This window comes from Gracilibacillus alcaliphilus (genome assembly GCF_016909015.1).
GTDB classification, from domain to species: Bacteria; Bacillota; Bacilli; order Bacillales; family Amphibacillaceae; genus Gracilibacillus; species Gracilibacillus alcaliphilus.
Genome location: NZ_JAFBFA010000007.1, coordinates 57,672 through 115,342, shown reverse-complemented (window position 1 = coordinate 115,342; position 57,671 = coordinate 57,672). Strand labels below are relative to the sequence as shown.

Genomic DNA, 57,671 nt, shown 5'->3' with positions numbered 1-57,671 from the left:
CTGACTGCTTCACTTGATTACTAGCCTTCAACAAGTGACACCTCCATATTGATGTCTATGTCCTCTGCCACAGATTGAAACAGCTTCTCACCAATAAACGTATCTTCTAACATTTTGGTTTGTTCATTTGCCGTCAGCCACTGAGGCTGGAAAGGAATATGTGTCTCAATGCTGAAATTATAGTTATTAAATCCAGCAAAAGGATGTGAACCTACTTTATTCAAGACAAAGTGCAGTTTATTCTTATCGATCTGTTCATCCAGAACTCCTTGTTCCAGCTTATATTGTGATCTGGCAAAGCTGGTCTGGTCAGAGCTTAAGACCCATACCACCTCATCACTGACGCGCATTGCTGCCTGATTCCGGTCATGTAAGGAAGCGTCTAAATCAATGATAATATAGTCATAACTCTGTGAGTCCTTCAAGGCTTGAATCAGTAATTCTACTTCTTCAGTTGTGATATTTTCCATCTCTTCCAGTGAGACTGGCAAAGAGAAGTAATCAATATTAGTCAGACTGTCAGTAGATTTTAGTGATTCTACTTTAGCTACTAATTTGTCGACATTATTTCTCAGATAATAGAACACCTCAACAGAGGATCCCTTCTCCTCTTGAAAAAACAAATACGTGCTATGTATAGATTCCAAACTAAGATAGAAAGTTCGCTTCTCTTGTTGTGCTAAATATTTTGCCAAACAGAGTGACGTTAACGTTTTGCCTGATCCAGCACTACCGCTGTAGAAGCTGATCACCTTTTCCTTTTGTTTCCCAGTCATTAACTTGCTAACCTTATCATTTGTTTCGAAGTAAATAGCCAGTATTTGGGACAGCACTTCTTTTAAAGGCTGATATTTAAAGATACTTACTTCTTCATGACTGAAATCCTGACCATCAGCCAAACGAATAACAATATCAAAGTTAACACTATCTTCCTCTTCTATCGACTTATCTGTTAACAATATGTGCTGCTTTTGGTTGCGCACATTTTTATAGAATGCCTCTGCATCTGTATATATCTTTGCCGAAAACCTCATTCCATTCTCTGGATTCCTAATGTAGGTAGAAAAGTATTCGGCATAAGATAGATCAGACGTATAGAGTACGAGATTAATTTTATGCATCTTGCTCACCTTTTCCTGCTTTATCTTCTATTAAAGAGTACTAAATTTGTCACAAAATGATAAGCCCAAAACTCAAAAACAGTCGATTTTACCTAGTTATTCGTACGGTTTTTTATATTGAATTCGAGATATTTTACTATACTCCCCGATTAAAAAGGATTAAATACGAACTTTTTAAAATGAAAATAATATAATGTTCGTTAATTCGTATATTTTTCATTTTTCTAGATCATATTTTTGTAGCAATGTCCATGTTTTAAAAAAAGTTTCGAATAAGCAAAAAAGACCATTGGAATAATATGGTCTTTTTATAAGTCTATTTCCACGGGTTTTATTTCTTTGAAACGTCTGCATTTAACACAAGAATTACACATTTGTAGCCAAATTGTAACAATGAACAAACAAAATGTAATATAAAATAGTTGTCGAATATTCTCTAAAATAAAAATTTTCTTCTAATGTTAATATTCTCCACAAAATATAACTCACCCAAGAACAGTGTTTTTAGTCATAAACGAATGGAAATTCATACTGTTGCAACACTTCATTAAACCTATCAGGGTAATCGGTGAAAATACCGTCAATCCCCCATTCCATCAATTGTGCCATCTCCTCTGCTTGATTGACAGTATAGGCATGCACAGACAACCCCTCATCCTTAATATGGGCAATAAGGGCTGGAGTTAACGACTGGTATGCTACAGACACACCTACAGCATAATGCCTAATTGCTGCAAAATCAGCTTCTGACAGCTGTTTTTGGTTAATTAATTGAACAAGTGGGAGATGTGGTTGTTTCCGGTGTATATCTTCTAACACATGAGGATGGAAGGACTGTATCACTACTCTGCCCTGTTCCACTAGCTTATATTGCTGAATAAGAGGGATAAGACGATCAATGATATCTTCACTGTCCCCTTTTAATTCTAAATAATATAAAGTATCCGAAGGCAGATAAGTTAAAACCTCTTCTAATAATGGAATGGTTTCCCCACGGAATCGTTGATCCATCTTATCGGGGTACAACAGATTAAACCAACTGCCTGCATCTAATGTCTTCAATTCTTCGACACGTTTCTCCTGTACAAGCCCTTCGCCAGATGTTGTGCGGGATAGATCTTTATCATGGATAACGACTAATTGTCCATCAGCAGATAACTGTAGATCGAGTTCTATCGCATCCGCTCCCATCTGGCTGGCATATTGATAAGCGATCATCGTATGTTCCGGCGCATGACCAGAGGCTCCACGATGAGCAATATTAAGAGTGGCAGGAAGATCAAATCCTAGAGGAAACCACTCACTTATTAGGAACATAAAAAGAGGCAGTGCCATCCAGCCTATTCTGTTTTGATTATTCATTTCCAGTGCATCACTCCTTACAACTGTAACAAATTCTGTTTAACAAGTTATAACAAGGAAAATCCCTTGGTAGTTTTGCTTGAATTTCTTTTTTTAGCCTTTATTAGTAAACCCACTTTTGACTGAGTTATACCAAGAAAAGGCTGGCTAAATTTATAGATAAATGTATAAAGATGACCGATGTTACTCACACTAGTTTTAACTATTTCATGCATTACTAAATATGCTTTACTTGAGGGATACGCGATGAAACGAAGAACATGGAAACCAGTAAAACCAGCAAAAAAAGAAAACCAAGAAACACCAAAAGAAATCAAACCATTAGCAACAGACCTTAAGATCAACCAAGAAACGATTTCGCAATCATTAGGAAACAGCGCTGACATCGTGACTCGGGAATTTACCGTTAATCAAAAAAAAGTAATGATTATTTTTTTAGAGGCTTTAGTCAATAAAGATCATATTCAACACTATCTCATAGAACAAATTATCAATTTAGAATGGAAAACAGATGCTGTTTCCAATGATGAAATGTTTCAACAATTAAAGTCAGCCTCTATTTCCGCTTCAGAATTGAATGAAATCGATAATTTCCAAGATTTGCTAATGGATTTACTGGATGGAAACTCAATCCTATTACTGGATGAGTATCCCAAAGGTCTTTCTATCGAATCAAATGGTGTGAAAGAGCGTGGCGTCGAATCACCGACAACCCAACAAGTAGTTCGCGGACCAAAGGATTCCTTTACGGAAACACTTACTACCAATATTGGACTCGTACGAAAAAGATTAAAGGACCCTAACTTACGGTTAGAATCCCGAATACTTGGCCAAAAAACGCAAACAAAGGTAAGCCTGATCTATTTACACGGAGTGGCCTCCCCAGAAATTGTCGAAGAAGTCCGCCGGCGTATCGATCGTATTAATGTTGATTTTATTCTGGAGAGCGGCAACTTGGAGGAGTTAATTCAAGACAAAACCTACACACTATTTCCTACCGTATTTAATAGTGAACGCCCTGATGAAATCAGTGCAGGGATTCTTAAAGGAAAGATCGCTATTATGATCGACGGCACACCATTTGTACTCTTGGTACCTGCGTTATTTGTTGATTTCTTCCATTCCAGTGAAGACTACTATCAACGGAATGATATTTCTACCTTTATCCGTGGTTTACGATTTCTTGCCTTTTTCTTAGCTTTATTAACACCATCTACCTATATCGCTTTAACGACCTTTCACCCAGAAATGATCCCAACTATTCTGCTAGTCAGTTTAGCAGCTCAGCGAGAAGGAATTCCCTTTCCTGCTTTAGTGGAAGCATTAATGATGGAAATTACCTTTGAATTGCTACGTGAGGCAGGAATCAGGCTGCCGACCCCTATTGGTTCCGCTATTTCTATCGTTGGTGCCCTTGTTCTGGGGCAAGCAGCAGTTGATGCCGGGATTGTCTCTGCCACTATGGTTATTGTCGTATCATTAACGGCTATATGCAGCTTTATTTTTCCTAGCTACAGTTTGTCGATTAGTGTCAGATTATTGCGATTTGGTTTTATGATTGCAGCCGCAACCTTAGGCTTATTTGGAATTTTTGTTGGTATCTTGCTCCTAGCCCTTCACTTAACCAGCTTACGCTCATTTGGAATTCCTTATTTAGCACCTTTCGCACCGTTTATTCCACAGGATCAGGGGGACGCTGTTATCAGAAAACCAAAATGGGGGCTGGTCACGCGGCCAAGATTAGTCAACCAACGCGATATCCGCAGGGAAGATACACCTAAACCAAAGCCGTAATAGGCAATACAAGATGAGGGATTGTTTATGTTATCGTCAATCAAAAGTTTATGCCTGACCATCTGTTGTGTCTTGCTGGCCGGCTGCTGGAGTGCCAATGAGTTAACCGAGATCTCGTTAGCAACGGCGCTAGCCATTGATAAAGATGAAGATGGATATTTGGTCACGATCCAAGTAATAAATCCTAATGAGATAGCTGGAGAGAAAATGTCAAGAGGATCCTCGATTTCCTCCTATTCCGCTGTAGGGAAAACCTTGTTTGAAGCTGTACGGAAACTGACAGAAACTTCACCACGAAAGGTGAACCTAAGCCACCTGCAGCTGATCGTTTATGGAGAAGAAATGGCAAAGGAAGGGATAGGACCAACATTTGATTTTTTGGTTCGAGATCACGAACTCCGAACAGATTTTATTATGATCATCGCCCAAGGAATGCGTGGGAAAGAATTAATCTCGATCTTAACTCCATTAGAAAGGATTCCTGCAACTAAAATTAAGAACAGTTTAGAATCTTCTCAGGAATTTCTAGCTTCCACGAAAACTATCGAACTGCTTGAGTTAGTCGAAGATGTAGCAGCAGATGGAAAAGGCGCGGTTTTAAACGGAGTATCTGTAGAAGGAAATATTCAGGATGGCACACATGTAAAAAATGAAGAGAGCGGTGCAGCTCCAACTAAGATTCTGTTAAATGGTATCGGAGTATTTGAGAACGATCAATTAAAGGGATGGTTAACGGCAAAAGAAGGTGAAGGCTTCAATTTCATTATTGACAATATCCACAGTACCTCCATCCAGATTCCATGTGAGAAACAAGGCATATTAGCCTTGGAAGTAGTTGAAAATAAGACAGATCTAAAAGGGGAATGGAAAAATGGTAAGCCGCAGATCTCGATTAGTATTGAAACCTTGGTAAATATTGCTGACGCCGAGTGTGCTCAGGATTTTTCTGCAAAAGAAAATGTTCAAAAAGTTGAACAAGAAGCGGAAAAGAAGATCAAAAGCTTAGTCGAATTAAGCATTCAAACAGCAAAGGAATATGAAAGTGATATTTTTGGATTTGGTGAAGTCCTTAGACGTGAAAATCCAAAACAATGGGATAATATAAAGGATAATTGGGAACAGCATTTCCTGGAAACAGAGGCACAAATTGATGTAACGATAGAAATTAAAAACTCTGGTATGATTGCACAGCCAGTATATGATGAACCACCAGAAAAAAACCGGTCGGAAAGGTCGGATTAACCATGCTAAATGCCTCAAGCTTTTACATCATTTATATCTGTTTGTATTACATGTTGGTAAAGACAATAACAAAAAATAAGAGAGACCGTATCATTTGTCATATCATGATGATATGTAACCTGGCTCTCTTTACTTTATATTTTTTTGGTGTTCCCTTCCCTTATTTAGTCGATGTGCTTAGTTTCGTAACAAAGCCACTGTCTGAACCTCTCAAACATTGGCTTAACTCTTTTCCAAAACCATAAAGTGAGACTGCGATCAGTGGAAGGTTCTTATCCTAATGATTGGTAGCGAAACTTATCAGGAGTTAGCGTCCGTTATCTCTCATTTAAACCATTCTGTTTTACAGATGGTTGCATTGGAATAAAATAAGCCTTCCATATAGTAAGGATTTTTATTCTCTGTTGACGGTTAGCGAAATTGATCAGGAGGAACAGCTTCATGGTAGAAAAAATCAATGGTGTGCAATTTACAATTTTAGTTATTATGAATACACTTGGAGCAGCGATCATTTATATCCCAAGTATAGCTACTCGGTATGGCGCAGAAAACGGCTGGATCTCTATCTTTATCACAACACTTGCTGGCTTAGGTTTGATTTTAATTTATAATCGAATCCTTTCCTTTCATGATAAAGGGAATATATTTCAAATCATTGATTTTGCTGTTGGTAAATGGGTAGGTATTCTATTTAGCTTCATTCTACTGGGATATACTTTTTTTAATCTGTATTCTAATCTATGGGCGATTGGGGACTTTCTTACGATTCAAATCTTGATGGGAACCCCTTTTGAAGTCATTACATTCGTGATCATCGTAACGGTTGTTGTTGCTATCGTTTATGGTATAGAAGTGGTTGCCCGTACCGCTGAGCTTTTTTTCCCGTTTACCATGCTCTGCGCCTTCCTGTTAACTGTATTAGTCTTAAAAGATGCTGACTTCGAAAGGGTTTTACCTATCTTCCAGCATCAACGGCTAGCTACTGTCTCTGGAGCACTCCCCGTTCTTGGAATTACTTTCTTAGAACTGGTCATTCTGTTAGGCATCACACATACGGTTAATAGAAAAAAGACAGCACAAAGAGGTTTCCTTGTCGGCGGAGCCTTGGCTGGCTTCATCTTAATGACGATCACCTTCTCCAGTATTGTCGTATTAGGTGCAAAAGGAACAACCAATGCCACATATCCTGTATATGCACTTGGACAGCGGATTAATTTATTTGATTTTGTCGAACGTATCGAAATCATTGTTGCCTTTATTTGGTTTTTTACTATTTTTTTCAAAATGTGCGTATCATTTTATGTACTGGCCTTAGGTATTAAACACATTATCAAGTTGGAATCTTCTAAAAGTATTACTATCCCTATCGGTTTATTTACATTTTTTTCTGCTACCTTGGCTGCCCCAAATACATATGCTGTCCAAGAGTTTATCAATGATTCTTTGATTATTATCGCTATTTTGTCTGGATTTATTCTGCCTTGCATTCTGTTGATTGCATTACTCTTCAAAAAGAAAAAGCTCCGCGAGTAAAGGGGGCTACTGAGATTCAGGTCATTTTTCAGTGGCCTTTAATTCAATTCAATGAGAAAACCTTAGATCCCCCCGCTCCTATGTTTTTTCTCCTCTAAACACGTATCCATCAGTTAATACATCTGACAGACATATGCATTATCGTGTATGGAGGTATCTTATTAGGACTTCTATACCTTTTTATCATTTTTTTGTTGAATTTGAGCAGTGACTTATTTACATTATCTCTTTTTCAGTATACGCTATTACATGTAATCATAACAAAAGAGAGGATGATATAAATGGATTGGATTGAACTAGCACTGCCGATCGCAAAAAGCATTGCGTTAGCACTTATTATACTAATAGTAGGGTTGTTTATTATAAGGATACTCACCTCCCTTCTGGATAAACAACTAGAGAAGACAAAAATAGACAAAAGTCTCAAACCTTTTCTCATTTCGTTATGTAATGGTGTACTTAAAATACTGCTAATTTTATCTGTTATTAGCATATTAGGAGTACCTACCTCTTCTTTTGTCGCCATTATCGCTGCCTCTGGTTTTGCTATTGGTTTGGCATTCCAAGGCTCTTTAGCTAATTTCGCCGGCGGGGTGCTGCTGCTGACGCTTCGGCCATTTAATGTTGGTGATTATATCGAGGGCGGCGGATACGAAGGAACCGTGCGAGCGATTCAGATTCTCTATACTGAATTAATTACGCCTGATAATAAGGTTATCTTCATACCGAACGGCAGCTTGTCTAATGCCGGTATTGTCAATTTCTCAGCCAATGATAACCGCCGGGTGGACTTTACCTTTCAGGTAAGTAGTGAAGTAGAAGTGCATGAAGCCATCACGAAATTGCAGCAAATGGCAGCTGAACATCCCGGAGTCATGAAAAACCCCGCTCCTTTTGTCCGCTTATCCGGGCATGAAGAAGGAGCTAATGAATATACCGTACAAGTTTGGGTACAAAATGCAGATTACAATAGTGTATATTACGATCTGTTAGAACAAGAAACCGAACTATTTGCTTAATCCGTTTGGCTCCCCCAGAGACAAGCATCTCTGGGGAGCAAACGGATTATTTAACTTTTCCAAGTCTAGCCTTTACAATAAGATTAGATCTAAAGAAAGGGTGAAGGCTTTGAAAATTTTAGTAGTTGGTGCAAACGGACAAATTGGAAAACATCTAGTAAGATTGATCCAAGAAGATGACGGTTCACAAGCTAGAGCAGTGATTCGTAAAGAAGAGCAAGCGGATTTTTTCAAAGAGTTAGGTGCTGAAGTGGCCATTGTTGATCTGGAAGGCGAAATAGAAGAGATTGCCAAAGCTGCCGAAGATGTAGACGCTGTCGTATTCACAGCAGGTTCAGGTCCGAAAACAGGAAAAGACAAGACCCTTATGATTGACTTAGACGGTGCAGTCAAGACGATTCAGGCAGCCGAGCAGGCAAGTGTCAAACGCTTTATTATGATTAGTTCTTTCGACACCAGCCGTGAAGCCATTCAAGCAGCTTCCGAATCATTTGCCCCATATGTCGTTGCTAAACATTATGCTGACCAATGGCTGTTAACTACTGATTTGGATTACACGATTATCCACCCAGGTATGTTAACAAATGACCCTGGAACAAACCAAGTAGAGCTTGGGGAAGAGGTAGAAAGAGGCGAAGTCGCTCGAGAAGATATTGCAGCAACTATCCTTGCTACTCTAAAAACAGACTCTACGATCGGCAAGAGATTCCAAGTAGTTGCCGGAACAACACCAATTGAAGAGGCTGTTACATCTATTTAACAGCAATATTATCAAAAACTTGGCTCCAAACGACAGGGTCAAGTTTTTATATTATATCAAGGAAGCAAACACTACATGCAGAAAGAAATCGGCAGACATAAGGGCAACAATGACATACTCCAGCCCTTCCTTCCAACTAAAGATAACTGAACCAAACACCGCTTTATTCAACTAATGGGAAATTTCATTTTTGTGATTACATTATTTATGAATCGGGTATAGAGCAGGAAAGGAGGAACACGTATGCGTATCTACTTTCTTACACTGCTCAGCTTATTGTTAATTGGCTGTAACCCATTTTCTGCACCGGACAACACGCATGAAGCTTTAACCCCTCCCCCTTCTGAAAAAAACAAGGCAGAAAGCTTAGCAGATCAACTGAATACCCCTTGGACGATTGAAAAATCTGGCGACACGATCTATCTTACGGAACGCCCCGGCGCGATTGTGAAACTGGAAAATGGAGAAGTTACCAGACAACAACTTACACTAGAGAAAGAGGTTTCAACCAATTCTGAGGCCGGTTTGCTCGGTTTTATCTTAGCCCCTGATTTTCCGGAATCACAACTTGCGTATGCCTACTATACATACAATGAAGATGGACAAGCTTATAATCGGATTATCACTTTAAAGAATGAGGGCAATCTCTGGCAAGAGCAGGATATATTAATTGATCATATTCCTAGTGGTAATGTACATCACGGAGGTCGAATTGCTATTGGTCCTGATAATAAACTCTATGCGACCACTGGCGATGCTGCCCAGCCGGAATTGGCACAAGATATCCATTCATTAGCCGGGAAGATACTGCGCTTCAATCTGGATGGCTCAATCCCAGAGGATAATCCTTTTGATAATTCCTATGTATACAGTTATGGACACCGTAATCCGCAAGGTTTAGCTTGGTCTGAAGAACAGACATTATATGCTTCTGAACATGGCGACAATGCCAATGACGAGATTAATCAAATCGAGGCAGGGAATAACTATGGCTGGCCCATTATAGAAGGAACGGAAACACATACAGATATGGTTACACCATTGTTTACCTCTGGCAGTGATATCACTTGGGCACCGTCTGGAATGGCTTATTATCAAGGCAGTCTATATGTTGCCGCCTTACGTGGAGCAGCCATATTAGCCTTTCATCTAGAGGAACAAATACAGGATGCATTTATCGAGGATTACGGCAGAATACGTGATGTTTATATAGAGGGAGACGAACTCTATTTTATTACTAACAATACCGATGGGCGCGGCTCTGCCCAGACAAATGATGATCAACTGTACCTAATCAGACTGGATTAAAGGGTTAGCCAATTAGGATGCAAAAATCACCAGTAGACGAAAAGGACTGGTGATTTGCTCTATATTAGAGGATGGTGTTTTTTATAATGCATTAGCTTTCTTTAATGTAAAATTTGAAAGTGATGGTGGGATCGGTATTTCTAATATAATTTTTATATGCTTAACTTGGGGATGATTGTACCATATTAGGTGCAGCTTCTATCGGCTTTCCAACCTTTTAAGGCTGCTCGTGTTACGTTAAATTAATTGGTTACAATACTAGAAAGTCTCCCTCATGCATCGAACGGTATGTTGGCTACTCACCAAAAAAAGGTTTTCTCATTAGGGTATAGTGAGAAAACCTTCTGTGCTTTTTCTAATAGAATATATTTCTTAAATGACAATCCTGCCTCCGCTAGTGCATCGCATAAAATAGGCAGAAAAGCTGAAGCCATATCGTGAATCTTTAGGATCTCTTTCACTGTAGAGTTCGACAATCTTTCCGTATAACTCCCTGATGTATTAATGTTCTTTTGATTGGTGAACTGAGGAAGCCTGTCATCGGCTTATTTCCCTCCACCCAAACAGGCAGTTGCTGCTTTTTTTATAGTAGATATGCCCATGTTCACATTCTCTTGGCCTTCTATCTTATCTACTTGCCTCTTCCTGTAAATAGGCCAAAACAGATTCTTTGGTACTGCTCATATCCGCATCCACCAACGCCTTTAACCGGAAAGAGTCTTCTAATGCTTTCACTAATCTCTCTTTTGAAGAATAAGGTGTATTCTCGATGTTTACCGCTAGTCCAATGGCAGAAATGTCTTCGTGATAAAGACCATGTTCATGTGACAAATTAACTATTTCTTCCGTTAAAGAGGCAACCAAACGCTCTAAAGGAAGGTGCACTATTCGAGAGGCAATTGTTTCTCCAAACTCATTAATAATTGAAATCGTACTCTCATTCCTTTGATATTTTGCAAGAAAGGCCTGCATGACCGATTTCACTCTCCTTATAGTTGAAGTTAACGAAATAGAAACAAGAACTACCTTTCATCTAAAAAAATGCATTAAACTTCCCTATCATTATAGCATGTTTTCGCCTAAAATAGAAATATTGAGCATCCTTTTCCAATAGTGATAGATTGTCTTAAGGCTGTAAAAGAATTTCTCTTTTCTCTCTCCTTTCACTATACCTTAAATTTCTGTGACTCTGATTGCAGCTCTTGAGCAGTAGAACTTAATGAAGCAGCGACCTGTGCCACTTCATTCATGGTAGCGGACTGCTCTTCCATGGCGGCTGCAATGGTATCAATATTACCTGAAGTTGTTTGTGCACCTGTAGAGATTTCTGCAACAGAAGCAGAAACTTGCTCCGCAGTTGCTGAGATTTCTTGAATTTGACTTGTCATACCATCAACTGCTCCGGCAATCGATTCAAAAGACTCGCCTGCTCGTTCAATAACTTCCACTCCATCTTTAACTGAAACAAGAGAACTCTCTACAGCGCGTTCTACATTTTCTGTATCATTTTTAATTTCCGTGGTTAGTTGTACTATACTATTGGCAGAATTCTTTGACTCTTCTGCAAGTTTACGCACTTCATCTGCCACAACGGCAAAGCCCTTACCATGCTCCCCTGCACGGGCAGATTCTATTGCTGCATTCAATGCCAATAAGTTGGTTTGATCGGTAATATCAGTAATCACCTGAGTGATCTTTTCAATTTCTTCTGTTTGTTCGGAAAGCTTTTGAACTAGGCCATTCACAGTAGTAGTTGACCCATTAATAACATCCATTTGCTGTCGAGCATGAAGAATAACTTGTGTCCCATTCTGTGCTACTTCACTTGTTTCATTCGAAGATGAATGCAGCATTTGAGAAGCCTCGGCGATCCGCTGTACCCCTTGTGCCGTCTCATCCATGGCAGCAGCACTTTCATTAGCTGCACGTGCAGAGGTTTGTGAAGTTTCTGCGGTATCAGCTACCTGAGTAGTCACATCTTCTGTTGTTACCGATACCTCTTCTGCACTCGCAGACAGCTGTTCAGAAGAAGAACCTACCCGTTCCGCATTCGTTTGAATATTGACTATTAACTTGCGGGTATTATTTTTCATATCATTAAAAATAGCACCCAACTTACCTAATTCGTCTTTAGATGAGATGACAATATCTTCTCCTGATAAATCACCTTCACCAATTACTTCGGCAGCATTCATCACATGTAATAACGGCCTGGTGATAGATTGTCGAACAAAAAATATTAAACCTATTCCAATCAATATACTAACACCTAAAACAGACAAAGTCGCTATTTGAGCAGTGATCATTGTAGTGTCAATTTCTTGATCAATCTCGTCCATTTGTCCTTTTTGAAAGTCTTCCATTGCCTGTGCTGCTTCAAACATATTCTCATTGACCTCTTGAACAGTTGAGTTAACAAATGCTGTTGCCTGTTCTATCTCGCCATTTTCCACAGCGGCGATAATATCAGGCATGATTTCATTGAACTCATTATTCGGAGTATTTGCCTGTTCCCAGTATGACCTCATTTCTTCTGAGGAAACGTACTCTTCCAATGTGATTAAGTCCTCATCAATCTCCGCGGCAATTGCCACTAGTTCTTGTTTATGTACTTCTGCTTCCGGCTCTAAAATCATCGCTCTAACTTGAAGAGCCTGCATCGCAACGCCATAACGAATATTTTCGATGAGAAGAAGCTGTTCCAAGCGATAATCCATCGCTTCCTCTACTCTATTCTCAATCTTTTTTAAATTAAAAATACTACTCCCTACAGATACAGCTAATAACACAATTAGCAGTATAAAAGATATATTTAATTTTTTCCCTACACTCAATTAATATCCCCTCTTTTCTCTTGTCTGACATTTCTTGTTGATTCTGCTCGATACATCATACACCTTGTGACTATTATACCATATTTCACCTAAATTCCCAGTAAAATAAAGGATTTTAGAACTAAATTAATGCGACTAGAAAAACAAAACTCGTATAAAATTCCTAAAGCACTAGATGATTAGTCTTTTTGACTTATAAAAAGGACTGTGTCTTCCTCTAATAACCAAAGTACCATGTATCCACAAGGGTTTTACAGACAATTCACACCATGATAAAATAGTGAAATGACAAAAAATTCATATAGATAGAGGGTAAACAATGGGAAAAAAATCTGACAAAAAATTACTGACGATGCGGATTATTCGCGGGATTATGGTAGCTATCGGGGGCTTTATTACCGCCTATGGTTTAGAAGCTGTCTTAATCCCAAACAACGTATCAGATGGCGGAGTTACAGGGCTGAGTATTGTCGGTTCGCAATGGACAGGCCTCCAATTAGGGATACTGATTACACTTTTGAATATTCCGTTTATTATTTTAGGATATAAACAAATTGGCAAAAGTTTTGCTATTTATTCGATTATTGGTATTGCCACACTGGCCATCAGCACCAACTTGATGCACCATATTCCAACGATTGTGCAAGGGGACACATTACTTGTTACCGTTGTCGGCGGAATTATCATCGGTTTCGGCATGGGGCTGGCACTTAGAAATGGCGGGGCATTAGACGGAATCGATATGCTGGCGGTTCTCCTCGCGAAAAGATTACCATTTGGTACAAGTGACTTAATTCTTTTCCTAAATATGTTTGTCTTTATCATCGTATCTACTGTCTTTGGTTTCCAAGGAGCGATTATGTCTGCTATCGCCTATTTTATTGCTTCGAAGGTCATCCACATTATTGAAGAAGGTTTAAGTGGTACAAAAACATTTACCATTATTACAGACAAACCAGAAGAATTGGCGCAAACGATTTATGAACGCCTCCAACGAGGTTCTACCTTTAAAACGGTACAAGGCAGTTACTCCAAAGAAGATTTTCAAGAGGTCTCTTGTGTCGTCAACCGCTTAGAAGAAAGTAAAATGAAAGAAATTATCCAAGAGATTGATCCCAAGGCCTTTGTTACGATTGTAGACGTATCAGAAGTACGCGGCGGCAACTTTACCAAACATGTACATTAACACAAACAGCCCCTGCTCACGATGATATGATCCCCCCATAGTAGACAGAAAAAAGAAAGCACGTTAATCTGTCTACTATGGGGGGATTTTTTGTGGGAAAGAAACGAAAAACTTATAATATTGACTTTAAGAAGAAAGTTGTTAACCTTCATCTCAAAGATGGGATGGGTTATAACACAATAGCTAGAGAAATGAACATTGATAAAAATCAAGTAAGAAGATGGGTTAACCACTTTAAGGCTGAGGGAATAAAAGGACTTGAGGAAAAACGAGGTAGGGCAAGAGGAGTTGGTCAAGGCAGATCAAGAACCCGTCCTGAAAATCCTGATGAAAAGATCAAACGCTTAGAAGCAGAGAATGAAATGCTAAAAAAGCTCTTAAGGAAGTGAAAGGAGGAATGGATGTAGAAGCGCTGCTGCTCTGTTTTAGCAAAGTTCCCCTCTTGTTTCAAATGTTGAATTAATTCCAGCATGGGTAACATCACACGCTTCAGCTTGATCAGAACAGAACGAATTTGAAAAACATCATCCATTAAGTATTTATCCATCGTATCATTCACATGGCGATCTTCAAAGGAGAAGACTTGATCTTCTACTTCATGTACATAGTCAAAATACTGATCAATAATCTTATCTAAAATAAGCAATGCCATATCCACAGGCTCCATATCTGACGGATGGACGGATGACAAAGCTTGCTGGACATCCTCTAAGTAATCAAGTGATTCATGGTGGTAAGTAATAAGCAGGTTATGCTTCATCAATACATTAATGGGCTTGGCACGGTAATCTTTTTCATGAATGGCATGATAGACAAGAATTTGATAGTCTTGATAATCTTTAAACTTCGGCCGCGGTACAGTCTGTACAATATCCTCCATTACTAGGTGATCAAAGCCGAATTTCGAGGTTAATAACTCGCTTTCCTCTAATGTAGGCTGGGCCATATCATACCAAACAAAAGGAACATCCTCTGGAATGTCAGCTTCTTCAGCTACCTTTTCCCATTCCTTTTTCACCGTTTGATACCTTATGGTTATCGGCATGTGACCCCTCCTTACCTGCATTCTTTCCAACTTATATACCCTTTAATTCACCTAATAAATCCCTTTTTACCTCCTCACGTTCTTTCACGGTCATTTGATCATATAACAATTGTTCGATACATTCTGCACTATCTTCCAGTTTACGCCTTCCTTGATAGAACGAAAGAGAAACGGCGTTCACCTGATACTCCGAATGGACTTCTTGATACTGCTTTAGAAAAGTAGAGAAATAAGGTTTATTTACAAGTGCAAATAAATCTGCCTCGACAGGCGCTAGTTTCATCCCTTCCCAATCAATCACAATCAATCGGCCATTCTTCTGCATCAAGTTCCAGTAGTGCAAATCGGTATGACATAGAACCAGCTTAGGTGGTTTTTCCTTCAAGAGCTCAGCAAGCTGCGTAACTTTTGTAAACAGCTCACACAGCGAAGACAAATACGGCTGGACCAGCTGCTGAACTTCTTCCGATAGGTTTCCATTAAACAGATCACTATATAGATTAACAAATGGCACATGAAAATCTTCTTTCAGCGCTGCCGTTTGGACAGGAATATCCTGACCATAACGATGAAGTTCCCTGACAAACCATGAGAATTGATTAATCTCTAAAGAAGTCAGCTCCCGGCTGCCAATCGTTTCTCCCTCAATCAATGGATACAATAGATATACATGCTGTGCATCTTGACAGCTGTATTTTCCCTCCACCGTCATAATCGGCATAATCATTGCTTCCTGCAAAGCTGTATGCTGGTACAGCCATGCAGTAATCGGAAGGTAATCATCCATCCGTTTGACCAAACCAGCTGTAGAGGCTCGATTTTTTTCATAAGCTTTAAGAAAATAATGACGGTCATGAGCTGAGACGTGAAAAGCAAGAGCAGACCAGCCTCCTTCCGCCTGCTCTGCCTCTGCATGCTCCAACCTATAGTATTGGTTTACTATTTGTTGAATAACCTGATACATACTAAGCAGTCCTCCTGCTAAGATATATTTTGCTTACTTTTGCCAAGCTGCATTTGATACATCCGGAAATATTCGCCTTCTTCCGCTAATAAGGAGTGATGGTTGCCCTTTTCAATAATCTCCCCATGATGCAAAACAAAAATTTGATCAGCCTGTTGAATCGTCGACAGACGGTGCGCAATTACCAATGTTGTTCGGCCTTGTTTCAGTACCTTTAACGCCTCTTGAATCATACCTTCTGTCTCTGTATCAATGTTAGCAGTAGCCTCATCTAAGATAAGAATTGCCGGATTAAAAGCCAAAGCTCTTGCAAAAGAGAGTAATTGACGCTGTCCCGTTGAAAATTCATTCCCTTTTTCTTTTACTGGCTGATCATACTTCTTAGGCAGCTTTTCGATAAATTTATCCGCTCCTACCGCCTTTAAGGCAGATATTGCCGCTTCCCGGCTGACTCCTGGGTCATTCATTGTAATATTGGATATCACCGTGCCGGTAAAGATAAACGGATCTTGCAGCACAATCCCAATATGCTGCCTGATTTGTTGTTTGGCATAGTTACGCGTATTTTCACCATCAATCAGAATCTGTCCCTTTGTTGGGTCATAGAACCGGAATAGCAGATTCATGATTGTGCTTTTTCCAGATCCGGTATGCCCGACAAATGCCGCGGTTTGACCAGGTTCAATGGTGAAATTGACATCTTTCAGTACATAGTCTTCTTTCTCATAAGCAAAGGAAACATGATCAAACACCACTTTGCCCTGATAACGGTGAATCGCCTCGTTATTCATGTCTTCCGGCTCCTCATCCAATAAATGAAAAACCCTTCCGCCCGAGGCCCTTGCTTGCTCTAACTGCTCTAATTGGCTGACCATCTGATTCATCGGTTCAAATACACGGTTGATTAAATCAACCAACGCATACAGCAATCCTGCGGAAACAAGCGCAGTACCATCTAACGCCACATTGCCAAAATACAAAATAAAGACCACAAAGCCGATATTACGCAACAAATCCACCAAATTAAAAGAAGTCATCGCATTAAAGGTGTTCATCTTCGTCTGATAGGTACGCTGTTTTTCATTTAATTGTTCAAATTCGCCAAGCATCCGTTCTGTCTGATCATAGGCTTGGATCATTGGCATCCCTTGAATCGATTCATTAATATTAGCATTAATATTACTGTTCGTTTCACGAATAACACGATTATAATGACCGCCAATCTTCTTATACACTCGCATCCAGATGATCAATAACGGTATTAATACCAGTGCAATCAAACCAACCTTGACATCTAAGATAAATAAAGCAATAAAGATACCAAACATATAGATACTGCCTGAGGCAAATACCTCCAGCACCTTTACATAAAGTTCCCGGATTGCTTCGGTATCATTGGTTACTCTGGCCAGAATTCTCCCTGCCGGCTGATCCACAAAATATTTGATTGGCAGCCGTTGAATATGATGAAAGACATCCTTCCTCATTTTCTGAATAATTCGATTCGAGGCAAATTGTAACAAATACGTTTTATAGTAAACAAATACCGATGCAATTAAAATCAAACCGATATAAAGTGCTAACAAGCCGACAATCGGCATTATTTCATTTTGAAAAAAGTTAAACACTTGTGCAGTTGATAACTGCTGACCAGTTATCTCGATTGTTCCCTCTTGATGACGTAAGATCACTTGTGAGCCGTCCGCCTCCACAAAGGCCGCATCCAACGGCACTTGCCCGTCTAACAAATAATAACGCAAGCCATCTTGAAAAAGTGTAACCATCGGTCCTTCCTGATCAGTTCGGTCAACACGCTGATAATGCTGGCCTTCCCATTCTACTCCCTCATCACTTTCTACTAATACATATTGATTGGCCACACCGATAATATGCTGATCAATCAGTCGTTTCGCAATGAATGGACCTGTTAGTTCCAGCCCTACCGCAACCATCAGGCAGACAAGACCAATAAGAATAGTTTTCTTAAAATGTAAGGCATATTGAAACAAGCGTTTCTCTGTTGTTGGTTTTTTCATTCCTATTCACCTTCTTCCATCTGTTGAATCAGGAATTGATGGTAGTACCAGCCACGTTCCTGCATTAACATTTGATGTGTACCATGTTCTTGGATCTCACCATCTTCTAGAACAATAATTTGATCAGCATGTGTAACGGCTGATAAGCGGTGCGCTACAATAATCGTTGTCTTACCTGCCCGTTCTTGCTTCAGATGATCAATAATATTGGCTTCTGTCTTGCCGTCTACGGCTGATAAGGAATCATCCAGTATCAGAATCTCCGGGTCACGAATCAGCGCCCTTGCCAATGATACACGCTGTTTTTGTCCGCCAGACAAGGTGACACCACTCTCGCCGACCATTGTTTCCAAGCCAGCGGGTAAGTTTTCAATATCATTCCGCAATGCCGTTCTTTCTAAAATTTGATAGACTTCTTCATCCGTTGCATTGGGATTCCCAAACAAAATATTCTCTTTCACAGTTTTTGAGAAAAGAATGTGATCTTGCGGCACATATCCAATCCAATTACGCGTCTTACGCAAGGGAATATCTTGAATCGCTGCTCCGCTAATGACCAATTCTCCTTGGTCTGCTGCAGGATATTCCTTCAGCAGCTGCTTTACCAGCGTCGTTTTCCCTGCCCCAGTCAAGCCAACCACGCCAATTGTTTCCCCACTTTTGATCTCTAAATTTATATTTCTCAGTGAAGGCTTATCGGCCGTTGGATATTCAAAGGTAAGGTTGCGGAAAGATATCGTTTCCGGTTTTACTACTTCAGCTGGATATTCCGGATCCTTCACATCTGCCTTTTGGCGCAGCACATTCTGAATTCGATCAAGTGAAGCATTTCCACGCTGCATAACATTAATCAATTCACCTACAGCAAACATCGGCCAAATCAGCATCCCTAAATAAATATTGAACGATACCAGCTGCCCCATGGTAATATCTCCATTAATAATCAGATAGGAACCATACCCTAAGCCAATCGTATAAGATACACCAACCAAAATCTTGATCGTTGGTTCGAACAGGGCATCCAGCCGGGCCACAGCGATATTTTTCTGGAATACTTCCTCTGCCTTATCATTAAAGCGTTGTTCATCTTGCTTTTCTTGTACAAAGGCTCGAATCACTCGTACTCCTTGAATCGATTCCAATGTATTATTATTTAAATCACTAAACAGTGCCTGTGCTTCCATAAAGCGCTCATGAATCTTGGCACCGTACTTCTGCATAATATAAGCCATAATCGGCAAAGGCAGTAATGTGGCAAGTGTTAATTTCCAATCAATAATTATAAACATAATCCCGATAATAAAGGCCATAAAGACCGTTGAATCAATTAATGTCAGAATACCGAAGCCTGCCGTTGCAGCTACTGCACGCAAATCATTGGTTGACCTTGCCATTAAATCACCTGTACGATAGCGCCCATAAAAAGTTGGCGTCATTTTCATAAAATGATTCATTAAACGCGAGCGCATCTTCCGCTCTAATAAGATCGCCCTGCCAAACAAAGTATGACCCCAATAGATGGAAAGAAGATAAATAATAACCAGCAAACCGATAAACAACCAAATAGCATGCATCAGCTTCTCACTTGTCAATTGATTAGATTGAATTCCATCAATAACATCTCCGACAATCATTGGAGGAAGTGCAAATAAGATACTTGAGACGATGATAGCGACGATTGCTAGGGTATAACGCACCCATTGTTCTTTAAAATACCATGATAATTTCTTCATTACACTAAACATAGATAATTCCTCCCTTACACTCTTTTTTCCTCTAAAGTCTGGACAAGTAATCGCATTCAATTCTAGAGAATGGGTGATGACAGCCGGAATCCATTATTTGCTTAAGGAATAAAAAACACACCTGACCGTGGCCAAGTGTGTGGTATCCTTATTCAAAAGGTTAAGCCGCGTCTATCTTTTATTCACGCGACACCTATATAAAACATCCTCGATTATCAGCACAGAAAATGCAAAAAAGTCAACAGTCCTCTGATGCGGTCACGTGTTTCCCATTATTCAGTTGGATGAATGTATTACCTGCTTGTTTTAACATGTCAACGTGACCTCCTTTTGCTTATTTCCTTTATACTTACAGAAGTATACCCTTTCACAAGCCAGATTGCAATATAGAATTTTATTTTTTTATTATTAAATTCCGAACACTAGGTCGTCCCTGCTTATCTCCCGTAGAAAAGAGCTATTCAAAAAAATGACGATTTAAAAAATTGGAGCACCCTATCTAATGGGAAAATTTGAACGTTTTGTTGGTTCTACCTTTTAGGAAAATCATAAGGATAGCTTGTGTGGTTACTTCTAGCATTTGAACTACCCCCACTTATCAACCCTAATGGCTGCTTGAAGTGGGGGATTCCTAAGAACACCAACCCATCGGTCAGTTATGGATTAGGCTAGCTCCGCAGTCCCTGCGGTTAATCGTAATGCTTCCTTACGAAGATTGATACTTGCGTTCCAATCTCTCTGGTGATGGCATTGACATATGTCACACGTCCATTCACGAAAAGCAAGTTGTTTCACGTCTTGGTAATCAAAAACCTCCCCTTGCCCTTAAGCGATTCATCTCCCTCTTACCGCCTGAGTGATACCCTTCTTGCGCTTGAAGAGGGAGTTTTCTCGCCTATTTCTGATAAAATAAGCTGCTGGGCTTATTTATCAGCAACTCAGCAGCTTACCTTTTTGTTGATTAACCGAAGTTTAATCTTCTATGGAAACCAGCTTCCTTACCCGTTTATCAAATACAGCGATTTCGTATATTTCCCTCTCTTTTAACCTAGCCTGAATGTGATCGGCAAAAATACCAATATCATGAGGAAAATGAGAATCAGATGATGTGGTAAACACTACACCTTCTGCCGCTAAAATATCGAGAAAGGCATCACTAGGGCACATCTCTTGCACTGGGTAGCGGTAATAAAGGCCTGGGTTAATTTCAGTCGCTACATTTGCTTCCTTCAGTGCTTGTGCTACTGCCAGATAAATATCTGACAGCAAGGCTTCATCTGGACGGTGATTAAACACCTTAAGATTATCCAGGTGGGCGATAATATCAAACAACCCGCTGGCTGCCGCCTTTTTGACCGTTTCGAAATGATTTTTATACAAATCCAGCAAGTCATATGCTTGAAATTTAGATTGCAAGCCTGGGTTATCAAAGCCCCAGCCATCATAAAAATGGACAGAACCAATCACATAATCAAAAGGGTAAGGCTGCAGCAACGCTTGAAGCTGTGCCTCTCCGCCTACAAAATAATCTGCCTCTATGCCCAATTTTAATTCTATGCCATGTGCGTTCCATTTTTCTTTTTGTCCTTCGATAAAATCGACAAATTCCGGCAAACTGTGGGTCATTACACAGTCAAGCCAATGTTGTTGAGCAACACCAATCTCCTCTGACTCGACATCGATATATTGTTCAAAATAGTCTCTTGTCTCCGTGAACCGGTATAAATGATCCACGATACCTACTACCTTTAAGTCTCTCTGTTTCGCACGCTCTAGATAAAAATCCAGCCACCACTCCGAATATTCTGTCTTCTCCATCCGCTGTTGAACCTGTGTCAACATATCTGTAAACCATTCCTTTGTATGGCGCTTCGCTTTTAGTGGTGCAAAATGCTCGAGAGACTGTGTAATTTTTGCTACCTCTTTGTGAGTATACGGCCCTTCTTCAAGATGAATATGGGAATCTACTTTCATGCCAATTCTCCTTTGCCTCAATCCATTTTATATTCTCTAAAGCTTTTTGCTGCCAGCCCTTTGGTTTCGGTTCTGAGCAAATAATAACATCTATCTGATCAAATACAGTCATATTACAAGCAGCGTCTACTCCTATTTTGGAATGATCTGCTAATACAATAATTTCTTTTGCTCTTTTGATCATTTCTTTTGAAACGATCGTCTCATTTAAATCATAATCACTAATTCCATTCTGCAAGGACATACCACCAATCGAAATAAACGCTTGATCAAAGTTAAATTCTCTTAATTGACTGACCGTCATCATCCCTGTTATCGATTGCTGATCAGGATTAAGCTGTCCTCCCAGCATAATTAATTCCCCTTTAAATTCCTCATTTGCTAGTTTCTCAGCAATAATGGCAGCAACAGCTAACGAATGAGTGACAATGGTCAAGCCTACTCGACCTTTTAACATATGAGCCAATTCCAGCACAGTGGTACCAGTATCAATAGCAATGGTAGTCCCATCTGTAATCAGCTGAGAAGCCTCTCTGCCAATGGCTTGCTTCGCTTCCATCATGACGGTCGTCCTTTGTTTCAATGGAGGTTCACCTTGTGGATAACCCATACTTACCGCCCCTCCATAAACACGCTTAGCCAAACCAGTAACAGCTAATTGATCTAAATCTCGCCGGACCGTCTCCATCGTTACTTGAAACGTTTCTGCCAGTTCACTGACTTTTACTTTGTTGTTTGCCTTTAATTCCTCTACGATATATTTCAATCGTTCCTCTGGAAACCATTCCACCTTGTTCACCTCACTAGGAAACTTGTACACACGCTTTGATAGGAATATAGATATGTACCTCTTCCCCTTCTTCAAACTGTTCATTATATTGATATAGTGTGTCGATCTGTATCGTTTGATCAGGCAGGGCTACACGATAGATTAATATATTCCCTGTTACCATTTTCGCAACTACTTTTCCTGTTAAATGATAAGCTTGCTCCTTCTTATCTTCCTCTTCCTGCTGTGAAATCATGATACTCTCTGGACGGATCGCTATATCTTTTTCAAAATGAATGGCATGATTCGTCCATTGTTTAAACATGTTCAGCGGAATAATATTATATGAACCCATAAAGCCGGCGATAAATTTATTGCGCGGCTGAATATACACCTCGTCTGGTGTACCTGTTTGAACTATTTTACCTTGATTCATAACAAAGATTCGGTCGCTTAATATCATCGCCTCTTTTTGATCATGTGTCACAAAAATGGTGGTAATATTTAATTTTCGCTGAATATTTTTGATTTCTTGCTGCAGTGCCTTTCTGATCTTAGCATCTAGAGCACTGAATGGTTCATCCAGCAATAATACTTCAGGTTCCATTACTAAGGAGCGTGATAAGGCCACACGCTGCTGCTGACCACCGGATAATTCATGTGGATACCGGTCGCCCAGCTCCTCTAACCCCATCATCGCCATCATATCTTGGACAATCTTTATGTGCCCTTTCTTTTTTTTCAATTTCAAGCCATAACTGATATTTTGAGTGACGGTCATATTTGGAAATAATGCATAAGATTGAAATACCATTCCTATGCCTCGTTTTCGCGAAGGCAGATGGGTAATATCATGACCATTGACTTTAATTACTCCTGCATCGACATCTGCAATACCAGCTATGGATCGTAACAACGTACTCTTCCCACAACCGCTTTGGCCTAATAACGTAATAAACTCGCCTTTTTCGACAGATAACGAAATATCGTCTAACACTGTTTTATCACCATATTGTTTGACCAATGATTCAATTTCTACATAACTCATGATTATTCTCCTTCCAAATTCGCATTTTGCATGGCTGAAATCGGCATTTCCTGTTTAATAGCTCTTGTTTGTTTCTGTCTTTTTGGAGATTGAAGGTAAAGTAAGAACAGCGTAATCCATACAATGATCGTGTAATAACAAATGACGATCGCACTCGTCAAGTGACCATTCTTGCTTAACTGCTGATATAGATAAATCTGCAAGGTTTCAAATCGCCCTCCAACCAAAAGGTTAGCCAAGGCAAATTCACCAAACAGCATTGATATCGCTAAGAAGGCTGCAGAAAATATACCTTTTTTCATATTTGGCAGCACGACTGTGATAACCGCCTGAAGCTTAGACGCACCAAGCAGTTCAGCAGCTTGAATCATATCCCGAGCATTAATCGTGTAAAGACTGTTACGAATTCCTTGATAAACAAATGGCATAATGATAATGGCATAGATCCCAAACAAAATCCACGGAGTTCCAGCGATATTCACTACATCATTTGCATATAGATTGATCAACCCAACGGCCAAAGCAACCCCCGGAACACTATAAGGCAGCAAAGCGATTGTTTTTAAGGCGCCTTCCCATTTAGGAAAATATAATACAATGGTAATGGTTGCCAGTAATATCACGGCGATGGATAAGATGACAGCAACAGCAATCACAAAAACGGTTCTGCCAAGTGCTTGAAAAAAACGATCATCCTGAAATAATTGTATATACCATTCAAAGGTCCATGATTTCGGCAAAATAGTCGTACTCCATTCACCGGCCAGTGAGTACAATAATGTGCCAACCAACGGCAGCACCAGATAGATTGCCAGAACAACGGAAACAATAATGTGCCATTTTGTACCCTTCAACGTAAATCTCTCCTCACCTTTTTCATAATTTTACTATTTAGCCAAAGGGCTGCTATCATAATGAATGCCAATAATACACCAAATGCACTGGCTAAATTCGGTTGAAGAAAAACATCGCCAGAAATAAGCGAAGCAATCTGAATCGGCATCAAATTATACGTAGAACCTACTAAGGCATTAGCCGTCGCAAAAGCTCCCAATGCATTGGCAATCAAGATCGTGTACGTTCCAATCACACCTGGAAAAAGCAATGGAATCCCAACTTTCCGCCAAAATGTCCAACCCGTTCCACCTAATAGATTAGAGGCATATCTCCATTCATTATTGATCGCCTGATAGGTTGGTAGTAATAGAATAATGGCAAAAGGAATTTGGAAATATATATAGACAACAACTAAACCAACCCAAGAATATAAATCAAAATTTCCAAATACATCCAATCCTAACTGATTAAATAGCAGCGTGAATAACCCATTATTACCTAATAGCACGATAAAAGAGAAAGCTAATGGTATACCTTCAAAATAGGAAGTCATATTGGAAATGGTCGTCATCCATTTGTTACTTCTTTCTGCTAACTGTGAGATTGAATAGCCCCCAATTACTGCAATGACAATGGCTACAGTTGCCGATAATAAAGAAATTTTCAAGCTATTAGATATGGATTGTAAATAGTAGGCATCCGTAAACAATTCTTGATAATGCGTCAAAGTAAAACGCCCATCATCTGTTTGAAAACTCGATATAACCATGTTCAGTGTGGGGAAAAGCAGAAAGCCTAATACTAATAGAGTTAACGGAATCAAACACAGCCATACCTTCCATGATCGTTTCATTCCTTCTCTTCCTCCCCTGTCATTAGAAGTTCTTCCCATGAGGCAGGTAATTTTGGCATGGTTTCTGCCTTGTTTAGCTGCATAAGTTCACACATAAAGGAAGCAAAAGGAAGTTGAGGCAATACTACCTCTTGTACACCTTTACGTGTTTTATTGCTTATGATATATAATGGAACTTTTCGTTCTTCTTCCGTAGTACCACCGTGCTGTCCATACTCTGACATTCCATGATCTGCAGTTACTACCACTTGGTAACCTGCTTGAAGCCAGGAAGGTATTAATTCGGCTAAAATATTATCGACACGCAGGACACTGTCCCGGTATTCACCAGAACGTCCACCATGTTTATGACCTATATCATCAATATTCATCGAATGGATATATAAGAAATCTGGCTGTACTTCCTGTCTTAATGTCTCTCCATCAATCAACAGATGTGAGTCAGGATATGTGTCTTCAAAATAAAACATCCCATTCTGAATAGCCTTATCTGTGTCTAACTGTATCCTGTCTTCTAGATAATGAAATGGTGCTCTATTGTAAAGTTCACTTACCCAATAATAAGAGGCTGTTGCATTCGTCAATCCTGCTTCTTTTGTCATGTGAAATAAACTTTTATGATCGGACAGTCTGATGCTCCCATTAGTGTTAATACCATTGATATAACTTGGAGTCCCGGTTAATAATACTTCATACAATGGACGGGATAAGCTAGGCAATTCGGACAGCACTGCACGGCGCAATGCTTGTCCTTTCTCTGCCAAATGTTCCATATAACCCAATGTTTCGGTCGCTACATCATATCGCAAACCATCAAGTACAACGACAATCAGCTTATTGGACATGAATTAGCACCTCTTTTTGCCATGTTTGTGGTAACTGCTTCGCTGTTTCTTCCCAGGCATTATGGTCTTCCACCGGCTGAGCATTCTTGTATTGTTCTAATGGAATCATTTGCTCTTGCACTTCCTCTGGCAGATCGACATTGTCACGAATTGGACGGGCAAAACCTTTTGCTAAATTAATTTGTCCTTCATCACTTAAGATATATTCACGAGTAAGCATAGCCGCATGTGGATTTGGAGCATATTTGTTCAGAATGGTTGCATAACCGCTGATTACTGATCCTTCTTCTGGTATCACGATTTCATATTGATCTGGGTCTACTGCATCTGCATAACTTAACGCATTGAAATCCCACATAATCCCTACTTTTAATTCACCGGTCTCCATACCAGCTATACTTAAATTGTTAGCTGTACTCAAGTTCCCCTTTTCTGCTAACTCTGCAAAAAAATCAAGTCCTGGCTGTAAGTTTGTTTCATCTCCACCATATGCTATCGAAGCTGCCAGAACAGCCATTTGGCTCTGTGTACCGGTTGTTACATCACCGATCATGACTTGATAATCTCCTTCCAAGAGATCTTGCCATGAAGTCGGAATATCATCGACTTGATTCTTATCTACAATAAAAGCAATCGTTCCTTGATAGCCTACAACCCAATGTCCCTCATCATCTTTAGCCCAGTCCGGAATATCCTCCCAGTAACTTGTTTTATACGGCATCGTTACCCCTTTTTCTTTCGCAATCGGACCAAAAGAAATACCAACATCACCAATATCAGTTGTAGCATTTTCTCCTTCTGACTCCATCTTCGCAATTTCCTCTGCACTGGACATATCCGTATCAACATGATCTAAGCCATATTGTTCCTTCAAATCTTCCCATGTGCCTTGCCAGTTGGCCCAAGTATCCGGCATGCCAACACTGTTCACTTCCCCTTCTTCTGTAGCCTTTTCTTCGATTTCCTCTAATGTTAGATTACTATAATCTGCTGTCTCCTCTGTTGCATTGGTCTCAGAACCACAAGCTGCTAAAGTGATCAAACTCCCACCCAAAATCACTGATTGTAACATATTCTTCCACTTGAAAGTCATTTTGCTTCCCCCTGTTTTCTATTGTTTTATTTTGTATTACTTGGTTTTCAGTTTAAATATCAACTATTAATCTCACATAAACTCAAGGTAAATAGTTTGTTAACAAGCATGAAGCTGAATTTACAATCAAAATCGATAGATATGATGGAAATGAATGAAGGAATTGATAAAGTAAACACAAGATGAAACAGCCTTGGAATTTTTCTGTTTAAAAGCTAGCCATGAAAACTTTAGTTGGCTTCCTAATTTAGTTCATTTTGCATCAATGAACTAAGTGCAGCCAATGGATCAGAGTTTTCGTATAAAAAGAAGCAAAAAAAGCGGCACCTTACCACACGAAGTTGGTTAAGGTGCCGGCCAAAATACTTAAGAGCGATTCATTCATCACCCTGCACTTAGTTAGGTATATGCGCCTTATTAAAGATCGATGTCTCTATTAGCATCTTTAGAATAAATGTAGGAAAATGGTTCATCCAAACCAATGCCTTAGGCTGCTTGTGGTACATAAGCACCCATAAAAAGGTAATCGCCCGCCTGGACTGGAACCCATTCATTATCTAGGTTATACATACCGCGTCCACTTAATACATAGGCACCGTGCTCTTGAACGTGTGTCTCTATGTAGCCGTGTGAAGCCCCTGGCTGGAAGGTAAGAATATGAATATTCATATCATAAGCCATTTCCTTCGGCAGTAAATCTTGTATAGACACCTCCGTCATCCCTTCATAGGATTCCCGTTTCAGCTTGTTCCTGTGCTGTCTCCTTTCTATGTTTTATTCTGTATACGCTAATTCATAGAGTACATCTTCCATACTATTTGTTTCTTTCCTCTTAATTATAGCTGATTCGATTAATAAAAGATTAGCTGTTGGGATAAACTTTGCGAAAAATTGCGAGTCATAACCAGCACCGTACGGCATCACTTTATAATTATTCTCTGCGTTCACGAGCGGTTAAATCTGTTACCATTTCACCGGGTACCACAGTTACAACACTTCGTAATAACCTGATTCATGTTTATTTATTTTCCCACATCTTCTCTCTCGCCCAGCTGTAATTGCCTTCAAAGCCATATAACTGCTGATTGTCAATCCAATAAACTCTGTCAAACAATTGGTCAAGGAAATAGCGGTCATGTGAAACGGCCAGAATCGTTCCGTCATAGTCGGCAAGGGCATCTTCCAGTACTTCTAAAGAATCGATATCTAAATGGTTGGTCGGTTCATCCAAGACAAGGAAATTTGTATCCTGATGCATGATTTGTGCCAGTCGCAAACGCATCTTTTCACCGCCGCTCAGTTGTTTCACTTTTTGAAAAACATCATATCCATAGAATAAAAAGCCAGCTAAGATGTGTCTGGCTTGCCCTTCAGTAACCTTGACTTGATCACGAAAGACTTGGAGCACGGTTTGATCTCCCTGTTCTGTGAACACATGTTGAGATAAATAACCGATCTTCACCCTGCTGCCAATATTGACTTTTCCACTGTCTGGCTCGATTTGCTGCAAAATCAGTTTTAACAGAGTGGATTTGCCAGTACCATTTTCGCCAACAATCGCCTCTTTTTGTTGATAGGTGATATGCATGTTCACCTGTTGAAATAAAAGGCTGTCACCATAACCTTTGGACACATCCTCCAGTATCACTACGTCTTTACCGCTGCGGTTGGCTAATGACATATCCAGATTCATTTTCTTCCGTTCCAAAATGGGACGCTGCAGCTTCTCCATCCGTTCCAAGGCTCGTTCCATATTCCGTGCCCGCTTATGCAGACCAGCATTTGGTGGATTGGCACGATTGGCCCAATCACGCAGGCGTTTAATTGCCTCTTTCATCTTTTTAATTTTATTCTGCTGTTCTTGATATTGCTGGAATTCACGCAATAAACGCTCTTCTTTTTCTTTGATATAATCCGAATAGTTGGTGTGATACTGGTGAAATTCCCCTTCCTCTAATTCCACTATCTGTGTAACGACTTCATCTAAAAAATAACGATCATGGGACACGATAATAACCGTTCCTTGATAGTTCTGCAGAAAATTCCCCAGCCATTCTACGGCTGCCAAATCCAAATGATTGGTTGGCTCATCTAATAAGAGCAGATCTGGATTTTGCAAAAGCATATAGGCTAAGCCTACCTTTGTTCGTTCCCCACCGCTTAGGAGCGCCATCTGTTGATCAATCAGTTCCTTGATTTGCAGACCACTGACTACCTTTCGAATAGCAGCCTCGATTTCATAGCCTCCTTCTGTGAGGAACTGTTCTTGTAATTTACCATATTGATCATATAATTTTTGGAGCCGTTCTTGATTCTCCGGCTCTCCCATTGCTCGTTCCAACTGCTTAAGCTGCTGTTCGATTTCCTTTAACTGTCCAAAGGCAGACTCAAGAATTTGTTGCACGATTGCCTGCTGGTCAAAGTCAGCTATCTGTTTCAAGTAACCAATCTGAGCTCCTTTTTGCCAATGAATTTGCCCGTTATCCGGTGTGTCTTCCCCAGCAAGAAGCTTTAATAATGTGGTCTTTCCACTGCCATTCCGTCCTACTAAAGCAATCCGTTCCTGCTCTTTTATTTCAAAAGAAATCTGTTCAAAAATAGGATTTCCTCCATAATTCTTCGCTACTTGTTGTACACTGCATACGATCATTTTAAACTACCTCCTAATTAGAAAAGCGCAGAACACCCGCTTAAAAACATAGAGACTGGAGCGACGGACTGAGATAAAGGAATCACGATAAGCTTGCGAATCGATGATGACTTATCGCAGGGACCCACTTGTTGACTCCTAGTTTTTGGGTGTTCGGAGCTAGACAACTACTTATACTTTTCTATCTAATAAAAAAAGCCATCGGAAAGAAACACTTCCCCATGGCATGCTAAATCATATTATGTTAATCAACTAAAAAAGAGGAGCATGAAAAGCCCCTCTAATTTGCTCATCTATTATGATGGGTATAGAGATGTTTCACTGTTTTAGTTTTGCTATTTAGTTGTTAAAAAAGGACATACGTATCCCGTTAACAACTAAATCAGCAAATTTTGCACGGTTTAAAAACAAGAATTCCGTCCAAAATCCGTGCACTAAAACAGCTTGATTCAACATCTCTCCACCTCCGTTCTTTGTTCATCTGTTATTTATTTTAAAGGTTTTCATTGATTTTATCAAGAAAAGTTTGAAAATATGGTATATGCTTTATGGAGAAAATTTTCCACTTTTCTGTTAAATGGAATAGCCATTCGATGAAGCTGTTTTCCTCATTTTTTACGTATGTTCGAACACTCTTTTGAATAAATAGTACAGGTTGCTTTGCTTTTCAAGTTAATGAGGGCTTACCTTTTTGTTCCTCCACCTTGATAAAGGCTTTTCTATCGAATCAGCTCCATTTCTTTGCCCTTCTGCCATGCTAAAGAGCCTTTTCAAAACGAATGAATCATCATATATTTTTTTAATCGCTAGACTGCAATCTGCTATACGCAGTGGTTGATTGAACGAAAATCGCAAAGCGCCCTTTTAAAAACGTAGAGATTGGAGCGTCACAACGGAGATAAAGGAAACACGACGACGGAAGGAGTCGATGTTAACTTATCGTAGGGCGTGACTTGAAATCTCCTAATTTTCGGCACTTGGAACTGGACATGGCTATTCTTGCATAAGAATGAATTCATGAAAAATTATATACTTTCTGACCTTACCAGAAGAAAAACCTCCTGCCAAAGTTCAGAAGGTTTCTTTCTATTATTTAATCTACCACAATATAGGTTACCTTCACAGGCCCATGTACACCAACAATTAAATTCATTTCAATATCGGCACTATTACTTGGACCAGTTACAAAGCAGACACTTGACGGTGGTTCAATTCCCTCTTGATGGTTGGCATGGATTTTCTGAGCTGCTTGTGTCATACGCGGGACAATGGTTTCTTTGGGAATAATGGCGATATAACATTTTGGCATTAAACTGATCGATCGTCCATTATCCTTGTTCATCATCAAAGTCACTGTGCCGGATTCCGCAAGAGTAATATCACTAAAGGAAATACCGACATCCGTCCGTTCGGCAATTACTTGATTCTCCTTACCGATCGAGGCATCCCAAATATGGACATCGATCTCCTCGGCAAACTGCTGATAAGCAAGATCTAATCCATATTCCTGATTGCGTTTATCATTAGAAGCAATCAATGATCTGGCTTCATACTTATCCAATACTTCCCGTAATCTTGTCGTTAACTCTTCCTTAGAGGTTCGAACAAAATCGGTATGAATTACCTTACAATGTTCTTGTAATACAGCGATTAAATCCTCAGTAGAATAGTCTTTAAATACCCGGTGCTGCGGCTGTACGGTATACTCTGGGCGGCTCACTCCTTCCCTACGCTGCGGGCGACCAAGGTTGGCTGCGAGTTTATTCAAAAATTTATCTCGATTATGAATAGCCATTATTTTTTCGCCCCCTTTTGATGGTTATGCCACCAAGTACGGAAAGTTTGTTTTCCTGGTGCTGGGAAGTCCCGGACATCTGTCCAGCCCTTTAATGGACCAGGACCATTCTCGACAAATTCCTCATCTGTCCATGGCTTCAGTGCTGTTCTAGCCATTTTTGCACTTAATTTATAAGCTGCTGGATGGGAAGCCCATTGAGCAAAACCTTTCATAGCAATCCGTTCCATTGCAGGTGATCGCTTTTCTTCCTCGACAATAATTTCGCGATGTCGTATTAACAATTCATGTAGCGGAATCTTCACTGGACACGCCTCGGTACAAGCCGCACATAACGAAGAAGCATATGGCAACTCTTTATGATCATCATAACCATCCAATAGCGGTGTTAATACCGCACCGATTGGACCAGGGTAGATCGAATTATAAGCATGACCGCCTACATGACGATATACCGGACAAACATTTATACAGGCGGCACAACGAATACAATGCAAGGCCGATTGAAATTCAGTGCCTAAAATTTTGGAACGGCCATTATCTACGATTACCAGATGATATTCCTCTGGACCATCCACTTCCTCGTCTAAACGGGTACCAGTTATCGCCGTAATATAGCTGGTTAATTTCTGGCCTACTGCCGCTCTCGTCAGTAAACTAACCAAAACCTCCATGTCTTCCCATGTCGGCACAATTCGTTCCATCCCCATCACCGTAATCTGGGTATCTGGCAAGGCAGTAACCATTTCGGCATTGCCTTCATTGGTAACTAAGGTGACTGCTCCTGAGTCAGCAATAGCAAAGTTACAACCCGTAATACCGACATCTGCACTTAGAAACTCCTCACGCAACTGCTGACGGGCAAAGGCAGCCAGTTCCTCTGGAGAATCTGTCTGATCATAGCCTCTTTTTTCAGTAAACGTGTCGCGAATCTGTTGTCTATTTTTATGCAGGGCTGGTGTAACAATATGGGAAGGCGGATCTTCATCTAATTGCAAAATCCATTCCCCTAAATCAGACTCGACCACCGTTGCTCCAGCATTTTCTAAGGCATGGTTTAAACCAATTTCTTCCGTTACCATCGATTTAGTTTTAACAACTTTTTTGGCCTTTTTCTTCTTTATGACATTCTCTACATATTCATTGGCTTCTTCGGCTGTTTCTGCAAAAAAGACATGGACGCCACGTTTCTCCACTTGTTCACTTAATTGATATAAATAATAATCGATATTCTCTAATGTATGTGTACGAATCTCTTCACCTATCTGACGCCAATCCTCCCAATCGCCAAGCACTTCTGCCTGTGTGAGGCGGCCTGTTCGAAATCTGCCTTGAGCGGAAGAAACGGCCTGACGCATAAATTCATTATCAATTCCTTGATCAATCCGGTCATTATAAGGAATATCTCCTATTTTGATACTCATGCCCTTCCCCTCCCTGTTCATGTGTATTTAAGATCTTGGTAATATGAACCACTTCGACATCTTTGCCTTCGCGACGCATTCTGCCACCAATATTCATCAAACATCCCATATCTCCGCCAACCAGGTACTCAGCACCTGTTTCAGATACATGTTGTGATTTCTCCTTCACCATCTCTTGTGATATGACTGCATTCTTGATAGCAAATGTTCCGCCAAAGCCACAACAATCCTCTTTCACTGGCAATTCCACATATTCAATCCCTTCTACATGCTCTAAAAGGGTTTGAGGGGCCTCCTTCACACCAAGCACTCGCGTCATATGGCAGGAAGGATGATAGGTGACTTTCCCTTTAAAAGTAGATCCTACATCTGTTACGCCAAGTACATCGACAATAAATTGGGTAATTTCATAGCTTTTTTCTGCCAATGCAATCGCTTCCTTTTCCCATTCAGGATCCCCTTTAAAAATGTGCGGATACTCTCGCAGCATACCGACACAAGAACCAGACGGGCCTACCACATATTCAGAATCTTTGAAGGCCCTTATCATCTGTTTCATTGCTTTTTTGGCCTCTTGTACATAACCACTGTTATAAGCTGGCTGCCCACAGCAAGTTTGCCCCTCAGGGAAATCTACTTCACATCCCAGTCTTTCCAGTAACTCCACGGAATCTTTTCCCACTTCAGAAAAAACAATATCACTGATACATGTAATAAATAATGAAACCTTCATTGCTCCCACCTCATCTATTTTACTTATATTTATCCAAGCTATTCCACCATACCCCAAACCGCCTACTGCTTATCCAATTCTTGAAACAGCAGCTGCTCCACATTTTCTAAATGCTCGAACATGCGGTCTCTTGCCTGCTTTACTTCTCGGTTCTTAATAGCCTGATAGATACGCTCGTGTTCTTGGAATAGGATATCTGCACGATTTTCGGAATACAATAGAATCCGCCTTGTCTCGCGAATGGTCTCCGACATAAGGTCAGAAACACTGCCCATTAAATGAATGAGTAACTCCATATGAGTTGCCTCTGCAATCGCAATATGAAATTCTATATCCGCCCGTTCTGCGAGTAAATCGTTTCCTTTTGCATCTGCCATTAGTTGAAGTGCTTCTTCCATTCGTTTAAGATCGTTTTCTTGATAACTCATAGCAGCGTAACCTGCCGTCCCCACCTCTAAAATCTTGCGTACCTGATACAATTCTTTTACATCATCCTGTTTCATTAAAAAGGCTGTACTAACAGGCAGTGTAAAACGTTCCGGGTCAAAGTTCTGCACATAGGTACCTTCCCCTTGACGCATTTCCACTAATCCCATCGAACGCAAACCGCTTAAGGCCTCTCTGACTGCTGAACGACCAACACCAAAATGATGGGCCAGCTGTTCCACCGAATCTAGTTTATCACCTGGTTTCAGGTCCCCCTGTCTAATCATATGTATCAATGAATCTGCTACTTGTTCATATAATTTCTCTGATTTAATACGTTTATATTCCATATACTTCACTCCATCTTACTCAAATCTACGAATTCCAAGGAAAACTGACTTTTCCGAGATTCAGCCCAGCAATATTGTCATGTATTTTTATCAAGCACACTCGGACTAAATAAGGTCATCAGATGACCTTATTTATAAATTTTACTCCAATTAGCTATGCATTTCAAGGGTATTAGACGATATAATAGTAGTGGGATCTTTAGTTTAGAAGAAGGGAAGGTGATAGATGTGGACTGGATTACTCCAATAAAAGGAATATTTGCTGCCAAAAGCAAGTTATTTATTCAACTAGCAGTGAGTTTCAGTTTCTTCTGGCTTGCGTTGTTTGCTTCTTTATATGAAGGTAGCTATTTATTGCATGATTCATCTGAGTGGGAGCATACCCCTTTTACTCATTTGTTACATAACAATCCAAACCTTCCATCGGATATTTCGCAATTAGATTTCTTGGTCTATGCCATTAAATTCTATAGTTTCTTTCCTATTATTTGTTTAATAAGCGGACTCTATTTCCTTACAGCCAGCCTGTTCGCCTTGCTGCAAAAAAACCACTTATTATTTCGCAAACTTTTCCTTATTATCGGACTGCTGCTTTGTGTTACTGCTGTTTTCTTGTTTAGTACACTAACGATAGGTACGATTCTTTTCTGTACGATACTGTTTTTATTTGGCGGAGGTTTGGTAGGTTTTTTCTTTGTATTGAGAAAAGGCGGATGAGAATCTATTGCGGGTATGTTACTGTTGTAAAAGCAGTGAAGAGAAGCGAGCTATTTCTTATCTAACTATGCGAGTTTTTTATGATAATTAACAGAGCAAGAAAACGAATAACTCGTTCGCATGCTCTGTCCTTTCTTAGTAGGGAGTGTAACTGTCTTTTAATTTTTTTCGATAACGCTCTAACTTCTCCATCTTTCGAAATGTCAGAAAAGAACAAATGGTAACTAGGATTAACATAAGTTCATGTTCTTCTCCTCGGTTATCTATAATAGAAAACATACCCTCTCCCCTTTTTTATATTAAAATAGAAAAACATAAGTTGGTATAGAAGGAAAAGGACAATGGTAAATATTAATCTATAACCTATTTCCTTGTCCTTGCCCGTTTCTTTTTGCAAAACAGATACACAAGCAGGTAAACAAATATAAGCAGTCTGGATATAATGGACAGCAGTATCGAAGCTTCCATTATATATAATTACTCCGATCACAAGCTTAGTCTTTGAAACTACAAGAAAGGAATAATCTGTATCTCCATCCTAACATAGGGTAATAAGTGATTCCAATTAAAATTGGCGTATGTTATACTGTCCAAAATGGAAATACAATAAATCCATTTTCGACTAATTATTAGAAGGTTTTTCACTCATGATATTTGCATCCCTGCAGGGCTGGGAATCCTACTCATCATCCTCTTCTTCGTTGCATTAATAGGAATTACAGGACTGATCATTTATTTATTAAAAAACAAATAAAGATGAGCGAACTCACATCATTTGCGGCTTATGTTCAGCATAAAAAACATTCTAGTTTAACTGTTGACCATAACGATCCAATAATACTAACAGCCTTTTCTGCTCAAATACCGCTACTACTGGCACTCCTGTATGTGCTGTCGTTATTTCATCCTCTATTTGGATATGCTGCTGGTTGATCTTACGAATAATATATTGATTACCTTCATATTCCCCATATCGGAAGTTATCCAAAGCGATGAAATCATAGATCGTTTGGTAGGTTGCTTGATCCATTATTTCTGAATCAAGAAAATCTTGTAGCCAATCTGGTAATTTCGTATGTTGAAACCCCTGCACATCATTTCACCACCTTGGTTACCATTTTCATTAATTCCGCCTGATAGCCTTCCATATCAAATGTTTCATTCTGTAACAACATACTCTCACCGATAGCACCATTAATCAGTATCGATACTGTCTTTGGCTGTAGCTCGGCCGCAAACACCTGTTCTTGCTGGCCTTGTGCCAGAATCTTTTCCAACATTACATAAATCGGGTCATCTCCCTCATTTACCAGCTTATAATATGGCGTATTCTCTCCGTCTCGTGCATTAAAAATAATTTCAAGCATAGCTACGTTGTTTGCGTAATATTGCTTTTGATAATGCAGACTTGCCTTAATAAAGGCTGTCAGTTTCTGATAAGCACCTGTTTCAGCCTCAATATGCTCTTTAATGTAATTCACCTGTACCGTCATTAAGTACATGAGGGTATGATTAATTAGATCTTCCTTATCAGAAAAATGATAAGAAACTAATCCAGTACTGATTTTTGCTTGTTTGGCGATTTTTGCCAGGCTTGTTTGGACATAGCCGATTTCATTTAATACCTCAATCACTGCTTGAATAATTTGTTCTTGACGCGCCTTCGCAATAAATGATTTATCTTTAGTCATTGATGTTTCCCCCTAGCTAACCTTACATATTGATGGCCATCTTGATCTCGAATCACAACTCCTTCCGCAGCTAAATCCCGACGCAATATATCTATTTCCTTCTCATTACCTTCTTGGATTGCCCTTTCCCTGGCCGCTAATAAGGTATTAACAGCAGCAGGGAAATCAGGATGGTCCGGCACCCAGCGATGATATTGATTAGCATAAGGATCTTCATCTTTCCACGGAAAAAAATGTTGTTGAAAAGCCTCGGCGATCGCCTGTTTTTTATTATCTGTTTCTCTGCGATAAAGTTCTTGACCATGATTACCCAAGAAAACAATTTCTTTACCATCTAAAAAGATAGCTGAGATATCTTTTTTCTGCAGCTTCTCTTCTTTATCATTATACACCAATGTCACATCTTGGTCTGTAATGGTCATTTTCAATATTACACTAAAGGCGTAAAATACAAAGAGTACTCCAGCAATTATCCCCACAACCGCTCCAATAACCGGCACCCAAACACTATCCCAAGCTACAACCCATTCCCATAAAGGTTCAAATGGGATAAAAGGAATCTTCAACAGCCAAGAAGCAATAATCTTAATAAACCACCCTAGCAAAGCTCCCACTATAGGTGTGACAATTATTAAAATCAGCTTATCGGTCATTGTTAAACCAACTACTGTTTTATTTTCCATCTTTTTTCGCTCCATTCTAAAATATTGACTATATGATTATTTTTTTAATTGATTGATCAATTAAATTATAACGTACATTGTATTTCATATCAAGATCTTGATCTTATATCCTTCTCCATTCACGTTAAACCGTCTTGTCTGCTTTGCTCCTCCACGGTTATATTCAATATAGCAAATAAAGATGTCTATTAGTTGAACAGCAAATTAATTTTCCATAAAAAAACTGCACCACTTTTGATGCAGTTTTTTCCCTCTACTATTTATCGTGTCTTGACGACGGTAATTTTTCTCATCAATGGATAACCGATAAGCCAGAAGGCAATGCCGAGTACAAATAAAGTGATGAAGAACATCCATGATATATTAGACATAACATCGATTACTCCGCGGATAAGCCAGCCTTCAAATACACCAAACAAAACGACAAGCAGCAATACTGCTAATAAAATGGTGCCACCCAGCAAACCTGTGCGATAGAAGATCAATCCGAATAGATATAATAAGTTCATAATAAAGAACATCACCAACGTATCAACAACAATCCGTGTGGCCGGGTTATCCGATAACAGCATCGCCAAATGAGTAAATTGAAAATTATCAATCCCGATCCATTTTTGCAGTAATTCTGTTACCAATTGCAGCACATTCCCTATTACAGCCATCACCATCGAGTAAAGCAGCATGAAGTATACTTGCATTATATAAATATTTTTACGGACGGCTCCCATTTTTAAACCAAAGGGAACATTTCCTTTCACTAATTGATAACCAATAATACCAACATTAAAATAAGTCGCAAATGGGATCGCAAAATACATTTTAAATTCATCTGTCCCTAGCAATAAGTAGCAGATAATACAGCTTACTGCTAGAAGCCCTGCTAAAATAAGCAAAAATATTTTCGCTGAGTAAATCACACCTTGTGTGTAATAATACATCATTCCTTTGATTTGATTATTCATGGACGGCACTCCCTTCACTTTTCTCAGTTAAATGAATCATTAGCTCTTGAATTGGCACACCTTCCACTTGTAATCCGGCGTCTTTCGCCTCTTGTTTGCTGCCAAAGGCATAGGCCATCGAATTGCCAGCCAAGTCATTACGCTGAATCACTTCTTTCCCTTCTAAAAAGGCATCGACTTTTGTCTTTGGTCCAGAAACGCCAACCGTCTTCTCCCGTATGCCTTCCGATGTCTCCTGCAGAATAAGCGCCCCTTCCCGTAAAATCAGCACTTCTTCAAACATCAAACTGACTTCATCAATCAAATGCGTCGAGAAGATAATTGTACGAGGATTTTCTTGATAGTCCTCTAACAAAATTTCATAAAATTTCTTACGAGATGGTGCATCCATACCGATGTATGGTTCATCAAACACAGTAATCGGTGCTTGGCTAGCCAATCCAACTGTAATTCCTAAGGCAGATTCCATCCCTTTCGATAAGGTTTTGATTCGGAAAGACTGTTTTAAATGAAATACTTCCAACAGTTCCTCTGCCATTTGCTGATCCCAATTGGGATAAAAATAAGCAAAGATTTTTAACACTTGTTTGATTTTTAATTCAGGGCTAAAGTTATCTGCTTCCTTGATCAAACAAATCGATTCGGTTAATCGTTGATTTTCAAATGGATCTTCCCCATCAATCTTAATCTCACCAGATGACGCTAGAATTTGTCCGCTTAAAATATCCATAAAGTTGGTCTTACCCGCCCCGTTTCTGCCTAGTAATCCATAGATTTTATTTTCTGTTAAGGTAAAAGAGACTTTATCCAGTGCGTGTTTCTGTCCATATGTTTTAGTTAACTGGTTCACTTCAATCTTCATTTTCTTCATCCTCCCAGTTCAGCATATCGATTAATTCCTGTTCATCCATATGCAGCTTTTTGGCTTCTCTTTTCAATGGCAGCATATAATTTTCAAAAAACGTCTGTTTTCGTTTCTCGGTCACAATTTCCTTTGCTTCACTTGTTACAAACATACCAACGCCTCTTTTCTTTAATAGAATCCCCTCTGCTACCAATTCATTAATCCCCTTGCCGGCCGTTGCAGGATTAATTTGATAAAAATTTGCAAACTCATTGGTTGAAGGAGCACGATCCCCTGCTTGCAGGGAATCATCCATAATCGAGTCTTCAATCTGCTCTTTAATTTGTAAGAAAATCGGTTTGCTTTCATCCAAAATTTTTTTCATAAGCTTCATCCCTTAATTGGTTAATTACTTATGTAACTAACCATAGAACATTTTGTGCGCAAAGTCAATAGTTTTCTTGCCAACTACTAGAAAAAGGCTGCTATCCCAATGGATAGCAGCCTTTTTCGCAGTGTAACTGACTGTAAGATTTCCACCTTCAAGAAATGAGGAACATGTCATTTCTAAGTAGGAGATCCAACAGCCAGTAACGGCCCGATTGGTTCAACTAACATTCAGTGGGGGATAAAGGCCCCCCACTGAATGAAGTTTCACTTTATATTTTGTTCGGAAAGAGATCACAGTCATGCAGTTCCATCCACATTTTATTCACTCGCAGGTTCTTCACCTGCAATGCCATAGAAGAATAACCTCGTTAAATCCTCTGTCATTGGAATAATCTGAGGAGCTAAATCCTCTCGCTTCAAATATTCTGCAAACATCTGCAAATAAAAAAGCATGGCCTGATCACTAATTTGTTCATGGACTAATCCCTCTTCCCTGCCTTGCTGCAACAATTGCATCACGGCTGGCAGCACTTCTTCCCGATAGAGCTTCTCAATATAATTTCCCTCCGTTGTGTAATACTGCATCAGAAACTGCAAAAACTCGCCATTTATATCATTAGCGATATCAACTTTACCAAAGAGCATCTGTTTGATCTTTTTGTCAAAAGAGATGTCTTCCGTAAATAGATATTGATAATCTTGCCAAATCTGATCTACATAGTAAATTAACACTTCTTCTAACAAATTCTCTTTACTTTCAAAGTAATTATAAATGGTCACTTGCGAAACATTTGCCGCCTTGGCAATCTCAGCAATGGGGACCTTCTTGATTCCTTGCGTTTGAAATAAAGATAAACTCGCCTGCAGTATCGCCTGTTTTTTTTGTTGTTTTCGTCGCTCAAAACCATCCATTTATTGCACCCCATCTAAGTTTTCTTCGAATTATCTTTAGTTTAATCAAATTTTTGAAATATTTCAAAGAAAATATTTCAAAATTAATTGACAATTATTCCAATACTATATATTATGAAATATATATAGATAAATATTTCAAAACTTTTTTTTCAGGAGGAGTCCGATGACTGTTTTACAATTAGATCGCATCTCTAAGCAATTCGGCCAGTTTCAAGCACTAAATCAAGTCTCTATGGAATTAAAACAAGGGGAAATATATGGTTTTATTGGTCCGAATGGTGCTGGTAAATCAACGACTATTCGGATTATTTTGGGCATGCTTCAGGCTACCAGTGGTTCAGCTACTCTATTTGGCAAGGATGTCTGGCGTGATGCAGCCGAAGTGCACAAGCGCTGTGCTTATGTACCTGGAGATGTTAATGTCTGGCCTAACTTAACCGGGGGTGAGGTGATTGATGTTTTATTAAAAATGAACGGTATTTATGACAAGAAAAAACGTGATCACTGGATCGAACGATTGCAGTTTGACCCTTCCAAGAAAAGCCGTTCTTATTCAAAAGGGAATCGACAAAAAATCGCCCTTATCGCTGCCTTTGCCTCTAATGCTGATTTATTTATTTTAGATGAACCAACCTCTGGGCTGGACCCGTTGATGGAACATGTTTTTCAGCAAGGCGTTCAAGAGGTGAAGGATAACGGCAAAACGGTACTGTTATCCAGCCATATTTTATCTGAAGTTGAGAAACTCTGTGATCGCGTAGCTATCATTCGCCAAGGTGAAATTATTGAACAAGGCTCCTTGAAGGATATGCGTCACTTAACTCGCATGCATATCATGGTCGAAACACGATATCCATTGCATGAACTAGAGCAGTATAAGGGAATATATGATGTGGAAGAACAAGGAAATATTCTGCATTTTCAAATGGATGCAGAACAAACAGAACCGGTGATGCAATATCTCAGCCAGCAAGGAATTATCCGGCTCGAAAGCAGCCCTCCCAAACTAGAAGATCTCTTCATGCGTCATTACGAACAAAAAGGAGGGCGATAGCTCATGCATTTGTTTAAAGGATCCAAGTGGCTGCTGCCTATCTTGCTCCGGCAGCACCGCATGCGCCTGATCTATTGGCTGGCTGGACTTACCTTAATAACGGTGACAGTCGTTGCCTCTTATCAATCCATCTATGGAGACACAGCCTCACGGGAAGCGTTTGGCCTGACAATGGAGAATCCTACGATGATTGCCATGTTAGGGATTGGTTATGATAACTATCATGTATTAGGCAGCTTATTTGCTATGGAAATGCTGCTCTTCTCCGCTATTGCGGTTGCGATGATGAATATTCTGCTTGTAGCCAAGATGACAAGAGATGATGAGGAACAAGGAATACTTGAGCTTGTTCAGGCACGATCCGTCGGGCGCCTCAGTTACCTGCACAGCAGTCTTGTTGTGATGCTTGTCAGCAACCTGCTTTTAACCCTTTTGTTAACGATAGGTATTGGCAGTCTCCAAATCGATGGAATGAATTGGCATGGGGCGGTGTTGTACAGCAGTTTATTAGGTGGAACAGGGATATTTTTTGGTTGTTTGACAGCTTTGTTTAGTCAACTGGTAGAAACATCACGTACATCTATGATCTTCTCTTTTGGTGCTGTTCTTATTCTTTACCTGCTGCGAGCGATTGGTGATGTAGAGTTCACCGCTCTCTCCTATATTAGCCCATTAGGATGGCTGGCACGTGCTTATGTTTTTACCGATAATGATTGGTGGCCTGTGGTTGGATTATTGGCAGCCGCCATATTGCTCACTCTCATCACATACTATTTACAATCTATCCGTGATATTGGTGCCGGTTTTATTCCGGAACGCAAAGGCAGAAAGAATGCCTCCGCCTTGTTGCAAACTAAGCTGGGTCTTGTATTTCATTTACAGAAAACGATGATTCTCTCCTGGTTAGCGGGTATTTTAATAATGGGAATCGCCTCTGCTGCTATTCTGCCTGAATTAGAAAAATTCTTTCAGGACAATGAGGCATTACAAGCTTTTCTAACTGCTAATGGCAGCCTGATGGAACAGTTTATTCTGTTAATGATGTCGATTATGATTATTTTTATATCTGCTCCTGTGATCATGTCGGTTTTACGCCTTCATGGTGAGGAGAAAGCACAACGAACAGAGGTTATTTACAGCAAAGCCCTTTCCCGAGCAAAATTGTACCGCACGTACACATGGCTTGCTGTCTTGATTGCTTGTATCTTCCCTCTCCTGTTGGCATGCAGCATCTGGGGTGTCGGTTTCTTTGCCGCTGATGAGATGATGGCATGGGAAGAGGTGTTTGGTGCCGCCATAGTTTATATACCTGCCTTACTTGTGTTAGCAGGAATTGCTTTGTTTCTGCTGGGCTGGCTGCCTAAGCTGATCTCACTTGTTTGGCTGTTCGTCATCTATGGTTTTGTCGTTATCTATCTGGGCGATTTATTAGATTTACCTAAAGGGATAAAATTGTTATCCATTTATGAACATATTCCAATGTATCCAAGTGAGGATTTTTCATGGGGCGTTATTTTGAGCTATCTGTTGATAAGTGCTCTGCTTATCGTATTCGGTTTTGTTGGCTACCGCCGGAGAGATATGGAAGGATAAAGTGAAACTTCGTTCAGTGTTTTTTTTCCATCCCCACTGAACGCTAGTTGAACCAATTTGGTCGTTACAGTCTGTTGAATCTCTCACTTAGACATGACGTGTTCCCTTATTTCTTGAAGTGGGAGTCTTACAGCCAGTTACACTGCGATAAATACCGATGAAAAACGCTGATACCCATAATGGATATCAGCGTTGCTATTATTCTGACAGGATGGCTGTCAATGTATGCCGAGCCAGATCTCGAACTGCTTGTTCTTCTGCTTGATAGGTAATCAGGGCTTTCCATAAGGCCCAGCCTTTGGCACGCTGCCATGTCGCCTTATCCATCTGGACATGCTCCTTAAAAATCAGCCTGTTTTCTTTATCAAAAAATGTCCAGGCAATAACCAAGTCACAAGCGGGATCACCAACTCCCGATGTACCAAAGTCAATCACTGCCGCTAATCGCTGCTGACGGACTAACAGATTCCCAGAGGCAATATCGCCATGAAACCATACTGGCGGCTTTGTCCATTTACTGCGAAGTGCCTCTGCAAATATATGGCTGCAACGTTCTGTATCTACTACTCCCTCTAACTGTTTGAGCGCCTCTTCTGTTTCCTGTTGATAAACGGCTAAATCCCCGCCCCGATAAAAGCTATGTGCACCTGCGACAGGCCCATCTGTCGCATCAATAGATTGTAACTGCCGGATAAATTGAGCCAAATCAATCGCAAACTGGGGCAGATCGATAGAACCATCCTGTAATGTTTCTCCTTCTAGCCAATTATTGATCGACCATGGCAAAGGATACAGCTCTGATGGCTCTCCCTTAGCAACCGGTGTGGTAATAGGGAGCTCTAACTGTGAGGCTAAAACCGGCAGCCATGTTGATTCTTTTTCCACTGCTGCCGCATATGCCTGATGACTGGGCAGACGCAGGCTCATTGTTTCCCCCAGTCGAAACGTTCGATTATCATGTCCACTTTTCTTTACATGCCTCACTTCTAATGACGCCCATTCCGGAAATTGCTCTGCAACAAGTTGTTTTGCTAATTCTAAGGTTATATTCATAGTACCTCCAATGTAATGCTAGTCTTTTTTCACCACCGTTATTAATGGAGTATTTGTTTTGTTTTTCATCCCGATCACTCCTTGTATAGTTAGTTATGGCTATTATATAGAGGAAAAGGGATGAAGTAAATACCTGCAAAGTGTTTTTATCCACCAGAAGGATGAGCCATACATTTTATTCCGGTGCAATCGCTGGCGCCATCTCACTGATAACAGGCCCAGCACGTTTATCCTCCCCATTCAAAAAGGCTGCCTTACTAGACAACCTTTCTAACGATAGCATTCTTTTTCATATGCTAATCCGCGCAGTCTTTTCTGCTCGCTCTATAATCGCATCCACTGTTTCTTCTGGGGTCAGGTCAGAATTGTCTATCCATAAACCAATCCGTGGATTCTCCTCCATCAGCACTTGATGTAATGGTTGGACCTCCCATGTATGATAACCTGTCTTATTACGTTCTTTCTCACGGTCTATCACTGTTTCCAAGTTTGGATTTAATGTAATAAAATAAAGCGATTTCGTCTGAAACTGTTGTAAAAAATAATAAGCCTCTTTCCCTAAATAATTATCTTGTACTACAACCGTAAATCCAGCTCGATAGTAGGTTTCTGCTGCTGCCGCGGTTAAACGGTAGCGTAGCAGCAATTGTTTCAGGGCCTCCTCAGACGGATCAGGTGCCATCTCTTCCTGCCCGTTTACTATCATCTTCCGATAAATATCACCGTGGAGATGCACACTTTTTTCTAGCTTTTCTGCCAGTAATTGGGCCACAGTTGACTTCCCAGAAGCCATAATTCCGGTAATAATATAAATCCCGACAGGTAATCCCATTTTTATCCCCTCTTTCTTACAGATAACCGTCTTATTCTGGATTGCTGTGAAACATTAAAAGCCTAACATTCTATCGTTACTTACCTTCCTTATCAATCTGTTCACTGTCATACGTCCCCTTTTCCGACAGCACCCGTTAATAGATTGCTTTTGCCTCAAGAGGAAGTTGGCGGATGTGCGCATGGTATTGCTGTACACGTGCAGATTCTTCGGTATCATAAATTAATTCCAGCTGACGTGCCACTTTTAATGCTGTTTGCTCAAATAATTGGCACATCGAGTCCAAAGCTTGCCATGCCCCCTGATAACTGCCATCGGCATATGTCTCTAATAATGCCTCCCATTCTTGCTTATCCAACAAAGACTTGAAATGCTTTCCGGATTTCCCTACACTTATCGCAAAGTCATGCTCCATCCCTATTCTCCAGGACAGCATATGCATTAACATTCCACGAATCACATGCAGATGATCTTGTGCATAAATAAGTTCCTGACGCCATAACCCCTTTACGACATAAGTAGATACCCACCAAAATTCGTTACAGCAATCATCAAACAATTGCTGGTTCGGTCTTTGGACTTGATAATCCTTATCTGTCGGTGGATCCAATGTCGGTAAGATATTGTCTTTATCTAATAAAACAATGGACAGTTTATCTCCGCCATGCCACTCCGCTGCCCGTTCAACAGGAAACAGCGTCAAATCGATTCGATTCCCATCATGGAACTTCATTAAATAAGCAAACGTATCTTTTGATTCAGACGGAATTAGCGACATAGCATCTGGTGTCTGCATAATTAAACGTTCACCAAATACATCTATCCACCCCGGATCATCAATAAATGACTGGACATCTTTTACTATATATACGATATCATAATCTTGAAAAATATCTGGCGACACATTAGGATTTGTGCGTGATCCATTCATACCGACTGCTCGAATTCGTTCATCTTCCATCGCTGTATCTAAAATTAACTGCATCATTTCCTTCTCTGTCCGCATCTTTTTCAACCTCCTTGTTAGCCCTTACAAAGCAGTATACCATGTTCTATTCTTCTTGAAGACCAAAAAGTTGATCCATTTATTCATTAAAGATATATTTTTTTGCATAGATTGACAATATCATGTACATACTTAACATTAAAATTTATATTCTTTGTTTCATCCTCTAACAATTGGGTATTATTTAAAATATTAAAGATTTTCAATCACAATCGCCCATTTTATCAATGGGTAGAAGGGATGGATAAAATTGAAAAAAAAGACAATAATGTGTCTAACACTGTTGCTTGTCTTATTTTTAGCTGGATGTAATACGACTAATAATGAGGAAAATGCAGATAACGACAATACAGGTGATGTAACTAACGAAACGAATAATGACAACAACGAGGCTGGAACAGATGACAACAATACAAATGATAACACCACTTCTAATGGTAATAATACAAACACTGTAACAGTGGAGGATGTATCCCTGAATGTAGATGATGCCCTTCAGATCTTCTATGAAACTTTCCCTGATGTACAAGTGTCTGCTATTGAATTAGATGTCGAGAATGGGGAGTTGATGTATGAAATTGATGGATTTGATGACACCAATAAATACAGCGCCCATATTAATGAAGCCGGCGAAGTGCTTCATCAAGAACAAGAAGCATTAGATGCTGATGACAGCCCACAAGAACTGCAAATTGATAGTTATGTAACAATCGATGAGGCGATAACAACAGCCAAACAAGCACAAGAAACCGGTGATTTATCAGTCACAAGCTGGAATCTTGATATTAAAAATGGACATGCAATGTTTGAAATTAAGTTTGAAGAAACAAATAGAAAAGAAGTAGAAGTTACTATTAATGCAGAAACAGGCGAACAAGATCATGTCGAAGTAGATGATTAATTACCTTCCACATCAAACAACTAAAACGAAGCGAATGAGCACTATTCAGCTGTCGTCAAAACAGAAGAATAAGATTCTCTATATTAATGGCACAGGCAAGCTAAGGCTTGCCTGTTCACATTTTAGTATAAAAGGATCTTAAATAAGCAGAACTCCATTTATGTTCAATACTGTTGTCAGTAGGAACTCTTCTAGACTTCGCTGAAATATCAAGCACAAGTCTCACGGACGATTGTAACAGGATAAATAATACCTCATCTTTCCTCTCCACGATTAACATTTTGATATATTTTCCATCTCCATGTTTATCCATTAAAGAAAAGGGTATAAATTATAAACGTGTTATTAGGATATCCCCCATTCATGCAGGTCTTATTATCGACATCTTCGCTACAACTAGATCATATAAACTATGCCCATTAACCTATTGCAACATTTCTTATCTTTATATATCCTATTAACTATCTGTTTTAAAAACTTTTCTAGAGAGGAAGAACACAAAATGAATAAATGGCTTATGCTTTGCCTGACATTACTATTGAGTATTGCCTTAGTTGCTTGTGGTTCATCAGACGATACAAACGCGGATGACAATAGTAGCGACGACAATACAACAGAAGAAACAGAAGGTGCTAATGACGAAGGCACAGAAGATGAAGATACAGCGGATGATGAAGGGACAGAAAGCGTTGATTTAGAAGGAGATACCAATTCTGAGGAAGAGGCTGCTACTGAACTAGACATTGATCCAAATGGAGAAAATGTCGTTACTTTACAAATTGATCAAAATGGTGTGTATTCTAAATTGACTTATTATGCAGATGGAGATAAAGTAACAAAACAAACAGCTGAAAACGAAATTCCTTATACTGCCTTACAAGTCTCTAATAAAGAAGAAGCAGAGGCTGCGTTACAAGAAATGGTTGCAGCTTATGCAGAGGCTGAAGGTATCGAGCACAGCATTGAATACCATGATGATCATGCGACAGAATCATTAACAGTTGATTATGATCAAGCGGATCCTGAAGAAATGGCTCAATTAACCGGATCTATTGTAGATGGAGATACAAGCCAAGGTATTAGCTTGCAACGATCTGTTGAAATGTTAGAACAAAGCGGATATGAAGTTGTATCCGAGTAATTAAATAATCATGAGTGACTTAAGAAGACCTCGCCTATTACAGGCAGAGGTCTTCTTTTATATCAGCGTATTGACTTTTAAAAAATGCAGCACTTTTTTCAGAGCTCCTTTTACAAAATATTAACTTGGATTTTACAGCCGTTTATTATTTACGTGCTATGCTCGGTACATACATAAACAATGGGGTGAGAGCAGAAATGAAAAAAGCACCACTCCATTTACTAATCGCAGTCTCCATTCTAGCAGCTTTTCCGCAAACTACAAACGCAAACGACAATTCTATCCCTGAACAATTGACCGACCTCTCTCTGCATGTTTCAGCAATGAAAGAGAACTTACCATTCGAGCTAAGCGGGCGATACATAAGTGGTGCCGATTTTGGCGTTGGAGGAGCAGAAATTGTTGCCTACGATGAGAGGAGCAACCAAATATTTTCAGTCAATGGCAATAAAAAATCAATTGATATTTTAGATGGAGAAGCACTAACGGAGAATAATGCCTTTACCGATATTCCACTAAAAAAACGATTAAAACTTGGATCCATCCCTATCCGATGTAGCTGATTTAACAAGCATTGCGGTTCTTCCAACCGAAGACATCATTGTTGTAGCAACCGTTGCGGAACCTAAAACAGATGCTGGTCATGTGCTCTTTCTAACAAGTGCAGGCGTTCATCTCGCAACAGTCGAAGTGGGTGCCTTGCCAGACATGGTCACTTTTACGCATGTTGGACATAAATTGCTTGTTGCTAATGAAGGAGAACCTAGTGAAGACTATAAAGTCAACCCTGAAGGGTCCGTTTCGATCATAAATATCAGTCAAGGTGTAGAACAACCAGAAATCGTCACAGCAAGCTTCACAGATGAAATCATTGATAATGATGTGCGCAAAGTCCATCCCGAGGCAAACTATGTTGAAGATCTGGAGCCGGAAATTATCGCTGTACATAAAGACAGTTCCCGTGCAACCAGGTGACACTTTATTTGAAATTGGCCTGCGTTATAATTATTTATGGACGACGCTCGAACAATCGAATCACTTGGAAAACCCCCATTTGATTTACCCAGGTGATCAGCTAATGATTAAATAAAACCCATTATCGCCTGAGTTCTGTTTACCTACTCCACCCATTTAAAGATGAATGCCAATAATCATGATGCACAAATAGAGACATGTAGAAGAAATACAAGCTGAAGAAGGCTGTTGCACAATGGAACTACATGATGCGACAGCCTCTTTTATTCAGTATTTAATAATGGGTTTAATTGGGATATATGTGAGTCATTTGAACAATAATTTACCTTTTTAATTAAATTGTACCTGTACCACGCCTACTTCCCTATTTTCATTATCTACATAAAAATAAACATTATTAGAATTGCAAACTAGCAACTTTAAAATCTGTAAGTCTTTTAAACTGTCTGATAGTACCCATCCATTTGGTATAAATGTTAGGTCTTGATTAACGTACATATTTTTTAAAAAAGCGAGTAAATAATCTAATTGTGAATCATTATCATTCTTACAATCAAAAAATTCCTTATTAAGCCGGTAAATTTTTGGCTGATTAAACGGGGAGGCCACCTGCTGATCAGATCCGATAATTTCATTAATGGCGTCCAATCGAGCTTTACATATATATTTTTTTGGATATTGTAAATGAATTTGTTTTACCTTACCTTTATAAGATACAAGTTGCACTTTATCAAAAAAAGGTGCTGTTTCCGTGTTTACCTGTTCTAACATATGTTCATCAGGAATTGGTAACATTAGCACCCCATCAGTTTGGTGCTTAAACATACTTAAGAAAAAATGTGTTACGATTGTTTCTTTTGGTTCATTACGCATGGTAAGTTCGCTTATCGAAAAATCAAGTTTCAAAGCATCCTCATCTTTGTCATGAATACCTGGTACTTCATGTAACCATCGCATACAAAATCTCCTTATTCTTTTTTAATTTTTTTCTCCACTCATTGATAACTTTTCTTCTCGCAGTGTAAAAAAAACCAAACAGTTGCGACCTGTTTTTTCATCCAATAATTTTATCTGCAAATAACCGATTTTCTATTTTAACTGCCACACTGGCTTTAGTTGAAAAACATTCTGTTGCAGCGTAAAGCAAGCTATTTTATATATTTTACTCATGAGCTAATGCGTGATTAACCGCCATTTCTCGTTTACCATGCAATAGGAAATACAAACCGGCGGCCAAGATAACAACTAAGGCTAATAACGTATACAAGGTGGCATACCCTGTAATGGGTACAATAAATCCTAATAGGTATGGTCCAAATCCTAAACCAGCGTCTAAAAAGATAAAGAATGTAGATGTTGCTAAACCCATTCGATGGGACGGTGTTAGTTTAACCGCAACCGCTTGGGTACAAGATTGCATATTCCCAAAACCAAGCCCGATAAGTACACCGGCTAACAATAAAATGAAACTACTATGAGTAACACCTAACATGAATAAGCCGATTGTAAAAAACACAAAAGCAGGATACATCACATAGTTAGCCCCTTTTGCATCCATCAAACGCCCGGTAAATGGACGAGAAGCTAGAACGGCTATCGAATAAACAAGGAAGAAAAAACTGGCTGCACTAACTAAGTGAAGTTCGATGGCATAGAAATTAATATAGGAAAGCACACTGGAATAACATAATGCTACCACTAAAGTAACGATCGCAATAGGAAGTGCTCTTATTTCAATAAATTGCGAAATATTTAAGCCCTTCGGTTTAAGCGGTTCCCCATCAAGGGTTGGCACATGGACAAAAAAGGCGGTCGCCAAACAAAGGACAGCAACGATAACACAGAGGCTAAAAATAACATGGATATCTGTATGCTGATTCAGCATGATACCAAGAAATGGCCCAATCGCCGTTGCCAGTGTGGCACTCATACTGTAATAGCCGATCCCTTCTCCTTTTCGAGAGACTGGAATAATTTGTGCAACAATTGTACCTGTAGCAGTACTTGCCACCCCGAATGCCAAACCATGCAGGAAACGATTTAACAATAGAAAGCCAATTCCAAAATGAACGAAATATAATGTCGTTGCTAAAATAAAAGCAATAATGCCGATAAAAAGTGTCCGTTTACGGCCAATGGAATCAATACTTCTGCCAATCAATAAACGGCCTATTAGCGCTCCGACAATAAATAAACCAACCACAAGGCCCGCTTGGCTTGGTGTAGCTTGATATGTTTCTGCGGCATATACGCCAATAATAACGACAAACAAATAAAACACAAATGTTAATAAGAAATTAATCGCTGATACGATTAAAAAATCCTTTGTCCATAATTTCTCTTTACTCAAACTTGTTCCCTTCTTTACTTATTAAATTTTGTTGAAGTTTACGCAAGGTATGTCTCACAAAGTCTTGTTCCTGCTTTGTCAATCCTTCTGCTAAGGAATACTCTAACTCGGTAATTGCCTGCCGGGATTTCTGATAAACCTCATTTCCGTATTCGGTGAGTTGAATATTTTTTTCACGGCGATTTTCACTAGGAACAACCTCGATAATATCCAATTCTTCTAAACGTTGAACCCTTCTAGTAATAGATGGTCTTTCCACTCGATAATGGGCAGAAATATCAGCCAATGTTGATCTGCCCTCCACCTTCAAATAATAAATTACCTGCCAGTGTGAATAGGATAACTGATAGGCAGCGAGAATATCATTTAGCTTTGTCACTAATGGACGATATACTTGCATAAACGAACGTAAGAAACCCTCCACTTTTACTCCGCCTCCCCTTTAATTACCTTAGTTAACTATTACCTTAGATAACTTTATATCAACTACAAGGAATTGTCAATACTACAGGGCAAACCAGGATATAGGTCTAGTGAAGGATGATACCCGAATAAAAAAAGAAATATTTTCAAAAAAAGAGAAACTTTTTCTCTGTTATAAACGTCTTATTATATTGTAGAAATAGATATAAACTATATATTAAGGGGAGAGAATAATTGAAGAAAAAAGTATGGATATGGGTGGGAGTCAGTATTGGGATTATTGCTATTATTGCTGCATCAGTAATTTTTGCCTTTAACTATTTCCCAACCCAACAAGTAAGCAGTATGGAAGATGATATTCATGTTACCGTTCAAGCAGCTAAAGAAGAAAAATTAGCTCAAAGTATCTTAGTTACAGGTCAAATAGTTCCAGAAAACGAACAAAAGTTATATGCCAACCCTGAAAATGGTGAGATTCAAGGTTTTGAAGTCAAGGAAAATCAAGAAGTAAAAAAAGGAGACGTATTATATACATATGACTCTAGCAGTCTGGAACGAGAATTTAACAAGGCGGTTCGAGATCGTGAATTATTAGAGAAGCGGTCACAAATGGAAATCAATCAAATGGAAAGTTTCAACAAGAAAATTACTGAGGCAAAAAATTCTGTTGGTAAGCCAGTAGAACCTGTGTCTGTGGAAGAAGAGACAGAAGGGGACTTGGAAGAACCGATAGAAGACCTTGTGATGGTTACAGAAGATGATGTCCGGCAACTAGAGAATGAGAAATTGCAATTAGAGATGGAACACGAAGGAACAAAAGATGAAATCACTACTACACAAGAGACGATTAACGAATTAGACGAGAAGATCAAGGAAATGACTGTAACCAGTGAAATTAATGGAATCATAGTCAAGATCAACAAGGACACTGCTTCTGCTGAAGAAGGTGTTACAGAACCTGTTGTACATATTGTGTCCAATGAACCTTATAAAGTAATTGGTACCATGAATGAATTTGATGCCGTAAAAATCGCAAAAGACCAGTCTGTCATTATTCGCCCTAAGGTATACAACGACCGAGAATGGAACGGTGTCGTAGAATCGGTTTCCCATTTTCCTGATGACAACGGTGCAGAAGCAGACTTTGGCATGGAAGGCAGTAATGTAACTACTTATCCATTCACCGTTGCGATTACAGATGATACTTCAGAACTGCGCCAAGGTTTCCATGTCTCTATTGAAGTGTCTACCGGCGGTGAAAAAGTACTGGCTGTTCCTCATACGGCGATAATCGAGGATGATTTTTTTGAGGCGGAAGAGGACATGAGCACAGGAGAGATCACAGAAATCGTTTATGTGCTAGTGGATGGCGTATTAGAACAAAGAATCGTGGAAACAGGCGAAATGAACGACGAATTTATTGAAATCACCAGTGGTGTAGAAAGCGGTGAACTGGTCGTTATTTATCCTGAACCAGATTGGTATGATGGAATGGAAGTGATCTCCTTTGATGAAGTTGAGTAATATCCACAAAACTTATGGTAATGGGGCACTGCAAATTGCTGTTCTAAAAGATATTAATCTCACAATAGAACCTGGTGAATTTGTTGCCATTATGGGCCCATCTGGCTCTGGGAAATCTACTTTAATGAATATCATTGGTTTTCTGGATTATCCAAGCAGTGGGAACTATGAATTAAATGGAGAAATGATCAGTTCCTTTAAAGAAAAACAACTTGCCCAATTGCGTAATCAGCACATTGGCTTCGTATTCCAGCAATTCTTCTTGCTGCCTCGTATTCCGGCAGTAAAAAATGTGGAAACGCCTTTAATCTATGCAGGGGTATCCAAACGAGAGCGCCGGCAAAAGGCACAGCAAATGCTGGAAAAGGTAGGATTGGAAGATCGAATCAAACATTTACCAAACCAATTATCCGGCGGGCAGAAGCAACGGGTTGCTATTGCACGGGCATTAGTAAATGACCCTTCTGTTATTATGGCAGATGAACCAACCGGTGCACTGGATTCCAAAACGAGTGAACAGATTATGGAGCTGTTTGTGCAGTTAAATGAAGAAGGCAAAACAGTAATTCTGGTTACTCATGAAGAGGAAGTAGCCGCCCATGCCAAGCGAGTGATCACAATTCGGGATGGGATGATTACAGATGATCGGAGGCAAGACGCATGAATATAGTAGAAAGCTTTAAAATTGCCTTTTCTTCGATCTGGAATCATAAAATTCGCTCTATCTTAACCATGCTTGGAATTATTATTGGTGTAGCAGCGGTTATTATTATTGTAGCCATTGGTCAAGGTGCCCAATCGATGATGACAGATGAACTGTTTGCCGTTGATAAGAACGTGATTGAACTTTATTACGAACAAGATTTTAGCGATGAAGAAGGAATGATGGGTGATTTTTATTATGAAGAACCCGAAATCACGCAGGAAGACATTCAAATATTACAAGCCTTGCCTGACATCAGATCTGTTATCGCCACCAACTCTGCCTGGGGATCTGTCACTTACAATGACAAGAACGCAGAACCTGAAATTACCGGTGTAAGCTCCGAATACTTTTCTGCTCAAAGTATTGAGGTACTAGAGGGCAGACCGATTAACAACAGAGATAATAATGGTATGAACCGCGTGGCGATGATTGATACAGTAGCTCGGGAAAAGCTCTTTAAGGAAAACGAAGATCCGCTTGGTGCGATTATCAGTCTTGATGATAACCCATATAAAGTTGTTGGGGTTTATAATTCTCCTATACCAGAACAATTTCGCTGGTCAGAAGGCGGCGAAATGCTTATGCCTCGATCTGTCATTGCTTTGATGTATGGAAGCAGAGAAGTGGACAGACTGGCCGTTATCGCTAATGATTCAGAGCGAATTGCTGAAACAGGCTGGTTAGCTGCTGACACGCTGACAGAACATAAACAATTAGAAAATGGCTCCTATACAACCTATGATTTATCAGAAATCGAGAATGAAATTAATCAAATGGTATTAATTATGACGTTGTTTATCGGCAGCATTGCCGGTATTTCATTATTAGTCGGCGGTATTGGGGTCATGAATATCATGCTTGTTTCTGTTTCAGAACGCACAAGAGAAATCGGCTTGCGTAAGGCATTAGGAGCGACTCGAGGTAAAATACTATTTCAATTCTTAATTGAGTCGATTACACTGACATCACTTGGCGGATTAATCGGTATTGGATTTGCCAGTGCCACTGCTGGATTAATCACCTTACTTTCACCGATCGATGCCATGGTTAGTCCCATCGTTATCTTAATCGGTGTTGGTTTCTCTGCCTTTATTGGAATTATTTTCGGCATTCTGCCTGCCAATAAGGCGTCTAAACTCAGTCCAATCGATGCATTGAGATATGAATAATTTTTGATTTAAACAGGGGTCACTTATAGGAGTGGCTCCTTTTCTTTAGCCATACTTCCCTGATCAAGTTAAGCCACCCCTACTCCACTCTCTGTTGACATATTTCCAGCAAAGGACAATTTGTACAGACTGGTTTCACACGGCAAAATTGTTTGGCATGTGCCACTAATAAGGCATGAAATTCATTATATATCATTACTTCACCCGGAAAATGCTGTTCCACTATTTCTTTAAAGCGATCATAGGATACCGGCATATCATAACCAATCCGGTAAAAGATGCGGCGTGTATAGGCATCAACAACAAATACGGGTTTCTCTAAGGCATACAATAATATGCAATCCGCCGTTTCCCTGCCTATCCCATACACCTTGATTAATTCCGCACGCAGTGCCTCTTTATCTTTCTTTTTTAACTGGTTAATTGAAAATTGGTATTGCTTAAACCAATCGATAAACGCCTTGATGCGCCGTGCTTTCAAGTTGAAAAATCCACTTGATTTAATCAGCGGAGCTAATTCCTCTGCCGACATTTTATCGATAGTCTCGGGGTCAAGCTTAGCCCCAAGTGTTACTAATGCCTTTTCAACATTGCGCCAATTTGTATTTTGCACCAAGATAGCACCAATCATCATTTCAAAGGGCGTCTCTGCCGGCCACCAACCCTGCGGACCATAATGGGCAAATAAACGCTGATATATTCCTGTATACTCGTGCTGCATTTGCTCCCCTCCTTGTTATGGTCTCAAGAAACTAACGGATTCACTATAAATCCATCGATAACCGTATCATATCTACTACCTGAATCCCATTTTCCATAATGGGTTCTTCATAATGACGCAGAAAAAAATCACGATCAATCGAGGTTATACGAAAGCCGCACTTTTGATAAAGGGCTAGTTGAACTACTCCAGAATTTCCAGTACCGATTTCAATCGTATGCCAGCCTTGCTGACGTGCCGTGTCGATGGCATGTATGACCAGCTGCTTCCCAAGGCCTTTGCCCTGATAATCCGGCTCTACTGCGACATTGACGATTTCGACGGTATCTGGCCTTGTGGCTAATAAGACGTATACACCGATAATGACGCCTTCCTCTTCCATCACATAACATTGGCCTCGTTTGAGATACTGCAAAACTAACCGTTCAGATGGATCAGCCAATAATAATAATGACATCGGGATCGTTTCTTCTTTAGACAATCGTCTAATCATATCATCACTTCCTTGTTTTATGTTCCATCTTATCGTAAGAACTACTTGTTTCTTCCATAAAAATCACCTAGACTAGAAACAAGCTACTTATTATTTTATCATGCTGTTGATTTTTTGTGGCAAGAAAATCAAAGAAGTAAATGTTAGATAACCAGCCTAAAGCTTTTTCTAGGTATAAAGTGAACTATCATCATTATAATCTTACAGTGGTCAGCCCTGTAATAAAGTAACCGTGCCACAACAATAATGTATGGAAGGAAGCGTACCATGAATACTATACCTATTTTACGGATGTATGATGTTGATAAAACAAAGGAATTCTACCTTAATTTCTTAGATTTTTCTCTCAATTGGGAACATCGATTTGAAGAAGCTTTCCCGCTTTATATGCAAATCTCCTTACATGATTGCAGGCTTCATCTATCCGAGCATCATGGCGATTGTACATCAGGAAGCGCTGTAAGAATAGAGATAGATGATCTGACTGGTTATCATCAATTACTACAAGAAAAACACTATACCTATGCAAACCCTGGGATAGAATATCCCCCATGGGGCGGCAAGGAATTAACCGTTCATGATCCAGCAGGAAATCGACTTATATTCTATGAAAACTAACTATCCATTCAGCAATATAAAAGAATGAACAGTTTTTTCATAAATAATAGCGTCTTCTAAGACATGGTAAATTTGAACATATAACATAAGGGAGTTTGTCATGAGTATTACCACAGTTAGTTTAACCGTCTGTATGATGGGGATCATCATTCTCCTTGGTGTGA

General features: G+C 39.6%; 58 protein-coding genes and 1 pseudogene (1 of these 59 only partly in view). 20 read left to right on the top strand and 39 right to left on the bottom strand.

The genetic code is table 11. The features are described 5' to 3' along the window. Nucleotides 1–20: 20 nt before the first annotated feature. Nucleotides 21–1,121, bottom strand: a complete 1,101-nt coding sequence (locus tag JOD18_RS07800; RefSeq protein WP_204668393.1) for an AAA family ATPase — start codon at nt 1,119–1,121, stop codon at nt 21–23. A 504-nt stretch (nt 1,122–1,625) separates the two neighbouring features. Then, entirely contained in the window at nt 1,626–2,483 is an 858-nt protein-coding gene (locus tag JOD18_RS07795; RefSeq protein ID WP_204668392.1) for a glycerophosphodiester phosphodiesterase, read from the bottom strand. A 246-nt stretch (nt 2,484–2,729) separates the two neighbouring features. On the opposite strand from JOD18_RS07795, the gene JOD18_RS07790 reads away from it, so the two are divergent. From JOD18_RS07790 to JOD18_RS07765, 6 genes are all read left to right on the top strand, one after another. Next, nucleotides 2,730–4,277, top strand: coding sequence for a spore germination protein (locus JOD18_RS07790; RefSeq protein WP_204668391.1), 1,548 nt, complete (start codon nt 2,730–2,732; stop codon nt 4,275–4,277). A 27-nt stretch (nt 4,278–4,304) separates the two neighbouring features. Beyond that, the gene (locus JOD18_RS07785; protein WP_204668390.1) at nt 4,305–5,519 is read left to right on the top strand and encodes a Ger(x)C family spore germination protein; all 1,215 of its coding nucleotides are present in this window, start codon (nt 4,305–4,307) and stop codon (nt 5,517–5,519) included. Between the two features lie 441 nt (nt 5,520–5,960). Next, a complete protein-coding gene (locus JOD18_RS07780; RefSeq protein ID WP_204668389.1) occupies nt 5,961–7,052 on the top strand; it encodes a GerAB/ArcD/ProY family transporter in 1,092 nt (363 codons plus the stop codon). Between the two features lie 281 nt (nt 7,053–7,333). Further along, the gene (locus JOD18_RS07775) at nt 7,334–8,071 is read left to right on the top strand and encodes a mechanosensitive ion channel family protein (protein ID WP_204668388.1); all 738 of its coding nucleotides are present in this window, start codon (nt 7,334–7,336) and stop codon (nt 8,069–8,071) included. Nucleotides 8,072–8,180: 109 nt separating this feature from the next. Further along, nucleotides 8,181–8,831 carry an SDR family oxidoreductase gene (locus JOD18_RS07770; protein WP_204668387.1) on the top strand — a complete coding sequence of 217 codons (651 nt, stop codon included), beginning with the start codon at nt 8,181–8,183 and terminating at the stop codon, nt 8,829–8,831. Nucleotides 8,832–9,074: 243 nt separating this feature from the next. After that, nucleotides 9,075–10,139: a PQQ-dependent sugar dehydrogenase gene (locus JOD18_RS07765; RefSeq protein WP_204668386.1), complete on the top strand. Its 1,065-nt coding sequence runs from the start codon at nt 9,075–9,077 to the stop codon at nt 10,137–10,139. A 627-nt stretch (nt 10,140–10,766) separates the two neighbouring features. Here the strand turns inward: JOD18_RS07765 and JOD18_RS07760 are convergent. Both JOD18_RS07760 and JOD18_RS07755 read right to left on the bottom strand, forming a co-directional pair. Continuing rightward, entirely contained in the window at nt 10,767–11,123 is a 357-nt protein-coding gene (locus JOD18_RS07760; protein WP_204668385.1) for a hypothetical protein, read from the bottom strand. A gap of 182 nt (nt 11,124–11,305) precedes the next feature. Further along, entirely contained in the window at nt 11,306–12,973 is a 1,668-nt protein-coding gene (locus JOD18_RS07755; protein ID WP_204668384.1) for a methyl-accepting chemotaxis protein, read from the bottom strand. Nucleotides 12,974–13,325: 352 nt separating this feature from the next. Between JOD18_RS07755 and JOD18_RS07750 the strand changes: the two genes are divergently transcribed. Together JOD18_RS07750 and JOD18_RS07745 are read left to right on the top strand one after the other, a co-directional pair. After that, complete coding sequence (locus JOD18_RS07750; RefSeq protein WP_420827788.1) at nt 13,326–14,159, top strand: YitT family protein; 834 nt, start codon at nt 13,326–13,328, stop codon at nt 14,157–14,159. A gap of 77 nt (nt 14,160–14,236) precedes the next feature. Next, a complete protein-coding gene (locus JOD18_RS07745; protein ID WP_239587988.1) occupies nt 14,237–14,548 on the top strand; it encodes a helix-turn-helix domain-containing protein in 312 nt (103 codons plus the stop codon). Here JOD18_RS07745 and JOD18_RS07740 read toward each other — a convergent pair. The 19 genes and pseudogenes from JOD18_RS07740 to JOD18_RS07655 all read right to left on the bottom strand — a co-directional run bounded on the left by JOD18_RS07740 (nt 14,452) and on the right by JOD18_RS07655 (nt 34,746). Further along, nucleotides 14,452–15,204: a CorA family divalent cation transporter gene (locus tag JOD18_RS07740; RefSeq protein WP_204668381.1), complete on the bottom strand. Its 753-nt coding sequence runs from the start codon at nt 15,202–15,204 to the stop codon at nt 14,452–14,454. The genes JOD18_RS07745 and JOD18_RS07740 overlap by 97 nt on opposite strands. A gap of 31 nt (nt 15,205–15,235) precedes the next feature. Further along, nucleotides 15,236–16,168 (bottom strand): aminoglycoside phosphotransferase family protein, encoded by a 933-nt coding sequence (locus JOD18_RS07735; RefSeq protein WP_204668380.1) that lies wholly within the window; start codon nt 16,166–16,168, stop codon nt 15,236–15,238. Between the two features lie 17 nt (nt 16,169–16,185). Beyond that, nucleotides 16,186–18,204 (bottom strand): ABC transporter ATP-binding protein, encoded by a 2,019-nt coding sequence (locus JOD18_RS07730; protein WP_204668379.1) that lies wholly within the window; start codon nt 18,202–18,204, stop codon nt 16,186–16,188. Nucleotides 18,205–18,206: 2 nt separating this feature from the next. After that, nucleotides 18,207–19,949: an ABC transporter ATP-binding protein gene (locus JOD18_RS07725; RefSeq protein ID WP_204668378.1), complete on the bottom strand. Its 1,743-nt coding sequence runs from the start codon at nt 19,947–19,949 to the stop codon at nt 18,207–18,209. A gap of 663 nt (nt 19,950–20,612) precedes the next feature. Next, nucleotides 20,613–20,744 (bottom strand): hypothetical protein, encoded by a 132-nt coding sequence (locus JOD18_RS07720; protein WP_420827786.1) that lies wholly within the window; start codon nt 20,742–20,744, stop codon nt 20,613–20,615. Nucleotides 20,745–20,921: 177 nt separating this feature from the next. Then, nucleotides 20,922–21,923 carry a histidinol phosphate phosphatase domain-containing protein gene (locus JOD18_RS07715; RefSeq protein WP_204668377.1) on the bottom strand — a complete coding sequence of 334 codons (1,002 nt, stop codon included), beginning with the start codon at nt 21,921–21,923 and terminating at the stop codon, nt 20,922–20,924. Beyond that, complete coding sequence (locus JOD18_RS07710; RefSeq protein WP_338029504.1) at nt 21,895–22,713, bottom strand: DeoR/GlpR family DNA-binding transcription regulator; 819 nt, start codon at nt 22,711–22,713, stop codon at nt 21,895–21,897. Before JOD18_RS07710 ends, JOD18_RS07715 begins: the two co-directional genes overlap by 29 nt. Before the next feature lie 13 nt (nt 22,714–22,726). After that, on the bottom strand, nt 22,727–23,740 hold the full coding sequence (locus tag JOD18_RS07705) for an ABC transporter ATP-binding protein (protein ID WP_204668375.1): 1,014 nt from the start codon (nt 23,738–23,740) through the stop codon (nt 22,727–22,729). Nucleotides 23,741–23,742: 2 nt separating this feature from the next. Next, nucleotides 23,743–24,594, bottom strand: a complete 852-nt coding sequence (locus JOD18_RS07700; protein ID WP_204668374.1) for an ABC transporter permease — start codon at nt 24,592–24,594, stop codon at nt 23,743–23,745. Next, on the bottom strand, nt 24,591–25,430 hold the full coding sequence (locus JOD18_RS07695) for an ABC transporter permease (RefSeq protein ID WP_204668373.1): 840 nt from the start codon (nt 25,428–25,430) through the stop codon (nt 24,591–24,593). Before JOD18_RS07695 ends, JOD18_RS07700 begins: the two co-directional genes overlap by 4 nt. Beyond that, a complete protein-coding gene (locus JOD18_RS07690; protein ID WP_204668372.1) occupies nt 25,427–26,275 on the bottom strand; it encodes an alkaline phosphatase family protein in 849 nt (282 codons plus the stop codon). The genes JOD18_RS07695 and JOD18_RS07690 overlap by 4 nt, the downstream gene beginning before the upstream one ends. Next, on the bottom strand, nt 26,265–27,368 hold the full coding sequence (locus JOD18_RS07685) for an ABC transporter substrate-binding protein (RefSeq protein WP_204668371.1): 1,104 nt from the start codon (nt 27,366–27,368) through the stop codon (nt 26,265–26,267). Before JOD18_RS07685 ends, JOD18_RS07690 begins: the two co-directional genes overlap by 11 nt. Before the next feature lie 417 nt (nt 27,369–27,785). Then, a pseudogene (locus JOD18_RS07680) lies at nt 27,786–28,118 on the bottom strand (cupin domain-containing protein); the annotation flags it as partial. A gap of 268 nt (nt 28,119–28,386) precedes the next feature. After that, a complete protein-coding gene (gene abc-f / locus JOD18_RS07675; protein WP_204668370.1) occupies nt 28,387–30,018 on the bottom strand; it encodes a ribosomal protection-like ABC-F family protein in 1,632 nt (543 codons plus the stop codon). Nucleotides 30,019–30,357: 339 nt separating this feature from the next. Continuing rightward, nucleotides 30,358–30,474, bottom strand: a complete 117-nt coding sequence (locus JOD18_RS24770; protein WP_338029503.1) for an RAxF-45 family protein — start codon at nt 30,472–30,474, stop codon at nt 30,358–30,360. 637 nt (nt 30,475–31,111) lie between these two features. Then, nucleotides 31,112–31,813, bottom strand: a complete 702-nt coding sequence (locus tag JOD18_RS07670) for a LutC/YkgG family protein (RefSeq protein ID WP_204668369.1) — start codon at nt 31,811–31,813, stop codon at nt 31,112–31,114. Next, a complete protein-coding gene (locus tag JOD18_RS07665) occupies nt 31,813–33,237 on the bottom strand; it encodes a LutB/LldF family L-lactate oxidation iron-sulfur protein (RefSeq protein WP_204668368.1) in 1,425 nt (474 codons plus the stop codon). The genes JOD18_RS07670 and JOD18_RS07665 overlap by 1 nt, the downstream gene beginning before the upstream one ends. Next, entirely contained in the window at nt 33,206–33,970 is a 765-nt protein-coding gene (locus tag JOD18_RS07660; RefSeq protein ID WP_204668367.1) for a (Fe-S)-binding protein, read from the bottom strand. Before JOD18_RS07660 ends, JOD18_RS07665 begins: the two co-directional genes overlap by 32 nt. Nucleotides 33,971–34,032: 62 nt before the next feature. Continuing rightward, nucleotides 34,033–34,746 (bottom strand): FadR/GntR family transcriptional regulator, encoded by a 714-nt coding sequence (locus tag JOD18_RS07655; RefSeq protein ID WP_204668366.1) that lies wholly within the window; start codon nt 34,744–34,746, stop codon nt 34,033–34,035. 228 nt (nt 34,747–34,974) lie between these two features. Here JOD18_RS07655 and JOD18_RS07650 point away from each other — a divergent pair, with 228 nt between their 5' ends. Continuing rightward, nucleotides 34,975–35,463 (top strand): DUF4306 domain-containing protein, encoded by a 489-nt coding sequence (locus tag JOD18_RS07650; protein WP_204668365.1) that lies wholly within the window; start codon nt 34,975–34,977, stop codon nt 35,461–35,463. A 135-nt stretch (nt 35,464–35,598) separates the two neighbouring features. On the opposite strand, the gene JOD18_RS07645 is transcribed toward JOD18_RS07650, so the two are convergent. From JOD18_RS07645 to JOD18_RS07610, 8 genes are all read right to left on the bottom strand, one after another. Then, entirely contained in the window at nt 35,599–35,742 is a 144-nt protein-coding gene (locus tag JOD18_RS07645; protein WP_204668364.1) for a hypothetical protein, read from the bottom strand. A 526-nt stretch (nt 35,743–36,268) separates the two neighbouring features. After that, on the bottom strand, nt 36,269–36,556 hold the full coding sequence (locus tag JOD18_RS07640; RefSeq protein WP_204668363.1) for a hypothetical protein: 288 nt from the start codon (nt 36,554–36,556) through the stop codon (nt 36,269–36,271). Nucleotide 36,557: 1 nt separating this feature from the next. Further along, complete coding sequence (locus JOD18_RS07635; protein WP_204668362.1) at nt 36,558–37,154, bottom strand: TetR/AcrR family transcriptional regulator; 597 nt, start codon at nt 37,152–37,154, stop codon at nt 36,558–36,560. After that, a complete protein-coding gene (locus JOD18_RS07630) occupies nt 37,151–37,837 on the bottom strand; it encodes a YqeB family protein (RefSeq protein WP_239587986.1) in 687 nt (228 codons plus the stop codon). Before JOD18_RS07630 ends, JOD18_RS07635 begins: the two co-directional genes overlap by 4 nt. Before the next feature lie 260 nt (nt 37,838–38,097). Beyond that, complete coding sequence (locus JOD18_RS07625; protein ID WP_204668360.1) at nt 38,098–38,799, bottom strand: hypothetical protein; 702 nt, start codon at nt 38,797–38,799, stop codon at nt 38,098–38,100. Beyond that, entirely contained in the window at nt 38,792–39,661 is an 870-nt protein-coding gene (locus JOD18_RS07620) for an ABC transporter ATP-binding protein (protein ID WP_204668359.1), read from the bottom strand. Before JOD18_RS07620 ends, JOD18_RS07625 begins: the two co-directional genes overlap by 8 nt. Next, a complete protein-coding gene (locus JOD18_RS07615) occupies nt 39,651–40,028 on the bottom strand; it encodes a GntR family transcriptional regulator (RefSeq protein ID WP_204668358.1) in 378 nt (125 codons plus the stop codon). The genes JOD18_RS07620 and JOD18_RS07615 overlap by 11 nt, the downstream gene beginning before the upstream one ends. Nucleotides 40,029–40,351: 323 nt before the next feature. Next, nucleotides 40,352–40,945, bottom strand: a complete 594-nt coding sequence (locus JOD18_RS07610) for a TetR/AcrR family transcriptional regulator (protein ID WP_204668357.1) — start codon at nt 40,943–40,945, stop codon at nt 40,352–40,354. A 166-nt stretch (nt 40,946–41,111) separates the two neighbouring features. Here JOD18_RS07610 and JOD18_RS07605 point away from each other — a divergent pair, with 166 nt between their 5' ends. Together JOD18_RS07605 and JOD18_RS07600 are read left to right on the top strand one after the other, a co-directional pair. Further along, complete coding sequence (locus JOD18_RS07605) at nt 41,112–42,002, top strand: ABC transporter ATP-binding protein (protein WP_204668356.1); 891 nt, start codon at nt 41,112–41,114, stop codon at nt 42,000–42,002. Between the two features lie 3 nt (nt 42,003–42,005). Then, entirely contained in the window at nt 42,006–43,595 is a 1,590-nt protein-coding gene (locus JOD18_RS07600; RefSeq protein WP_204668355.1) for an ABC transporter permease, read from the top strand. Nucleotides 43,596–43,793: 198 nt separating this feature from the next. Here the strand turns inward: JOD18_RS07600 and JOD18_RS07595 are convergent, their stop codons facing one another. The 3 genes from JOD18_RS07595 to JOD18_RS07585 form a co-directional block, all read right to left on the bottom strand. Then, nucleotides 43,794–44,648: an aminoglycoside phosphotransferase family protein gene (locus JOD18_RS07595; RefSeq protein WP_204668354.1), complete on the bottom strand. Its 855-nt coding sequence runs from the start codon at nt 44,646–44,648 to the stop codon at nt 43,794–43,796. Nucleotides 44,649–44,937: 289 nt separating this feature from the next. Continuing rightward, nucleotides 44,938–45,480 (bottom strand): AAA family ATPase, encoded by a 543-nt coding sequence (locus JOD18_RS07590; protein ID WP_204668353.1) that lies wholly within the window; start codon nt 45,478–45,480, stop codon nt 44,938–44,940. A 136-nt stretch (nt 45,481–45,616) separates the two neighbouring features. Next, the gene (locus JOD18_RS07585; RefSeq protein WP_204668352.1) at nt 45,617–46,486 is read right to left on the bottom strand and encodes an aminoglycoside 6-adenylyltransferase; all 870 of its coding nucleotides are present in this window, start codon (nt 46,484–46,486) and stop codon (nt 45,617–45,619) included. Nucleotides 46,487–46,736: 250 nt separating this feature from the next. Here JOD18_RS07585 and JOD18_RS07580 point away from each other — a divergent pair, with 250 nt between their 5' ends. From JOD18_RS07580 to JOD18_RS07565, 4 genes are all read left to right on the top strand, one after another. After that, the gene (locus JOD18_RS07580) at nt 46,737–47,387 is read left to right on the top strand and encodes a PepSY domain-containing protein (RefSeq protein ID WP_204668351.1); all 651 of its coding nucleotides are present in this window, start codon (nt 46,737–46,739) and stop codon (nt 47,385–47,387) included. Between the two features lie 502 nt (nt 47,388–47,889). After that, on the top strand, nt 47,890–48,528 hold the full coding sequence (locus JOD18_RS07575; RefSeq protein ID WP_204668350.1) for a YehR family lipoprotein: 639 nt from the start codon (nt 47,890–47,892) through the stop codon (nt 48,526–48,528). A 197-nt stretch (nt 48,529–48,725) separates the two neighbouring features. Next, nucleotides 48,726–49,091, top strand: coding sequence for a hypothetical protein (locus tag JOD18_RS07570; protein ID WP_204668349.1), 366 nt, complete (start codon nt 48,726–48,728; stop codon nt 49,089–49,091). Beyond that, nucleotides 49,063–49,503, top strand: coding sequence for a choice-of-anchor I domain-containing protein (locus JOD18_RS07565; RefSeq protein WP_204668348.1), 441 nt, complete (start codon nt 49,063–49,065; stop codon nt 49,501–49,503). The genes JOD18_RS07570 and JOD18_RS07565 overlap by 29 nt, the downstream gene beginning before the upstream one ends. A gap of 330 nt (nt 49,504–49,833) precedes the next feature. Here the strand turns inward: JOD18_RS07565 and JOD18_RS07555 are convergent, their stop codons facing one another. The 3 genes from JOD18_RS07555 to JOD18_RS07545 form a co-directional block, all read right to left on the bottom strand. Continuing rightward, a complete protein-coding gene (locus tag JOD18_RS07555; protein WP_204668346.1) occupies nt 49,834–50,460 on the bottom strand; it encodes a hypothetical protein in 627 nt (208 codons plus the stop codon). A 205-nt stretch (nt 50,461–50,665) separates the two neighbouring features. Next, on the bottom strand, nt 50,666–51,853 hold the full coding sequence (locus JOD18_RS07550) for an MFS transporter (protein ID WP_204668345.1): 1,188 nt from the start codon (nt 51,851–51,853) through the stop codon (nt 50,666–50,668). Then, on the bottom strand, nt 51,846–52,277 hold the full coding sequence (locus tag JOD18_RS07545) for a MarR family transcriptional regulator (RefSeq protein WP_204668344.1): 432 nt from the start codon (nt 52,275–52,277) through the stop codon (nt 51,846–51,848). The genes JOD18_RS07550 and JOD18_RS07545 overlap by 8 nt, the downstream gene beginning before the upstream one ends. A gap of 233 nt (nt 52,278–52,510) precedes the next feature. On the opposite strand from JOD18_RS07545, the gene JOD18_RS07540 reads away from it, so the two are divergent. The 3 genes from JOD18_RS07540 to JOD18_RS07530 are packed head-to-tail and all read left to right on the top strand — an operon-like array spanning nt 52,511 to nt 55,675. Beyond that, nucleotides 52,511–53,800, top strand: a complete 1,290-nt coding sequence (locus JOD18_RS07540; protein WP_204668343.1) for an efflux RND transporter periplasmic adaptor subunit — start codon at nt 52,511–52,513, stop codon at nt 53,798–53,800. Beyond that, nucleotides 53,784–54,464, top strand: a complete 681-nt coding sequence (locus JOD18_RS07535) for an ABC transporter ATP-binding protein (RefSeq protein WP_204668342.1) — start codon at nt 53,784–53,786, stop codon at nt 54,462–54,464. Before JOD18_RS07540 ends, JOD18_RS07535 begins: the two co-directional genes overlap by 17 nt. Further along, entirely contained in the window at nt 54,461–55,675 is a 1,215-nt protein-coding gene (locus JOD18_RS07530) for an ABC transporter permease (protein ID WP_204668341.1), read from the top strand. The genes JOD18_RS07535 and JOD18_RS07530 overlap by 4 nt, the downstream gene beginning before the upstream one ends. A gap of 79 nt (nt 55,676–55,754) precedes the next feature. Here JOD18_RS07530 and JOD18_RS07525 read toward each other — a convergent pair whose 3' ends face one another. Next, entirely contained in the window at nt 55,755–56,396 is a 642-nt protein-coding gene (locus JOD18_RS07525) for an endonuclease III domain-containing protein (RefSeq protein ID WP_204668340.1), read from the bottom strand. Nucleotides 56,397–56,439: 43 nt separating this feature from the next. Then, on the bottom strand, nt 56,440–56,889 hold the full coding sequence (locus JOD18_RS07520) for a GNAT family N-acetyltransferase (protein WP_204668339.1): 450 nt from the start codon (nt 56,887–56,889) through the stop codon (nt 56,440–56,442). Between the two features lie 246 nt (nt 56,890–57,135). Between JOD18_RS07520 and JOD18_RS07515 the strand changes: the two genes are divergently transcribed. Next, complete coding sequence (locus JOD18_RS07515) at nt 57,136–57,507, top strand: glyoxalase superfamily protein (protein ID WP_275582973.1); 372 nt, start codon at nt 57,136–57,138, stop codon at nt 57,505–57,507. A gap of 100 nt (nt 57,508–57,607) precedes the next feature. Then, a protein-coding gene (locus JOD18_RS07510) for an AEC family transporter (RefSeq protein ID WP_204668337.1) crosses the window boundary here: on the top strand, nt 57,608–57,671 show its start. 872 nt of this gene lie beyond the right edge of the window; only the first 64 of its 936 coding nucleotides appear in the window; it begins with the start codon at nt 57,608–57,610; the stop codon falls past the right edge of the window.

Bases quoted from the DNA above. Each gene is read 5' to 3' on its own strand.
- JOD18_RS07630 (WP_239587986.1), bottom strand. From the start codon at position 37,837: ATGGAAAATAAAACAGTAGTTGGTTTAACAATGACCGATAAGCTGATT.
- JOD18_RS07795 (WP_204668392.1), bottom strand. From the start codon at position 2,483: ATGAATAATCAAAACAGAATAGGCTGGATGGCACTGCCTCTTTTTATG.
- JOD18_RS07525 (WP_204668340.1), bottom strand. From the start codon at position 56,396: ATGCAGCACGAGTATACAGGAATATATCAGCGTTTATTTGCCCATTAT.
- JOD18_RS07705 (WP_204668375.1), bottom strand. From the start codon at position 23,740: ATGAGTTATGTAGAAATTGAATCATTGGTCAAACAATATGGTGATAAA.
- JOD18_RS07530 (WP_204668341.1), top strand. From the start codon at position 54,461: ATGAATATAGTAGAAAGCTTTAAAATTGCCTTTTCTTCGATCTGGAAT.
- JOD18_RS07615 (WP_204668358.1), bottom strand. From the start codon at position 40,028: ATGAAAAAAATTTTGGATGAAAGCAAACCGATTTTCTTACAAATTAAA.
- JOD18_RS07685 (WP_204668371.1), bottom strand. From the start codon at position 27,368: ATGACTTTCAAGTGGAAGAATATGTTACAATCAGTGATTTTGGGTGGG.
- JOD18_RS07660 (WP_204668367.1), bottom strand. From the start codon at position 33,970: ATGAAGGTTTCATTATTTATTACATGTATCAGTGATATTGTTTTTTCT.
- JOD18_RS07780 (WP_204668389.1), top strand. From the start codon at position 5,961: ATGGTAGAAAAAATCAATGGTGTGCAATTTACAATTTTAGTTATTATG.
- JOD18_RS07570 (WP_204668349.1), top strand. From the start codon at position 48,726: ATGAAAAAAGCACCACTCCATTTACTAATCGCAGTCTCCATTCTAGCA.
- JOD18_RS07555 (WP_204668346.1), bottom strand. From the start codon at position 50,460: ATGCGATGGTTACATGAAGTACCAGGTATTCATGACAAAGATGAGGAT.
- JOD18_RS07585 (WP_204668352.1), bottom strand. From the start codon at position 46,486: ATGCGGACAGAGAAGGAAATGATGCAGTTAATTTTAGATACAGCGATG.
- JOD18_RS07740 (WP_204668381.1), bottom strand. From the start codon at position 15,204: ATGCCGATAACCATAAGGTATCAAACGGTGAAAAAGGAATGGGAAAAG.
- JOD18_RS07625 (WP_204668360.1), bottom strand. From the start codon at position 38,799: ATGAATAATCAAATCAAAGGAATGATGTATTATTACACACAAGGTGTG.
- abc-f (WP_204668370.1), bottom strand. From the start codon at position 30,018: ATGATCGTATGCAGTGTACAACAAGTAGCGAAGAATTATGGAGGAAAT.
- JOD18_RS07515 (WP_275582973.1), top strand. From the start codon at position 57,136: ATGTATGGAAGGAAGCGTACCATGAATACTATACCTATTTTACGGATG.
- JOD18_RS07600 (WP_204668355.1), top strand. From the start codon at position 42,006: ATGCATTTGTTTAAAGGATCCAAGTGGCTGCTGCCTATCTTGCTCCGG.
- JOD18_RS07645 (WP_204668364.1), bottom strand. From the start codon at position 35,742: ATGTTTTCTATTATAGATAACCGAGGAGAAGAACATGAACTTATGTTA.
- JOD18_RS07665 (WP_204668368.1), bottom strand. From the start codon at position 33,237: ATGAGTATCAAAATAGGAGATATTCCTTATAATGACCGGATTGATCAA.
- JOD18_RS07590 (WP_204668353.1), bottom strand. From the start codon at position 45,480: ATGGGATTACCTGTCGGGATTTATATTATTACCGGAATTATGGCTTCT.
- JOD18_RS07520 (WP_204668339.1), bottom strand. From the start codon at position 56,889: ATGATTAGACGATTGTCTAAAGAAGAAACGATCCCGATGTCATTATTA.
- JOD18_RS07690 (WP_204668372.1), bottom strand. From the start codon at position 26,275: ATGTCCAATAAGCTGATTGTCGTTGTACTTGATGGTTTGCGATATGAT.
- JOD18_RS07800 (WP_204668393.1), bottom strand. From the start codon at position 1,121: ATGCATAAAATTAATCTCGTACTCTATACGTCTGATCTATCTTATGCC.
- JOD18_RS07750 (WP_420827788.1), top strand. From the start codon at position 13,326: ATGCGGATTATTCGCGGGATTATGGTAGCTATCGGGGGCTTTATTACC.
- JOD18_RS07785 (WP_204668390.1), top strand. From the start codon at position 4,305: ATGTTATCGTCAATCAAAAGTTTATGCCTGACCATCTGTTGTGTCTTG.
- JOD18_RS07595 (WP_204668354.1), bottom strand. From the start codon at position 44,648: ATGAATATAACCTTAGAATTAGCAAAACAACTTGTTGCAGAGCAATTT.
- JOD18_RS07790 (WP_204668391.1), top strand. From the start codon at position 2,730: ATGAAACGAAGAACATGGAAACCAGTAAAACCAGCAAAAAAAGAAAAC.
- JOD18_RS07695 (WP_204668373.1), bottom strand. From the start codon at position 25,430: ATGAAACGATCATGGAAGGTATGGCTGTGTTTGATTCCGTTAACTCTA.
- JOD18_RS07610 (WP_204668357.1), bottom strand. From the start codon at position 40,945: ATGGATGGTTTTGAGCGACGAAAACAACAAAAAAAACAGGCGATACTG.
- JOD18_RS07765 (WP_204668386.1), top strand. From the start codon at position 9,075: ATGCGTATCTACTTTCTTACACTGCTCAGCTTATTGTTAATTGGCTGT.
- JOD18_RS07735 (WP_204668380.1), bottom strand. From the start codon at position 16,168: ATGTATCAGGTTATTCAACAAATAGTAAACCAATACTATAGGTTGGAG.
- JOD18_RS07715 (WP_204668377.1), bottom strand. From the start codon at position 21,923: ATGAAAGTAGATTCCCATATTCATCTTGAAGAAGGGCCGTATACTCAC.
- JOD18_RS07575 (WP_204668350.1), top strand. From the start codon at position 47,890: ATGAATAAATGGCTTATGCTTTGCCTGACATTACTATTGAGTATTGCC.
- JOD18_RS07775 (WP_204668388.1), top strand. From the start codon at position 7,334: ATGGATTGGATTGAACTAGCACTGCCGATCGCAAAAAGCATTGCGTTA.
- JOD18_RS07725 (WP_204668378.1), bottom strand. From the start codon at position 19,949: ATGTTTAGTGTAATGAAGAAATTATCATGGTATTTTAAAGAACAATGG.
- JOD18_RS07670 (WP_204668369.1), bottom strand. From the start codon at position 31,813: ATGGCTATTCATAATCGAGATAAATTTTTGAATAAACTCGCAGCCAAC.
- JOD18_RS07635 (WP_204668362.1), bottom strand. From the start codon at position 37,154: ATGACTAAAGATAAATCATTTATTGCGAAGGCGCGTCAAGAACAAATT.
- JOD18_RS07745 (WP_239587988.1), top strand. From the start codon at position 14,237: ATGGGGGGATTTTTTGTGGGAAAGAAACGAAAAACTTATAATATTGAC.
- JOD18_RS24770 (WP_338029503.1), bottom strand. From the start codon at position 30,474: ATGTTGAATCAAGCTGTTTTAGTGCACGGATTTTGGACGGAATTCTTG.
- JOD18_RS07605 (WP_204668356.1), top strand. From the start codon at position 41,112: ATGACTGTTTTACAATTAGATCGCATCTCTAAGCAATTCGGCCAGTTT.
- JOD18_RS07655 (WP_204668366.1), bottom strand. From the start codon at position 34,746: ATGGAATATAAACGTATTAAATCAGAGAAATTATATGAACAAGTAGCA.
- JOD18_RS07620 (WP_204668359.1), bottom strand. From the start codon at position 39,661: ATGAAGATTGAAGTGAACCAGTTAACTAAAACATATGGACAGAAACAC.
- JOD18_RS07730 (WP_204668379.1), bottom strand. From the start codon at position 18,204: ATGAAAAAACCAACAACAGAGAAACGCTTGTTTCAATATGCCTTACAT.